Raw genomic sequence first — 56,612 nt, 5'->3', positions numbered from 1 at the left:
AGAACGCGGTGCACTATATGACGCCACCGAAGAACAGATGTTTGCGCTGATCGCGGTCGTCTCGCGTTCCAAACGAGCGGTTGCCTCCCAACTGGAGCACCTAATGACCCCGGCCGCGCTACCGGTGCTCGGGATCATCATGCGGACCAAACGCATCACCCAATCCGAAATCTGCGAGCGGCTGTTGATGGACAAGGCCGCGCTGTCCCGTATGGTCGCCAAGCTTGAAGAACTTGGTTTGGTCGTTCGTGAAACCGACGAACAGGACCGCCGGGTGTCGCATCTGCTGCCCACCGATTTGGCAGTTGAGCGATGGTGCCAGTGGCTGCAGGAATGGCGCACCGATCTTCGCAGCCGACTCGCAGGCTGGGACGATGCCGATCTGGAAACCCTGATCTCCCTGCTGGGAAGGCTCAACAGTGACATGCAGGTGCCCTAAGCCCTATACCTCCATCCAAATCCGCCGCGACGAACGGAACCTACCGTCCGCCGCGGCGGATTTGCACTCTCAACTTCTAGTTCCGGTGCAGGTATTCTGCACCTATGGCTACCAAAAGCAGCAATACCGAAGCAATCGCAAGGGCCACCGGCAAGGCATGGGACAACTGGTCCACCGATCTGCGTGAAGCCGGCGCCGAGAAACTCACCCACAAAGAAATCGCCCAGTTGGCTGAGGCGCAGATGCCTTCCGATCTGCACAATCCGGAGTGGTGGGCGCAATCCGTGGCGGTGGCATTTGAACAGGAAATTGGGCGCCGCCTGCCCGGCCAAGCGCAGGACGGCACGTTCCAAGGCTCCGCCACCATCACCCTCCATACGGATCTCGACGGGGCCTTGGCCCGCTGGATACATGTCACCCAGGACCTGCAATTCTTCAACGGGCAGCAGTTGACCGACGGACCGTCCATCAGCTCCTCCGAGCGCTGGCGCTACTGGCGCGCTTCATTCAGCGACGGCACTAAGGCTCAGGTGGACATGGGTCTCAAGGGGGATAAAACCTCAATTGCGGTAAACATCACTAAGGCTGAGAGTCACGAGTCGGTGTCGGAATGGAAGAGATTTTGGCGACAAATATTGACCCAAGCCAAGGGCTGAGAAGCTGTTAATGCAAGATTCACCCGGAGTCGCTAGGCAATATGACCAATCGTTAACGTCACAACTAGGACATGTTCGCGCTCAGCTGTCACAATATTGATCTAGTAGGTTTCTCGCGCGCCAATTTCTGCCGACGTTTCGGTGATCGCGCGGGTTGCAACTTTCAACTGGTGGAGGCAGTGCCCATGGGCCTAATTGTGCAAAAATTTGGCGGTTCGTCCGTATCAGATGCCGAGGGCATCAAACGCGTCGCGCGCCGAATTATTGACACCAAAAACCAGGGCCACGATGTGGTCGTGGTGGTTTCAGCCATGGGCGACACCACCGACGATCTGCTGGACCTCGCAGGACAGCTCACCGACGATGCGCCGGCCCGCGAAATGGACATGCTGCTCTCCGCCGGTGAGCGCATCTCCATGTCGCTTCTGGCAATGGCCATCAACAAGTTCGGTGAGCGCGCGGCTTCATTTACCGGTTCTCAGGCGGGTCTGATCACCGACTCCACCCACGGCAAGGCGCGCATCATGGAGGTCTCCCCGCAGCGCGTGCGCCGCGCCATCGACCGCGGCTTCATCGCCATCGTCGCCGGGTTCCAGGGCATGAGCAAGGATTCGCAGAACATCACCACCATGGGCCGCGGCGGTTCGGATACCACCGCAGTGGCACTGGCAGCCGCTCTCGGCGCCGATGTCTGCGAAATCTACACCGACGTGGACGGTGTCTACACCGCAGACCCACGCGTGGTGCCTTCGGCCACCAAGATCGATCAGATCTCCAGCGAGGAAATGCTTGAAATGGCAGCCAGCGGCTCCAAGATCCTGCACCTTCGCTGCGTGGAGTACGCCCGCCGATTCGGCGTGCCACTGCATGTGCGCTCATCCTTCAGCCAGCACGAGGGCACCTGGGTGCTCCCGGACCCCAATGACAAGATCAAAATTCAAGAGGGAGAACCCTTGGAACAGCCAATCATCTCAGGTGTTGCCCACGACCATTCCGAGGCAAAGGTCACCGTTATCGGCGTGCCTGACATCCCCGGCAAGGCGGCGCAGATCTTCGGCGTCATCGCCGCGGCGCAGGCGAATATCGACATGATCGTGCAGAACATCTCCACGCACGGTTCGGGCAAGACCGATATTTCCTTCACCCTGCCGATGACCGAAACCAAGCATGTGCTGGAGGCTCTGGAAACCGCCCGTGCAGAGATCGGCTTTGAAGAGATCGAGCACAATGACGAGGTGGGCAAGCTATCGCTGATCGGCGCGGGCATGCGTTCGAACCCGGGTGTTTCCTTCACCTTCTTCGAGGCGCTGCACCAGGCTGGCGTGAACGTGGATATGATCTCCACCTCCGAGATCCGTATTTCGGTGGTCACCGACGCCGACAAGCTCAATGACGCGGTGCGCGCCATTCACACCGCTTTCGAACTCGATACCGATGTTGAAGCCACCGTTTACGGCGGCACCGGGCGCTAGAGCCTAAACGACAACGACCGAGGCGGCCAGCAGTGCTGGCGGCCTCGGTCGTTTGCTGCGCCCTAACGTACAGGTTCAAGGATCCGCCGGTACACCGTCTCGCCAAGGCCGTTGCGCAGCGATACAGTGAACCGGTCCTGGTCATCGAGGCTTACATGGCCGAAAAACTGTCCCTTGCCATTGCGAGGAGACTGGTTGGTGGTGCCAGCCAGGGAGAAGTCCACCGTAGGCCCAAAGGTCTGGTCCATCTTATTGGGCCCGAAGGATCCTGCGTTGACCGGACCGGCGACGAACTCCCAGAACTCGTTGAAATCCTTGAACGCCGCATGCTCCGGCGAATACCTGTGCGCTGCGCAGTAATGCACATCGGCGGTTAAGAACACCACGTTCTTCACCCCGCGGTCCTTGATTGCCTTGAGCAGCCGCGCCAACTCAAGTTCACGGCCCAGTGGCGCGCCGTGGTCTGCGTTGGCGATTGATTCCTGAGCCTTGCCGTCGGGTACGATGACGCCCAGCGGCAGATCGTTGAGCACCACCTTCCACGTGGCCCTGGACTTGGACAGGGATTCCACGAGCCAATGAAGCTGTTCTTCGCCAAGGATCGGAGTTTCATGCTGTTCCAGCCCTGCGGTGTTTTCTGACTTAGCGCTGCGCATATCCAGCGCGAAGAGGTCCAGCGCTGGGCCCCGGGAGATCTTCCGGTAGATCCGCGCCTGTTCAAAACCGGTGCCTCCGCGAAGCGCCCGCGGATTGGCGATGGGCTGGTACTCCTGCCATGCCCGGCGTCCGCGGGCCGCCAGGACGTTGACGTCCCTGACCGTGTAGCGTTCATCGTCAATGATCTGCCCCGGGTACCAGTTGTTGTGGGTTTCGTGGTCATCCCACTGCGCGATGACAGGAACCTGAGCGTACATGGCGCGGACGTTCTCATCGAGCATGTTGTACCGGTGGCGGCCGCGGAATTCGGCAAGGGTCTCTGCGACCTTTGAGACTTCTTCGGTGACGAGGTTGCGCCAGATCTGCCCGTCTGGTTCGAGAACCTCGGCCGCGATGGGCCCGTCGGCATAGATTGTATCGCCGCTGTGAATGAAGAAATCAGGGTTGGTTTCGCGCATGGCAGCGTAGGCTCGCATGCCGCCGATCTCTTCGTTGATGCCCCATCCCTGTCCAGCGGTATCCCCGGACCAGACAAAGCTCTGCGCCCGCCGCGCCTCATGGTTGCGACGACCAATCATCGAAGGAGCGGTGCTGAAGGTTCCCGAGGTGGTTTGCCCCAGGGTTCCAAACTCGTCTTCAAAACCAATTTGCACCGAGAACCGCGTTCCCGCGGGCAGTCGGTCTGCGGCGATCTTGGCCGTATAGTCGGTATTTTCGCTGGCCCACGCACCGCGCAGGGTACGGCTAAACTGGCCCCGTCCGCGCACCACCCTGCCGAATTCGTCGATTGCCTGCAAGTGCGCACGCAGTCGTCCCCGGCCGTTGGAGCGCGCCCACAGGACGGCCTCCCGTGTCGAAACATCGCCCATGGAAAACCCGCTGGTTAGTTCCAGCCGCTGGCGGACCAACCGCGGTGCACCCGATGCACTGGCTGGCGTGGCGGTCAGAGCAAGTGCGGCCGTAGCAAGGGAACCGGTAATGAGATTTCGGCGTGAAAGATCAGTCATGCAGGCAGTATTCACGACGGCCTTGACCAGCCAGTGGCACCAAGGTTAATACGAATCGAAGGACTGATAGAAAATTGGACTCAGATTTTTGCAGGTGGAATGATTGGCTCCATGACTGAACCCCGATTTATCGCCTGTGCGCCGACGCCGAACACCCCGGTTCCCGTGGAGGTCTTGCGTGCTGCCGGTGAAGATCAGGTAGTTCCGGTCTGGCGCAATGGGCTGGGCGGTCTGACCTTCAAACTCATCGGGGCCTCGTCATTGCGATTCGCAAAATGGTCTCCCCGGCCGGAGCAAGCAGAGGACATTGCTCCCCTAGCCCCGCAGGAAATGGATCTCAATCATGAGGTTCAACGGCTTTCTTGGGCCTCCAATTACAGCGTCGTCCCGACCGTACTCAGTTTTGAAGAATTCGATGCCGGACAGCTCATGGTGACCGAGGGGCTTATGGGAATGAGCGTCATATCGGAAATTGGCCAGAAGGAACCGGCACTGGCTTCCCTTGCTTTGGGAGCTGGCCTGCGGGAATTGCATACCCGGCTTCCGGTAGCCGATTGCCCCTTTGAATGGAACGTTGCTTCAAGGACCGCACCACTGCCCCAGGATCTAGGCGCACGGTTCATTGAGCAGGCCCCTCCGGAGGACTTGGTGGTCTGCCATGGGGACGCCTGCGCCCCCAATACCCTGATCGACAGCCACTTTCGATTCGTTGGTCATGTCGACCTGGGCATGCTGGGAATCGGAGATCGCTGGGCCGATTTGTCGATTGCCGCCCTGAGCACGAGGTGGAATTTCGGTCCCGGTTTTGAACAATACGTTTACGACGGCTATGAAATCGAACCCGACGATCAGAAAATCGACTTCTACCGACGTTTATGGGACGCAACCTAAGACCGCGTCCCACAAACAAGTTAGGAGAAGATCCGAGCCAGGGCAGGACTCTTGGTTTCAAGCATCGCATTCCACTGCTGACCGAATCCCCACTTGTCACCAGCATGAGTTGCTGCGAGGACCACTAAAACGGCAGCGTAAACAATGTGCTCGTCAATGACCGGGTTATTGGATAGCGGCAGGGAACTAAGCCACATCAGCAGCATCAGGGCGGTGCCCGCAACAGACAGGGCGCGAAGTCCGATCCCCAACAGCAAGCCGACACCCAGTGCGCCGAGTCCCAGCATAAAGAGCAGGTCTACGAGTAGCGATCCCGCCATGGGTGCAAAGAGGCCTGCGGTCGCCCCTTCTAGGTGGCCTAGATAACCTGCGGTGGGGCTGCCACCGTGAATCCACGACTTCTGCTGTGGCGTGGAAAGTCCTAGGCCGAAGAGTTTGTCTGCAAAAGCCCAGAGGAAGACAAGTCCCATTACAATGCGGAGCACCGCAAGGGCGGCCGCTGGTTCGATGCGTTGACCAGCCTTGCTGGTCGATGCGAGTTCAGATGATGTATCAATAGTCACGGATCAACAATAAGGGCAACCTAATTCCACGCCGCGATCAATAGCTAATATCCGCATGGTTAAATTAGTTGAGAATATGTTGGATTAAATAACTACTATTCAACTGACAAAACCTAGTATTCTACCTTCGGTCATGAAGCTTAATATTCTGTCTTGAGAATATTACCGCGCCACATACCGATGCTCTGGACGGCCACGGGTGCCATATCCCAATTGCAGTTCCAGCGCTTCGTTGGCAACGAGCGCCGCGAGATAGCGTTGCGCCGTAGCGCGGGCAACGCCAACAGTTTCGGCGACTTCTGCGACACTCATGGGCTCCCTTGCCGCCTTAACGCAGGCAAGCACCGCCTGCTCGGTGGGCGCCGCCCCGGAACTTGGCACCGCAGATTCGTCGGATCCCTGCAAAGTTCGATACAGACGGTCAATTGCTAGCTGGTCCAATTGCGTTGCCGATTCAAGCTGTCGCCGATACCTCGCCCAGCCCTTGAGTTTTGACGCCAGTGTTTTTGCGCCGAATGGCTTGATGATGAACGAGAGGGCACCGCGGGCAATCGCCTGGGACACGTTCTCGGGTTCGGTGGCGGCGGAAATCATGATCGCGTCCACCCCCAAGGCGGGCAGGAGCTCCAGGCCGCTGACGTGCGGCAGATAAAGATCCAAGAGAACCAGATCAGGTTTGTGGCTGGAGATGGCCTTGGGCACCACCCGCGGATCCTGGATCGGCTCCAGGGCTTCAAAACCAGGGATGTCATTAACCATGTCTGCGTGGAGGGCGCCCACCCGGAAATCGTCGTCGACAATCAGCACGCGGTAGTTTCCAGTGGTCTTCTGGTTCATCAGTTAGTACCTTCCTGCATACGCCGATTGGTTGTGGTGTTCTTCGCTTCACTCAGGACGGCTGGAAGCCTAGCGCAGAGCACCGCTCCGGCTCCCGCCCCTCCCGGATCCGCTACCCAGACATCTCCGCTGCGGGCCTGCGCCAATCGCTTAATCAGCGGCAGCCCTACCCCATGGCCATGAGATGAACCGAGACTCGAACCCGTCGAAATATCCGGAGCAAAAATATCCAGCCCCTCAGGAATGCCTGGACCCGAGTCTGAAACGGCTAGGTGGAGCGTGCTCCCCTCCGAGAGCAGGTCAATCTCCACCCAGCGTGCGTCGTCAGTCCTCAACGCAGCGGTGAACGCATTATCCAGCAGATTACCCAGCACCGCCGTTGCATCTTGGGCATCGTGCGCAGAAGCGATGTGCCCGAAAAGCATCGACTGGGGAGAGATGCGTAGCTCGATGCCGAGCTCGTGTGCACGTACTGCTTTGGCAGAAATGAATGCCGACAAGTAAGCGTCACCCACAACCTCTAGGCCTTGAACCTGAGCAATTTTGGGACCGGTTTCCATGACTTCGCGCAGATACTCTTCGGCTTGTTCAATCTTGTTCAGATTGATCAGGCCAAGCACTGCATGCATCCGATTGGCAAACTCATGGCGCTGCGCACGCAATGCATCGGCCATATCCTGCACCGCGTCCAACTTGGTGCCAAGCGCTTCGATGGTGGTGACGTCACTGAACAACACCACCTGCCCAAGGTCAACGCCGTCACGGGTCACGTCGGTAACTCGTGCAATGAGTGAGTTTCCGTTGACCAGCAGCCGGACCGGCGCCTTGTCGTGTTCACGAATCGCGGCAACCAGGGCGGGGTCAAGTCCGGCAGATGCATAGTGGCGTCCCACCACGTCCTGAAGCTGAGTTCGATGCGGTAAACCCAACAGCTGCCGCGCCGCCTTGTTGCGCACCGTAATTCGATGATCCACGCCGATACCCATGACGCCTTCGGTCACACCGTAAAGCACAGCCTGCTGGTCCCTGACCAGCTGGGCAATCTCAGATGGTTCAAGTCCAAGAGTTTGCTGCTTGAGTCTGCGCACGGTGAACCTACCCGCCAAAACAGCCAACGCCGTAGCCAGCGCGGCAAAGAGTGCAATCCAGCTAAAGGATGTCAGCAGGGCGCTTGTCAACGAGTCGGTGGTTACACCGACCGAGACCTCACCTATAACTATGCCCGACGGGGAATATATTGGAACTTTGGCTCTCACCGATTCACCCAAGGTGCCATGATCGCGGGAGACGTCCTCGATGCCGCTCAACGCGACAGGGTCGGTAGATACCTTTTGCCCCAGTTCCTGCGGGTTCGGGTGGCTCAAACGCAAGCCGCGGTCTTCGGTGATCACCACAAAATACGCTTCACCGCGGGCGACGATTGCCGCCGCCAACTGCTGCAGCGGCCCGTTTTGCAATTCGTCGACGTCAAGCTCGTCCTGGGCGGAATAGTGTTCGACCTCGCTGATCACCGACGGTTGGACCGCCACGGAACGGGCGATGGTCAAAGATCGATCCTCAGCCCTTTGAAAAACACTGTTGTAACTGGCGAATAGGGTCCCGGCTGTCACCAGCACGATGAGGAACCCGATGACAAGGAATTGCAAGCGCATGATGCGCGAGGCAAAGTGCCGGGTTCCGGAGTGTGCAGCTGACATGCACCCAGCATAACCACAGATTCACCGTCGCGAGTTTTATGAGCAAAAAGATTCAAAAAACCAAAAGGGGCAAGAAAACAGCACAACAAGACCGACGTGAGCACCGCCACGTAATTTGAATAGGCATCCTCATTCCGCTGGGTGCCACGACGATGTGTCACCTATTCACCAAAGGAGGTCGGGGCAATGCTAGTTGCACTCGGATTCCTCATGGTCGCCACCTTCATGGTGCTGATCATGACCAAACGCATGACTCCGCTGCTGGCGCTGATCATTGTCCCCACCGTCTTCGGACTGTTCGCCGGGGCTGGGCTCGGCCTGGGCGACATGATTATGGACTCGATCAAGTCGATGTCCGGAACCGCAGCACTGTTGATGTTCGCCATCATGTACTTCGGCCTGATGATCGATGTAGGCCTCTTTGACCGGTTGGTCTCGGGGATCCAAAAGCTGGTTGGCAACGACCCCGCCAAGGTCATCATGGGCACCGCACTGCTGACAGCAGTGGTGTCCCTCGACGGAGACGGCTCCACCACCTTTATCGTTGTCACCGCCGCCCTGCTACCGATCTATCAGCGCCTGGGTTTGAGCCCAGTGGTGCTCACCTGTGTCGCGGGCTTGACCAACGGTACATTGAACATTGTCCCTTGGGGCGGTCCGACCGCCCGTGCAGCGGCGGCCCTGGGTGTTGAGGCTTCAGATATCTTCGTTCCGATGCTGCCGTCGCTGGGCATCGCTCTGGTGGTCATCGGCATCTTTGCGTGGCAGATGGGCATCGCCGAACGCCGCCGCATGCAGCGTGAACGCCCAGAGCTGTGGGGCACCACCTTCGGCGGGGGAAAAATCACCGGTGGAAACGACAAGGGCGGCAAGACCCCTGGCGGCACTTCCGGCTCCCCCATCGCTGTACTTGAGGCTGTCGCCACCAAGGGCGACGGCAGTGAAACCGTGACCTTGGATGGAACCGTACTGGATCCGAACCGCGAGACCCTGCGTCCCAAGCTGTTCCTTTTCAACCTGATCCTGACCGTCGCAATCATGGTGCTGCTTGTTGTCGACATCTTGCCGCTGCCGTACCTGTTCATGATTGGCACCGCTGTGGCAATGCTGGTCAACTTCCCGAAGGTCTCCGATCAGGTGAAGATGATCGCTGCCCACTCCAGCGAAATCATTGCAGTGGTTTCCATGGTGCTCGGCGCCGCAGTTCTTACCGGCGTCCTCTCCGGAACTGGAATGGTCGATGCAATGAGCGCCTGGCTGGTGGACATCATTCCAACCTCCATGGGCCCCTACATGGCAGTCATCACCGGCCTGATTTCAATCCCTGCAACCTTCTTGATGAGCAACGACGCCTTCTACTTCGGCATCCTTCCGGTGCTGACCGAGGCGGGTGCGCACTTCGGGGTGCCTGCGGTAGACATGGCCCGCGCATCGATCACCGGCCAGCCGGTGCACATGCAGTCGCCACTGGTTCCAGCAATTCTGCTGCTGGTCTCGCTGTCCCGTGTGGACCTGGGCGACCACCACAAGAAGGTGCTGTGGCGTGCCTTGGTTGTCAGCCTTGTCATGCTCGCCTCCGGCGTGCTGTTCGGCGTCATCCAAATGGGCTAAGGCCCACTGGATCGTTCCCAAAGATCCGTCGTCAGCTTGGGCCGGCGCTCTGTTCGCAGAGTGCCGGCCCTGGTGTTTAACCTTGAGGCCTACCCCTGAAACCATTCCGGGACGTAATCCCATGGAGGATCTTCACCGATGCGGCCGTCTATTGCCTCCCTCAGAAGATCCGCATGCCCAGTATGGCGCCCGTATTCCTCAATGAGATCGCAGATGATACGGCGAACGCTGGGACGTTGACCCTCGAATTCCAACAGGCTCGGCTGGTCTAAAGCCCCAGGATCCGAAAGACCGCGTTGAATCTCGCGGCTGTGTTCCACCGCCTGGTCATAGCAGGCATATATTTGGAGAGGATCAGCGGCTGTTACCTCGAACGGGTCTTTCCCTTCGTCGCTAAAGCTCAGTAACGTGCTCGGCTTCTGCCCGGCGATCAACCAGCTGAACTTCTCATCCTCGACGCATGCCAGATGCTGCAAGAGCCCGCCCAGGCTCAATTGGCTCGGGGCATGTTTGGCTGACAATGCGTCCAGCGCCAGGCCATCGCACTTATAGCGAAAGGTGGCCCGTAGCCGTTCAAGCATTCCCAGCAGGTGCTCCAATTCTCCGGCGGCAACCGGCGGTTCCCACTCTGGCTGATTCATAAGACGCTCCCCGAAGGATCGATGAACAAAGATGAATAGTCTGCAGTGTAATTGCAGAACGTTCGAAAGCTGGAGCCTGCCCAGACTGTTTCATGATTCACCTAGAATTTGAACATGGCCGCTTTAACTACCAGCGAGCAGATCCTTGTTCGGATGCTGACCGTCAAGTTCGATGAAATCCTCGGAGTCATGACGCAGCTACCTGAAAACCTGCTCAATGAAAAGCTTCCCGTGCCGCGGTCCAACTCCCCGGTCCAGATCCTCGTCCATTGCTGCGGCATGATGAGACGTTGGTCCTCCACGGTGAACCTTGGAATTCCCATCGCCCGTAACCGCGACGAAGAATTCACCATCGAACTCACCAGGGGTGAAGCCCTCGCTGCAGCCCACCTTGCTCGCGAGCACTTCGTTGAAGACCTCAAACAAACAAACATGCAGGCTCCGCCCCGAGCGATACCGGAAGGCAGGGAGTCGGAAATCTGGCTGTCCACCTGTCAGGGAGTACTGTTCCACGTCCATGAAGAGTTCTGCCAGCACCTAGGCCAACTGGAAATCACCCGCGATCTTTTGAGCAGCACCCACTCGGCCACGAACCAAGGACGGTAGCGCGCCCAACAGGCCGTCGGTGCAGGAAAATCTGGACTGCACTAATACCGCTGCACACTGTTGGACTGTGAGCTCAGAGACCAAAGTGGAGTTCCATCCGTCGGTGAACGGATAATTGAACCATGTCCCACACACCCACCGTATTTCCTGCCTCGATCTGGACGGCGCAGGCTGCCGAGCACGAACAACGCGCTCGGCAATTCGGTGAACCGTTCGTGGCCCGGCGCATGACTGCGAAAAAGCACCCGATCGAAGACTTCCTGTTCACCTATTACACGCAGAAACCTGGACAGCTTTACCGCTGGCACCCAGGCGTCAACGTAGTTCTCACCGGGGATCAGGCAGCCGAACGCGCCGACTGGAAGTTCTATCGCACGGTGGATACCGAGCAGGGTCCCGGTGTCATGTTTGACGCGCAGGCATTTGCACAAGCACGGGAAGGCAACATCCGCTACGCGCAATTGATCCTTTCTCAAACCATCACCCGGCCGGCGAACTTCGCCTGTTTCGGACTGCATGAATGGGCCATGGCCTATAAATCCGAGGTCAACGGAATTCGCCACGAGTATCTGCCGCTGCGGCTCGGAGCTCAGGGAACCGATGAAGTGGTTGAATCACATAAGATCCGCTGCACGCATTTTGACGCGTTCCGTTTCTACACCCCACAAGCGGTACCGCTGAACGAGCTGCAGCCTACGCGCGATGCGCAACGTGACCTCGAACAGCCCGGGTGCCTGCACGCGAATATGGATCTCTACAAGTGGGCCTATAAGCTGACCCCCGCGGTGAGCAGCGAATTGGTCATGGATTGCTTTGAGCTGGCATGGGATATCCGAACCATGGATATGCAGGCCTCGCCCTATGACTTGGGCGATTGGGGACATGAGCCGATCCGCATCGAAACGGCCGAGGGCAAGGCCGAATACGTCCGGCTACAAAAGCAGTTTGCGCAACGGGCTGACAACCTGCGCGAACGTCTGCTGGCTGTCGCCGCAACGCTGGATCTGCCGCAGTAACAGAGCGGCCCTGGCCATCAGGTTCCCGGCGATGCAAAATGAAGCACATGGGAACCGGTTCTCGAAATTCTGCTGTGGCGACAGCTGCCTTGGGTGTGCTGGGTTTTGTCCTCCTCGCCGGCTGCGCTGAACAGCCGCCCACCGCCGAGCCAACACACCTCGAAATTACAATTCGGGCCGATGGAAACACTATTTCAGACCAATTTATTCTTGACTGCAATGGGACGAAAGCACTGGATTCAAGCACCCTTTCCGAGGCGGCGGAAGCCTGCAAATTAATCGCTGAAAAACCTGAAATTATTGTGCAGCAACAAAGCCCCCAAGCGATCTGCACGGAAATCTTCGGCGGACCCGAGCGGGCAGAAATTACCGGAGAATTGGCTGGAAAATCGGTGCAAAGCACTTACAGCAAACACAACGGATGCGCCATCGACCGGTGGAGTCGTGCGGAGCTTTTGCTGGGCCAGTGAGACGTTAAACAGATTCTTATATCCCAGAAAAAGGCTTGTCGCGACCTAGAATTGGCATCATGGAGTTCTTCCTGCTGACTATTGCGTTGTTGTTCGCCACGGTCTTGATCGTGGGTGTTGGCGAGCGGATAAAACTCCCCTATCCGATCTTGATGCTCATCTTTGCACTGCTGGCAGGGTTCCTTCCCTTCATGCCGGAGATGCACATCGACCCGGAGCTGATCCTGCCGATCTTCCTGCCGCCGCTGCTTTTTGCCACCGCCCAGCGCAGCAGCTGGTCGGTGTTCCGCTTCCGATGGAAGGCATTGATCAGGCTCGCGGTAATCCTCATCGTGGTCACCGCGGGTGCCGTCGCGGCTACCGCTTGGGCCTTCGCCCCGATCACTTCCCTGCCGCTGGCTCTGGCGCTGGGCGCTGTCGTCGCCCCTCCGGATCCGGTGGCGGTGGATGCGATCGCCGCCAAGGTCAAGATGCCGCGGCGGTTGACCTCCCTGCTTGAAACCGAAGGCCTGTTCAACGACGCGATGGCCATCGTCATTTTCCAGCTCGCGGTACAGGCCACGGTCAACAAGTCGACGGTGGGGCTGGAGATCATCCCGCAGTTCCTAATCGGCGCGGCCGGAGCCGTCGTCCTGGGCCTGGGCATGGGCTGGCTGGTCGGTGCGCTGAACCGTTTTGTCCCGAATCTGGCGGCCCGCTGCGCGGCAACGCTGGTTGCTCCCTACGCCGTTTACATGATCGCCGAGGAGCTGCACATTTCGGGGGTCATCGCCGTGGTTGTCACCGCCTTGGAGATGGTGCGCCGCGACCGCCCCCAGGATTCTCAGGAGCGCTTGACCCGCCACGCATTCTGGGAGGTTCTGGAAATGCTCGCCACCGGCCTGGCGTTCGGCCTGATGGGCATCGAAATGAACCAGGTCATTCAGGAGGAAGGCAAGAACCTCATCGGCTTCATTCCGGGCGTAGCGGCGATCTGCATCGTGGTCGTGCTGGTCCGCGGACTGTGGATGTTCGGCTCCTACTATCTGCCGAACCGTTCAAACCCCAAGATCCCGGCAGCCAAGGATACGCTGGTGTTGACATGGTGCGGCATGCGCGGTCTGGCAACCCTGGCGCTGGCGCTGGCGCTGCCGAAGGTCACCGCCGACGGGGCGCTCATTGAGGCCCGCAACTTCGTCGTGGTCACCGCCTGCGCGGTACTGCTGACGACGCTCGTGGTTCCCGGGCTGACCCTCCCGGCGCTGATGCGCGTGCTGAAGCTGCGCAACAACGAGCAGGACACCAAACGCGCACGCCGCCAGCTGGCACGGCGCGCAGAATCGGTGGCGCTGCGGGCGCTGAAGGAAAATATCGAACTCTCCGAGCTGCCCGAGAACTACCAGCAGGCGGTGCGCCGGCGCATGAATTCACTGCACACCATCTTGGCCCAGGACCCGGATCCGCATGATGCGATTTCCGACGAGAAGTACACGCAGATCCGCGCGGTCATCGCCAAGGCAGATTCCATCCAGGCGATCGCGCTGGAAGCCGCCCGCGATGAACTGCTCAAGGCCCGCCGCGAACCGAATATCGACCCGCACCTGGTGGATGAAATCGTCGGCCGACTCGACCGCCGCACGGCGACCCTCGACCGCTAGAGCCTTCTGCTAGGCAGCGTTGCGCTCCAGTTTGACGATGACCTCGTAGTGGTTGGTCTGCGGGAACATGTCCATGACCCGTGCCAGCTTCGGGGTGTAGTTGGAAAGCCGTGCAAGGTCCCGTGCCAGCGATTGCGCGTTGCAGCTTGAGTAGATGATGTGCCCGACATCCGACTGGTTCAGCCAGGTGGACAGCTCTGCTGAAATGCCGCGGCGTGGAGGGTTCACGATCACCGCCTCGGGCGCCCAGCCCGCGTTCACCGCGAATTCGGTGGCGTCCTGCGCGGTGAAATGCAGGTCCTGCATTTCCATGGACCGTGCGCTGGTCTTGGCCGCCTGAACTGCCTCGGCACTGGTTTCAATGCCGTAGACCGCGCGGCCCTCCTGCGCGCAGTGCAGTGCAAAACCGCCGACGCCGCTGTAGAGGTCCCAGACGCTTTCGGGGTTCACGTCGTTGATCCACTGCGCCGCCTGCCGGTACAGCGCGGCGGCGATCTGGGTGTTGGTCTGGAAGAAGCCCTGCGGCCGCAGGTGCATGGGAATGCCGTTGAGGCCGAATTCCAAGGTGGTGCGCCGGGTCAGGATGATTTCCTCTTCCCCTTCAAGCACCGCCTTGTGCTCGGGCAGGAAGTTCACCGACACCACGGAGCCCGGGGGCAGCTGCCCGACGAACTCGGGCAGGGAATTGCGCAGCGCGACGAAGTGCTTTTTGGTGCGCAGCACCCAGCGGACCATGATTGCGCCGGTGTCCGAAAGGGTCAAGATCACATGCTTGAGTTCGCCCTTGCGCTTGGGGACGTCATAGGGAATCAGCTTCAACTCGCGGATGAAGCGTTCGATGACCGGAAACATTGCGCGCAGCGCGGGGTCGATGACACCGCAGTTGCGCAGGTCCACCCCGTGCCCGTCGGCGTCCAAAATACCGATGGTCGGATTCTCGGTGGTCCCCGAGATGACCATTTTGGCCTTGTTCCGGAAGCCGTCCTCATTGCTGGCCTGAGCTGGGAGGAACTTCAACTCCTCGAATCCCGCCAACAGGTGCTGGCAGTGCTCGACCTTGCCCTGCAGCTGGTCAAGATAGGGGACGTTCATCAGGGTGCAGGAGCGGCAGCGTGAAGCTGAGAAATAAAGGCATTCCATGGTGCCTATGATTTTAGCGAAGAACCATTGGCTACACACCAAGAGTTCTCGACGCGGATTGCCCGCAAATTTTCAGCTTTCGGGACTAAGCTCAATTTCGAATCAACTGGTTTTCGAGCAATAGCTTCCCACGCCGTGCGCGGCAACGGATACAGGTTTACGGACCGCGAAAGGAACGATGGCACTTCGTAGTTCACGCAGCACAACACATCGTGGTGTGGTGTTGCTTGCCCTTCCTCTCGCCGCGGTGCTCGGCGCGTGCACCGCGTGCGGCCAGGGCGCACCTCAGTCCGAACAGGTCGTTTCGACGCCTTCGGCCTCGGTCAAGGAATCTTCAGCACCGGCAACGACCGAGAAGAAAAGCGAAAAGCAGGTCGAACCCGCCAAGCCCTCCGAGTCCGAACGTTCCAGCAGCCCCAAATCCACAGCTGGCGACGCCACCTCGCAGGCTCCCGAGTCTTCGACCCCGGAAACCTCAGAGTCGTCCCCCACCGTGGCTCCGCTGTCTACCGGCGACTCCGCGGCAGGTAGCGTAACGGTGCTGCCCACCGCCGCCGCCCAGTTCTCGAAACCGACGCAGGCGCTGTACACAGCGGTTAAATCTGGCAGCGTCAAGGACGTCCGCAAGGCGTTGAAGGACGGGGCCGACGTCAACGCCCAAGACTCCGCCGGACGCACCCCCATGATGCGTGCGGTGATCGACGAAAACCCCTCCATCGCCAAGCAGCTGCTGGATGCCGGATCAGACCCGAACGCCAAGGACGACTACCAGGATTCGCCGTTCCTGCGCGCCAGCGCCTCCGGGATGACCCAAACCATCACCCATTTCCTGGCCAGCGGGGCCGATGTGGGCGCAACGAACCGCGTCGGCGGCAACGCGCTGGCGCTTGCCTGCGAAAACGGACAGGTGAGCGCCGTCCGCGCCCTGTTGAAGACCTCCATCGACGTGGACCACGTCAACGACCTGGGCTGGACCGCACTGCACGAAACCATCGTCCTGGGTCAGGGCACCAGCAACTACGTCACCATCGCCCGAATGCTCGTCACCAATGGCGCCAACCCGAATCTGAAGGACCAGACCGGATCGGATGCGTTCGAACTGGCCAGCGAACGCCAGCAGAATCAGATGGTCAACATGCTGCGCCAGGTCAGCCGCTTCTAAATACTAGAGCGCATCGACGTAGTACCAGGCGCCGTCCTGCCTGACGAAGGTGCTGACCTCCCGCTGGCTTCCGGCGTTTGCCCCGCGCCCGTAGTGCGCGATGAATTCAACCACGCCGCGGTTCGCCCCGGCCCCGCCCGCACGGGCTTTAACAACCTCCAGCCCCGTCCACACAAGATCTTCGTCGAGCTCCAGCTCTTCCGGGCGCGTGGATTCGTGCCATGTCTCCAGCAGGTACTGCGGCAGCAGCTGCACGAAGGCGCTGTAGCGCGAACGCATCAGCGCCTCGGCGGTCTGCGGCAGCACAGTTTTTTGGGTGCGGCCCAAATGGAAGGGCTGGCAGCACTGCGCGTAGCTTAGCTTCTGCTCATCGAGCACACGGCAGGGACAGGTGGCGGGCAAGGAGTTTTCCATCCGTTCAGCTTAGCCGTGAGCCTAAGATCACACGCATAAGACCTAGAAGAAGTAGTTGTTTGCCACACAGACAGGTTTGCCAGATCACTTTCACCGGTAGACTTGATTCTGCAAGCTCGCGGAGCGCCAAATCCCATGGTGTGAGACGGCACCTCCGCGTGGCATTTAACCTCACTTCGCGCACAGGAGATACGCCGGATGCCCCGCATCGTTGTAGATGTCATGCTCAAGCCAGAAATCCTTGACCCTCAGGGCAAGGCCATCGCGGGAGCGCTGCCCCGCCTGGGCTTCAACTCCTTCGAAGCCGTCCGCCAGGGCAAGCGCTTTGAACTCACCGTAGAGGGCGAGGTGACCGACGCAATCCTGGCCCAGGCCCGCGAAGCCGCCGAGACCCTGCTGTCCAACCCAGTCATCGAAGACGTCGTCAACGTCGAGGTCGTCGCAGACTAATGAGCACCGAACTTCCCCTGATTGGCGACTACTCAACGCCAAGCGCTGAACTCTCCGGTGCCCGCATCGGCGTGGTGACCTTCCCCGGTACCCTTGACGACCGCGATGCTGCACGTGCCGTGCGCGCCGCCGGCGCCGAGGCCGTCTCCCTGTGGCATGCAGACACCGACCTGCAGGACGTAGACGCCGTGGTCATCCCCGGCGGCTTCTCCTACGGCGACTACCTGCGCGCCGGTGCCATCTCCCGCTTTGCACCGATGATGGACAAGATCGTCGACGCCGCAAACTCGGAGGCCAAGCTTCCGGTGCTGGGCATCTGCAACGGCTTCCAGATCCTCACCGAGGCACACCTGCTGCCCGGTTCGATGATCAAGAACGACCACCTGAAGTTCATCTGCCGCGACCAGGTCTTGCGCGTAGAGAACAACCAGACCGCCTGGACCAACGGCTACGAGGCCGGCCAGGAGATCACCATCGTGCTGAAGAACCAGGACGGCCAGTACGTTGTCGACGACAACACCCTGACCGAGCTGGAGGCGGAGAACCGCATCGCCTTCTCCTACGTGGGCTGGAACCCGAACGGTTCGCGCCGCTCCATCGCCGGCGTCACCAACAAGGCAGGCAACGTGGTGGGCCTCATGCCGCACCCGGAGCACGCCATCGAGGTAGGCTACGGTCCGGACCACCGCGGCACCGACGGCCTGACGTTCTTCACCAGTGTTTTGACCCACCTCGTTGGAGGCAAGAAGTGAGCCAGGATTTCAACATCGACACCGTAGGCAACGCCGCTGCCACCCCTGATGTCGAACTGCCCTGGGCCGAGCTGGGCCTGAAGCAGAACGAATTCGACGAGATCGTCAAGATCCTGGGCCGCCGCCCTACCGCGGCGGAGCTGGCCATGTACTCGGTCATGTGGTCCGAGCACTGCTCCTACAAGTCCACCAAGAACCACCTGCGCCAGTTCGGCCAGAAGGTGACGGACGAGATGAAGAAGGACCTGATGGTCGGCATGGGCGAAAACGCCGGTGTCACCGACCTGGGCGACGGCTGGGCCGTGACCTTCAAGATCGAATCGCACAACTCCCCGTCCTTCGTGGAGCCCTACCAGGGTGCGGCCACCGGCATCGGCGGCATCGTGCGCGACATCATCTCCATGGGCGCCCGCCCGATCGCCGTGATGGATCCGCTGCGCTTCGGCGCGATCGACCACGAAGATTCGCAGCGCGTGGTGCACGGCGTGGTCTCCGGCATCGGCGGCTACGGCAACTCGCTGGGCCTGCCGAACATCGGCGGCGAAACCGTGTTCGACCCGATCTACCAGGGCAACCCGCTGGTCAACGCGCTGGCTGTCGGCGCGCTGCGCCACGAGGACCTGCGCCTGGCCAACGCCTCCGGCGTGGGCAACAAGGTGGTGCTCTTCGGCGCCCGCACCGGCGGCGACGGCATCGGCGGCGCTTCGGTGCTGGCTTCGGAGTCCTTCGACGACACCAAGCCTTCCAAGCGTCCGGCAGTCCAGGTGGGCGACCCATTCGCCGAGAAGGTGCTCATCGAGTGCTGCCTGGAGCTGTTCAAGGCTTCGCTGGTCGAGGGCATCCAGGACCTGGGCGCCGCGGGCATCTCCTGCGCCACTTCCGAGCTGGCATCCAACGGCGAAGGCGGTATGCAGGTCGAGTTGACCGACGTGCTGCTGCGCGACTCCACCCTGACCCCGGGCGAAATCCTGATGTCGGAGTCCCAGGAACGCATGATGGCAGTCGTCACCCCGGCAAACGTCGAGGCGTTCGAGGCCGTCATGGCCAAGTGGAATGTGGAGTACTCCTGGCTGGGCGAGGTGACCGACACCGACCGCTTGATCATCACCTGGAAGGGCGAGGTCATCGTCGATGTGGACCCGAAGACCGTGGCCCACGACGGCCCGGTCTACGACCGCCCGTACGCCCGCCCGCAATGGCAGGATGCACTGCAGGCTGACACCTTCCGCTCCTCGGATGCCGGCGCCAACCTGCCTGAATCCGGCGACGAGCTGAAGTCCGCGCTGCTGGAACTGATCGCTTCGCCGAACCTGTGCGACAAGTCCTGGATCACCCGCCAGTACGACCGCTACGTCGGCGGCAACACCGCGCTGGCTGCCCCGGACGACGCAGGCGTGGTCCGCATCGACGAGTCCACGGGCCTGGGCGTTGCCATCGCCACCGATGCCAACGGCCGCTACACCTACCTGGACCCGTACGCCGGCGCACAGCTGGCACTGGCAGAGTCCTACCGCAACGTCGCCACCTCCGGTGCGATCCCGGCTGCGGTATCCGACTGCCTGAACTACGGCTCCCCCGAGGATCCGGATGTCATGTGGCAGCTGGCCGAGGGCATCCGCGGCCTGTCGGATGCCTGCATGGAGCTGGGCGTCCCGGTCACCGGCGGCAACGTCTCGCTGTACAACCAGACCGGCGACCGCGCCATCCACCCAACCCCAGTGGTAGCAACCCTGGGCAAGCTGGACGATGTAGCCCGCCGCACCCCATCGGGCTGGCGTGAAGAGGCCGACGGCCAGGCCATCTACCTGATCGGCACCACCGCCGATGAGCTGGACGGCTCGGAGTTCGCCAACCTGCGCGGACACCTGGGCGGTCTGCCGCCAAAGGTCGACCTGGCTGCCGAAAAGGCACTGGGCGCGATCCTGATCAACGCCAGCCGCGACGGCATGATCGACTCGGCGCACGACATCTCCGAGGGCGGCCTTGCAGTTGCGCTGACCGAGATGGTGCTGCGCTACGGCGTCGGCGCCCGCGTGGCCCTGGATGAGATCAAGCAGCGCGACGGCATCGATTCGTTCACCGCACTGTTCTCCGAGACCCAGGCGCGTGCGCTGGTCGCTGTTCCGCGCAGCGAAGAGGTTCGCTTCAACGACATGACCAGCGCCCGCGGTGTCACCGTGGCACGCCTGGGCATCGTCGACGCACAGTCAGGCGCCCTAGAGGTGCAGGGCGAGTTCACCGCTACCGTGGATGAGCTGCGCGAAGCCAACGAAGGCACCATGGAAAAGTACTTCGGCTAAATCCCAACTACTTTTCTAGACCAGCGGCCCGCTTCCCTTGGGGGAGGCGGGCCGCTGGTATTAAACGCGAGTGAACGCTAGATCTTCTTCACGATCGAGGACTTCAATTCCATCTGGCCGAATCCGTCGACCTTGGCAGCGATATCGTGGTCGCCGTTATCCGGCACTAGGCGGATATTGCGAACCTTGGTTCCCGCCTTCAGCGCGCTCTGCGCGCCCTTGACCTTCATGGTCTTGGTGATGCTGACGGTGTCGCCGTCCTGCAGAACATTGCCCACCGCGTCCTTGATAACGGCTTCTGCCGTCTGTGCATCATCAGCTTCGGCGTTCCATTCATGCCCGCACTCGGGGCAAACCAGCAGCGCATCCATCTCATAGGTGTATTCGCTGGAGCATTTAGGGCACGGTGGCAAGGTATCAGACATGCGAGTAGTTTAGCCCGTGCCGGCCGCGAATCTATCATGCAATCGGTAGTCGAAAAGGGGTCTCAACCTCTTCGTAAGACGAATGTCATGGGCGCTCATTTTCCTTGTGTGCGCGGGGTCAATAACGCATACTCAGGCTAGGAGCACAGCGTGCGTTATTTACCAGGGGGAATCATGTCAAAGCATCACAAGTACCGCCGGTACGAATCCTCCTATGTGGCCGCACCGCGGGACGGAATTGCTTTGGAAGTGCTGGCCCATGCAGAAAAGGCCGGAGCCAAGGCAGGCTACGCAACCGCCAAGGAGCACCTCTATCGCAACATCGGCGCGGGGGCTGCACTGGGACAGGGCGAAATCGACGAGCTGCTCGCTGCCGCAGAGCGCGCGGGCGCCGCGGCGGCCCTTGCCTCGGCGCGCAAGGTGCTCGCCAAGACACTTCGCACTTCATTCAGTCCGGCTCCAATGCAGGCGCCCATCGAGACCCAACAGACCCCGATGCCCATTGATCAACCGGTACAACCGGCTTCCTATGCGCAAACCTATGAGGAGCCGCTGGCCAGATACAACCCGCCCATCGGCTATGTCCCCATGCCCAAGGTCAAAACGGATCAGCACGTCCTGACGGTGACCCGGGTGCAGCGGCTGAGCGAGCAGATGGTACGCATCATCGCTTCGGCGCCGAATCTCGGCGGCTACCGCTCCAATGGGGCACTGGATGAGTATGTGAAGGTTTTTGTCGCCGATCCAGCGCTGGGTCTGGCACCTCCCTACGACCTGCGTGCGCTGCGCCAGCGCCTGCCGAGAGAGCTCATGCCCCGCTCCAAGTCCTACACGATTCGTTGGGTTGATACGTTGACCGACGAACTGGCCATCGACTTTGTCGTCCACGGGGAACCTGGAACGGTAGGCCATTGGGCTGGGACCGTTGAACCCGGGGCTGCGCTGGTGATCTCTCCGGCACGCAGCAAGTCCTCATTCAAGCTCATTGCTGACGACTACATTTTGGCGGCAGACGAGGCGGGAATTCCCGCCATCAGCAAGATCCTGGAGGCCCTGCCCGAACATGCGCGCGGCATTGCCCTGCTAGAGATCGCCGATCAGCAGGCAATGTTTGACGTGAAACATCCGGAAAACGTTGATTTACGCTGGGTCGCCAGGGACGGGGTCCCCGCTGGCCGCAGCAACGTCCTGCTTTCAGCATTCCAGACACTGCAAGCGCCGGCGACGAACACCACCGTGGTTGCCCATGCCGAGCGTTCGACCATCAAGGCCATTGGGCACGTCTGCGATGAGTGGAGGATCCATAAGGGCCAGCGACACATCTCTTCCTACTGGACCCTGCGCGAGGACCGGTTGCTACGCTAGATAGGCACCTGACCTCTAAATTGCGCCGAAAGCACTCCATGCCGACATCGGAAAAAACCATTCAGATTCTCCGTCCTCTCGTCGGACTTTCACTGATTGTTCTGGGCGGGCTGTTGATCTTCAACTCATCCGTTGTCAGTACATTGATCATTTGGCTCCTGAGCGCGGGGCTCATATTAGCCGGGCTACTGCGCATGTTGGAGGCTCAAGATTCAACCGGTCACAGGGCGTCAGCACTAGTCGCCGGCGGGTTGCTGTTTTGTGTGGGAATTATCGCCCCGTTCTGGCGCGGTATCACACTGCCGGTCCTGGCGCTCGCGGTTTCTATTGCGCTCCTTGTGGGCGGAATTTTGAGATTCATCGATGTGCTCACCGGCGAGCAACGCCCGGCAATTCGCGGGCTGCTGAGTGCCACGACTGGGATTTTCGGTGCAGTACTTGTACTTTTCTGGCCCAAGCTTTCACTATGGGTGCTCGGCGTCGCCTTCGGGGCATGGCTTGTCATCAAGGGACTGCATGTCCTAGGTCAGTCGATCGGTTCGTCTCCTCGATTTGCCCAGCGGATGCAACGTCCGGCGAGCGCGGCGCTCACGACGTTGACGCTCATCGGCCTGGTGGCCGTTTTGGGGTTGGGAGCAGCAACAGCTTGGATGCATGGTCAAAGTCAACGTGTGGTCAGCGATGACTTTTACCTGCCTCCGGCATCCGTTCCATCGCAACCCGGACAGTTAATCCGTGTTGAACCGCTTGAGGGAGGGAATCTACCAGACTCCCATGCTTGGCGTATTTTATATACGACAACGGATGAGTCGGGAGACCCGTCCGTCGCCTCAGGCATTGTCACGATTCCTAGCGATGTGAACGGCAAGCTTCCCGTCATATCTTGGGCGAACGGCACTAAGGGAGTAGCGTCCCGATGTGCGCTTTCGGAGAGCCAGACTCCATACGACGATGGTCCAAGTGTGGCACGCACACAAATGCTGGATTCCGGATGGGCAGTTGTCGCCACCGACTATATCGGTTTGGGAACAGCAGGCCCTCATCCGTATCTGGTCCCCAAGAGCGAGGCTCATGCAGTTCTCGACGCCACGCGCGCAGCTGGACAGATTGAGGAACTAAAAGCCAACGGCGTTTCATTTGATTCGCGAACTGTCCTGTGGGGTCATTCCCAAGGCGGCCATGCTGCCCTTGCCAGCGCCAAGGAAGCACCCACCTACGCACCTGAGCTGCAAGTGCTCGGCGTTGCCGCGATGGCCCCAGCCACTGACCTCAAGCAGCTCGCAGCATCGGTAGCAAATTCTCCGGCTGGCAAGGTCATCAGCAGCTATATCGCCACAAGTTGGAACCAGCTCTACCCAGAGCTTCAGATTGAACAAGGTATCAGCGGAGCATCGGCTTCTGCGTCTGAGCTGATTTCCAAGAGTTGCTTCTTTGGAACGGACACGTTGACAGTCATGGCACAGGCCAGCCAGCTTTTTGAACCGATCTTCAACTCTCAGATGCTCAATGGCTCCGTCGGTACAAAACTTGAAGAAAACTCGGCGGTGATACCGACCAAGGTGCCAGTATTTATTGCTCAAGGTGCTGCCGACTCTCTTGTTCTGCCGTCCATGCAGCGCCAGTTCTTTGAGAAAAGCTGTAGCGCCAATGAGCAGATAGCTTATGCCGAATATGAGAATCTTGATCACATGCCATTGGTCGGCCCCAACTCAGCGGTAAATCAAGATGTCGCAGATTTCACCAAGGATCTGCTGGATTCTAAGGTGAGCTACCCTTCCGCCGCCCTGCGCTGCGCGGGACAGTGATCAGTTGTCCGCCGAACTTCCAGGTTCAGGACTTGTCAGGGTCGACTGGAAATGCAACCTCACCTACAACATCGTTGTTTACGCCAGCGTCGGTGAAATCAATATTCACTTCGAAGACGAGGTAGTTCACTTGCCAGCGGGGCGGGCACTGTGGATCCCCACACGCTTGGCACACATGGTTGAACATGATGAAAAGTCTTTGGGCATTTCAATCTTGATTCCACAACGTGCGGAGCACACACTCGGCGTTGAACGACGGATTATCGCAGTACCAAGTTCGCATCGACAGTGGATGTTCCACCTCATGTTGCTGTCGCTCTCCCCTCTGCATGCCGGACAGGTCGCGACCGATCAAGTGTTTCAATTGCTGGCTCGGTTCGCAGCGCTGTCGGCAAGAAACGCCAGAGCTGGTCAAATGAAAATTCCACGCCATCCTGCCGGGCGGGGCACGGCGATTAGCCTGATGTCAGACCCGCAGTCAACGCTGCGTCTAGCAGACTTTGCAGCACGGTACGGTGTTTCTGAACGCACAATTGGACGAGCATTTATTGCTGAATCAGGAATGAGTTTTAGCAAGTTCAGGGAAGCCTGCGGTTCATTGTCGTCTGCTAGTCCAGCCCTTGTCCGGCCTGTGCCAGCGTTGAGCACTCGGTGGATGAATCTTCTCAGAAACGACGTAGTCCTTTGGGCCATGCGCGGGAGGGCAGTCGTTCATGTCGCGGCTCATGTTGCTCCAAGCATTGCTGAAAGAACTCAGCGCCTGCAGGCGGGACAACTGATGCTTATCCCCAACGGCCATTCCGTGCGACTGGAAATAGAGCAGGGATCCTTGCTGTTCCCTCTGCCATTGCCCGGCGGCGTACTCCCTTCCGACGCGTTAGACCTCTTGCCTTGTCAGCTTCCTGCAACTCATACCTCTGCCCTTCTGCGCCGTTCCATCGCGCATATCACTGCACTAAGACCGCTGTATTTTGATCCACTCGATACTCTCTCCCTGCTAGAAAAAATTCCCAATTACCCTGGCTTGCGTTTCCCCACATCTCCGCTTCTACGGCGCATCGCTTCAGCACTCATGTCAGATTTACCCGGGAACCTGAGCGCGGATGAGGTCAGTAAATCCCACGGAATCAGTCTGAGACAGCTTCAACGACGCTGGCCAGAAGAAACAGGACTAAGACTTCAGCAATGGCGCCAAAGACACAGATTCCAACACGCCCAATCTCTGCTGGCTGCAGGTTTCAGCGTGAATTTCACCGCGACTCAACTCGGATTCTCGGAGAGCAGCAATTTTTCCCGAGCATTCATGAAAATCTACGGATACCAACCTCGGAAGATCCATTTAGATACCGAATCGGACATTTATGGATCACTTAACGACATCATTTAATTCAATGACGGACCTTGGAAGTCTTCAAGATCCCCGATTATCTAGGACAATTCGCCCCTTGATGCAATTTTCAGAAGGTAGGTGAGCCTAAACTAACCACACTAGGCTCAGTCCCTGTCATCTTTAATTCACGGCTGCCATGAGATCAGCAGCCCGACGGGGAGAATTACCAAGTGCGAACTACGCTGTTTAAACTCGCTTCTGCATCCGCCACCGCGGCACTTGCCCTAACACTCGGGGCATGCTCCAGCACCGCGCCCGAGTCTTCTGCCGACGAGAACAAGCCTGCGGCTGATGCGGGGCAATGGCCGCGCACGGTGACCGATGATCAGGGGCAGCAGGTGGAAATCCCAGCGCAACCGAAGAAGATCGTCTCGACCACGGTCTCCACTACCGGCACGCTCCTGGCCATCGATGCGCCCGTAGTTGCAAGCTCAACCGGTGCAGTTGGTCCAGAAACCGACGAGAACGGGTTCTTCAGTCAATGGTCTGACGTAGCCACCGAGCGCAAGGTCGAACCTATCTACCAAGTTGGCAACTTCAATTTGGAATCGGTCTTGGCTCAAGACCCTGATCTCATCATCGTCTCAACATCCGGTGCCGACTCGGAACTCGACCATGTCGATCGACTCAATGACATCGCTCCGACGCTCGTGGTGAATTACGGCGGAAAAGACTGGAAAGAATTGGCGACGCAGCTAGGCGAAGCAACCGGTCTGGAGGCCAACGCCGAGAATATCGCCGAGGAGTTCGATCAGAGATCAAAGACGGTCAAGGACAAGCTGAACATCCCTGAAGGAACCACCGCATCGATCGTCTCCTACAACAAGGGGAAGGACTCTCCCGTAGGTAAAACCAGTGGACCGCATTCACGGCTGATTTCGGCTCTCGGATTCACGGTTGTTGACCCACCAGCGGAATTCGACACCTCCACGCAGAAGCGCGAAGATTTTGCGTTCACGTCCTATGAGGGTCTCTCCGAATCGGCCACAGGTGATGCGACATTCCTGATTTCGGCCACCGACCAGACGGCAGACGCGTTCACCGCTGATACAACGCTGGCCAACATTCCATCGGTGAAAAATAAGAATGTCTTCCCTCTGGCTAATTCCTTCCGCTTGGATTACTACTCCTCTAATGACATTCTCGACTACTTCGAGTCTGTTTTCCCGGGCCTGAATTCAACGAAGTAAACGTGCTGCAAAAAACAACAACGGCACGCCCCCAGCCACGCGTCCAGCTCTGGCTGGCGGCGGCCGCTGCAACTACGCTCCTAGTCCTTATTTCCTGCGCCGTCGGCAGCAAGGGCATTGCCCTTGCTGAATCGTGGCAGGCAATTACCGTGTTCGATGAATCGAACAACAACCATCTATTGGTCCACGAGTTGCGCATACCGCGCACCCTCTTGGCCTTGGTAGTTGGAGCGGGGCTTGGTTTGGCCGGAGCCTTGATGCAGTCCCAGACGCGCAATCCATTGGCTGAGCCGGGGTTGCTGGGCGTCAATGCCGGAGCCGCCTTCGCCGTCTCCATTGCCATCACCTTTGGTGTTGTTCAACCGTCGGGCTATATGCTCTATGCCTTTTGCGGCGCTGCGGCAGCCAGCATCATCGTCTATCTCATGGGCGCGCGACAGAGTGCTGGGAACGACGTTATACGGCTTGTGCTGGCGGGTGCTGGTCTTTCAGTCATGCTCATGGCCGCCACCCAGATTCTCATCATTGGCGGAAGCTCAGATGTTCACGCGAGATTCGCCGCATGGACTACCGGTTCCCTACAGGGCCGAGGCTATGATGTGCTGCCGGTGACCACTGCAGTAGTCGCCGTCGGAGCACTGATCGCCCTGTCCCTGACCCGTTCCCTGGACGCGCTTGCCCTTGGCGATGACAGTGCTCGTGCCCTGGGCATCAATTCAGGAAAAATCTGGTTTGTTTCATCTATCGCCATCATGCTGCTGACAGGCGCGGCCACCGCTGCCGCAGGACCGATCAGCTTCATCGGGCTTGCAGCGCCGCATGCCTCACGACTGATGGTGGGGCCGAGCCATGCCCGCTTTCTTCCGCTGTCGATGATGCTCGGCGCGGCAGTCCTATTGGTGGCAGACATTCTTGGACGAGTAGTTTCAGCACCAGCAGAAATCGGAGCTGGGGCCATGAGCGCGCTCATTGGTGCCCCGCTGTTCATCATGCTCGCCCGGAAAAAGCTCAAGGCAGGCCGATGACTACCCCCGCTATCAACAGCTCCCTGCGCCGGAGCGTCATTCTTTCGACCATCGCGGCTTTGCTTGTCATGACCTGTGTCGTGGCGCTGGGCACCGGAACAATCTCGATGAGCCCCCGCGAAGTGCTGGCTGCACTCTTTGGGCAGGCAGAAGCCAAGGACCTATTGGTCATCCAGAAAATTCGCGCCCCACGAGTACTCACCGCCCTGGGCGTTGGCGCGGCCCTCGGAGCTGCAGGCGCGTGTTTTCAATCTATTTCGCGCAACCCTCTGGGCAGCCCCGACATCATCGGATTTACCACTGGTGCAGCCACGGGTGCCGTGGCCCAGATTGTCCTGTTCAACGCAGGGGCCTGGGCTACAGGGGTGGCGGCGATGATCAGCAGCTTGCTCACTGCAGCCGTTGTTTACCTCCTATCTTTTTCGCGTCGGACGACCGGAGGCCAGCGCTTGGTCATCATCGGCATCGGTGTTGGAGCAATGCTGGGGGCGGTGAACACGCTGTTGCTCTCCAAGGGCGACGCAGATCTGGCGGCCCAAGCAAACCTGTGGCTTTCCGGATCGCTCGGCGGGCGCAGCTGGGCAGACGCACTGCTGGTGGGAATCTCCTTGCTGGTGCTCATACCGATGTTGGTCATCCATTCGAGAAGTCTGACGCTGCTGGAAATGGGCGATGACACGGCCAGCGCCCTCGGAGTCGGCGCCGAAACAGTTCGGCGAATCGTCATATTCGCGTCAGTCTGCCTCACGGCGGCAGCCACCGCGGCCGCTGGGCCCATTGCCTTCGTAGCCCTGGCCTCCGGCCAGATTATCCGTCAACTGATTGGCAATCGATCAGTTCCGATCATTCCCGCGGCGATGACCGGTGCATTGTTGCTGGTGACCTGCGATGTTCTCACCCAGCATCTGCCGCTTCAGGCACAGGTGCCCATCGGATTGGCCACATCGCTGGCAGGTGGACTTTACCTGTTGTGGCTGCTCACCCGTCACCGCGTAAGAACCTAATGACCCCGCACCATCAGTAGGAGAGGAACATTCAGCATGCCCGCCAAGGAACTTCGGGTCGCACAGATCCAGGACTATACGACGAGAATGCGAAGGGTAGTTTTCGACGGCCCCGGCGTGGCGCAGTACGCCGCGCATCCACCCTGCGTCCCTAATATCAAATTGTATTTCCCGAAGCCGGGACAACCCTTGGACCACCCGGGAGTTGATGAACGAGGCAGGTGGGCATTTACCGGCGACCAGCGTTCGCGGGTGCGCACCTATACGGTCCGCTGGCTCAATGAATCAGCCGGAGCGATGGCCATCGACTTTGTACGCCATGGTGACGAGGGTCTGGCCAGTGCCTGGGTAGAACGTGCCCAACCAGGGTCGATTCTGGGCGCACTGGGCGGAGGCGGACGCGTGCTGAAACCCGGTGGATATGCCCTGCTCTTCGGCGATGAGACTGCCTTGCCCGCCATCAGCGACACCCTTGAACAGATGCCCGAAGTTCAAGAGGGCCAGGTCTTCATCGAGGTTGCAGACCATGAGGAAATCCACGATCTAGAAAAGCCCGACGGAGTGCAGATCACCTGGCTGCTGCGCGCGGGAAAACCTGCGGGGACCACCCAGCTGCTGAAAACCGCGATGCAAAATCTGGAACTGCCCACCGACGTCGAACAGATACAGCTCTGGGTATCGGCCGAATCCGAGGTAGTGCGCTTTGCCCGCTCCTGGGCCGCCGGGATAGGCATTCCCAAGGGCAACCGACTGATTATCGGCTATTGGCATCGCGATCTCGACGAACTGGCCTACGCCAAGGACAGCGACCACGACCGGGTCAGCGGAGAAATGCTCTTTGAACGACAGGGACACGAACGCGAGATGCATCATGAACACTCCCACCACTAGAAGCTTCAGACCCCAACCGCGCGGCAGCGGCGCCGCCACACCGCGCGTCTACGACCACCTCACGTTAACTTCCAGCCGCGAACAGCTTCTTGGCCTTGCCGCCCAGCTTCGGGAGCGAGAGCTGGACTATCCGCTCTTCACCGATGCCGGCGACGGGCAAGTATTCGCCACCTTCCTCTGGATGGAAACCCCGGGAGCAGAACCCGCCAGCAACGTTGTCTTGTCTGCCAATGCGCTGGTCGATCACGAAGATCTAGAGGCATGTGAATTCGAGCAGCCGGCGCCCGGAATCTGGTCAATCACGCTGCGGGTGCCTGTCGACTGGATCGCCTCCTACCGCATCACCGTACACCGCGGCGCTACACCGGCCCCCTGGCGACGAGAATCCGAGCGGCGGGCCATTCGGCTTGCGGCTGATGCGGGTGGTGTGGATCCGTTGAACCCGCTGGTAGGTGCATCGATGAGCGGGGCTCCGGTGTCGCTGGTTCGCGGGCCGAAGGCCCCGGCCAGCGACTTTCTTGCCGAAGCCACCGTTGATCGTGCCACACCGGGGCCGTCCATTGGCGGCACCGGCGGCGGTTCCATAGTAGATTCCGCGCAGCACCCGCGCATGACCCGGCATGAACTATGGGATGAAAACTGCCAGCGGCTGCGCAACCTCTGGGTCTATCAACCGCCGACCCCTGCCGAGGATACGCCGTTGGTCTTCGTTCACGACGGTGCCACCTGGGCGAACTACCTCAATATCCGCGGCACCTTGGATGCTGCAATTTCTCGTGGCGCATTAGCGCCGCTGCACGCGGTGTTTATCGACAGTACAACAACGCAGATCAGGGGCGAGGAACTGCCCCTGGCATCGGGCACCACCCGCTCTCTTGCTCAGCAGTTCCTGCCGTGGGCGCAGCGCTTCCTCCCCGTCAGCACCGATCCTGCGCGGACCCTCATCACGGGTGCGTCCTATGGCGGTCTTGCGTCGGTATTGACGGTATTGGAGCATCCAAAGCTCTTCGGTCTGGCTTTGGCCCAGTCTCCATCCTTGTGGCACACCGACCTGCGCAAACAGCTAGTAGGCCTTGATCCGGCGGTGCGCATGCTCGTGCAGGCCGGATGCTATGAAACAGAGATCTTCAACTCCTGCCAGAGCGTGCTCAAAGACATCGCAGGTTCCCCAGTCCGCGGCCAGGTCGAATTTCAAGAGATTTCAGGGGGCCACGACTGGGCATGGTGGAACGTCAAACTGCTCGAAGGTCTCATTGAGTTCTTTCCCCGGGCTTGAGAGTTCCTGCGCATCAGACTGGCTCCCCGAAAACTACGATGGCCAAGCTTTCGGGGAGCTTGGTTCAGCGCCCGGCTAGGACCGGTGTCCGGCGAGCGAGACCTGCTCCCGCTGAGCTTGCAACTCCGGCAGCCCAAGGTTTTCCCTTAGGGTGCGGTGCTCGTATTCGGTGCGGTAGCGCCCGCGTCGCTGCAATTCGGGAATTACCAGCTCGATGAAGTCTTCCAGCGCCCCGGGCAGCGACGGCGGCATCAGGTTGAAGCCGTCGGCGGCCCCCGAATCCAACCAGCTCTCGATCTCATCGGCAATCGATTCTGGGGTCCCGATCATGGTGCAGTGCCCTCCGCCGGCAGCCAGCAGCCCGAGTAGCTCGCGCACCGTCGGCCGGTGGATTTCGATCAGCCGCAGGATCGTCGCATAACGTCCGGCAGGTCCGGTGAACTCTTCGGCCGGAGGCAGCGGCGGCACCGGTGCGTCCAGATCCCAGGCCTTGGTGTCCTGCTGGACGAACAGAGCCAGCTGATCAAGCGACTGCTCGATGGGCAGTAGATCGTTCAGCGCACGCTGCTTGGCCTTAGCCTCTTCCAGGGTTCTGCCCACGTAGGTTACCAGTCCTGGCATGATCGCCAGGCCCTGAGGATCCCGCCCGGCCGCTGCCACGCGGCGGCGCACATCCTGCGAGTAGTCCTTGGCCATCTGCTCGTCCGCCGCCACGGCGTAGATGGCTTCCGCATGTTCGGCCGCCAGATTGCGGCCCTGCTCCGAGGCCCCCGCCTGGAACAGCACCGGTGACCCCTGCGGACCCGAGGGCAGGTTCAGCGGGCCTCGGACCTTGAAGTGCTCCCCCACATGGTCGATGGTGCGCAGCTGGCCGGGATCGGTGAACTGGCCAGACCTGTCCGCCTTGACCGCCGAGGCGGGGAAGGTGTCCCACAGCGCCTTGAGCACGGTGATGAATTCTTCGGCCCTGCCGTAGCGGGTCGCGTGGTCGCCCAGCTTGTCCATGCCATGGTTCTGCGCCTCGGTGTCCCACATGCTGGTGACGACGTTGACCCCAACGCGACCGCCGGAGATCCTGTCCAGGCTGGCCAAGAGCCGCGCCGCGTGGAACGGGGTGTAGAAACTCGAAGACACGGTACAGACCAGGCCGAGGTGTTTGGTGTGCTGGCTCAAGGCCGTGAGCAGAGTCAGCGGCTCGAAGAACCAGGTGGGGCCGGCGGCCGCCGCCTGCGGGTTGACCGCCTGCCCGTCGGCGAAGAACACCGCGTCGAGCAGTCCGCGCTCGCACAGCCGAGCCAGTTCGATGTAGTAGTCCAGCTCCTGCAGGCGTTCGGCGCCGGAGTCCGGTGCACGCCAGGCCGCCTGGTGGTGGCCGGCGCCGTAGAGGAAGAGGTTGAAATGAGCCTGCCTCTTGCGCTGGCTCATCCCTTGACCAATCCGCCGTCGACGATCAGGTTCTGCCCGGTCACGCCGCGCGAGAGCGGCGAGGCGAAGAAGAGCACGGCGTCTGCCAGTTCGGCAGGGGTGGTGACGCGGCGCAGCGGGGTGCCGGCGGCGATCAGGTCGAAGACCTCTTCCGGGGTGGCCGCTGAAGCATCGGTGGTGCGCAGCAGTCCGCCGGAGACCATGTTGACGTTGATGCCGTCCTGGCCAAGGTCGTCGGCGAAGGTGCGGGTCAGGGACAACAGTGCCGCCTTGGTGGCGGTGTAGTCGTGGTAGGGCACCACAGGATTCTGGAAGAGGTTGGTCCCGATGTTCACGATGCGTCCGAATCCTGCCTCGCGCATGCCGGGAAGCACCGCCTGGATGGCCGCCACAGGTGCCAGCACCGACCCGGCGAACTGGGCGGAGAGCTCTTCGGCGGAAATCGAATCGGCCTTGGACCGTGCGTCGCCGTTGAAGGAAAAGTCCACCAGCGCGTTGTTCACCAAGGTGGTGATCGGGCGTTTGAAGTGGGCTCCGGCGGCTACTACAAGGTGAGCCAAGGCTCCGGAGTCGCGGACGTCGGCCTGCACTGCCAGGGCACGTTGGGGGTATTTGGCGACGAGCTCGGCCGCCGCCTGCCCCGATGACTTGTAGTTGACGACGACGTTCGCCCCTGCTTCAAGGAAGGCTGTGCTGATCGCCGCCCCGAGCCCGCGGGCCCCACCGGTGACAAGCACCGTCTGGTCTTTCAGCGGGAGGGCGGTGGTTGCTGGTGCGGTTGCTGCTGGTGCAGTCATGGTGGTCGAACTCCTTGAGGATGTGTCAAGGCGAACGGGACCCCGGGAAGGATGCGGCGCATCGAGGTATCCAGGACATTCCCTTCGCCAGTACGAACTGGATCAGGTTCGACGGGTTTTATCTCAGCCGCATGGCGGCACCCCGTGTCACTTAACCCCATTAGTACCACACCCGTGGCACACCTTCCCAGCTGGTGTCGTCATCTACTCTGTCTGAGGCTGCTTGCTGATGACCTGGGTTTCGTAGGTTGCCTGCGTTCCATCTTGGGGCTGCTGCACGATGGTCATTTCTTCGATGCTCTTCTCCGGTAGCTCAAACTCTGTAGCTTTGGGGCGCTGGTGGCACTGCACCATCGAGCTCATGAGCTCGCGCTCGTGCTCGTGCTCGTGCTCGTGCTCGTGCTCGTGCTCGTGCTCCTTGATGGTGAGCTTGACCTTGCCAGTTCCCTGGCACATGTACCTCACGATGAATGGACCGGTGTTTTGGGTGAATTCGAGCGTTGTCTGCTCCTGACCTAACTCTCCGCCGCGTTCGTAGGGGAAGCCACCTGCGTCCCAGGCCGCCAAACCGTGATAGCCGCGCTGCTCCCATTCTCCCTGCCAGTAGCCCATCCCATTGTTCTGTCCAGGGTGCCAGATGATCGTCCGGATAAATCCCAGCGGCTGCCCGTCGAAGCTGTGGAGGACTCCGAGCGACAACGCACGCTCTTCAGGTGTTTCAGCTTGAACATTATTCGGTCCGGTCAATGGCTGCTCAGCTGTCTGAGTCGGGGGTTCGGTACCGCTGGAATTCAGTTCGGAAGCGGGCGCTGAACATGCGCTTAGGGCCAGAATTGAGCTCAGAACGACAGGCAGAATCTTCCTCATTTTTTACCTCCTGACAGGGTATACATCTGATATTCGTAGGACCCCACGGTGTCGACGCCTGCCGCGATCAAAATGGTAGTGCTCTTGGAGTTGTCGGGAATTGTCAATGTGCCGTTGGCCGTCACTGCGGGATCCGCGCAGTTAATGGGAAGTCGCAGCTGAGGTTTCGTGCCTTCTGTCGGGAAATCCTCATCGAGATACACCTCAAGTGCCGCCTCGCCAACGCCCCGGCAGGAAAAGTCGATGAAATAGTTTCCCGGAATGCTCGACTCCTCGCCGAACGACGCTACGTAGTTCATTGCGTGCTGCTCCCCGCTCTCGCCACCATCGTAGGTCCGATAGAAAATCCCATTCGCACTAAGTCTTAGCTGCTCGTCAGCGCCTCCCTGCTCTCCCGTTCGCTCGTAGCTGCTGCTGGTCTTGACGACTGAGTGGACTAAGGTCGAAAGCGGCCCCGCACTGTCCGGCGAGTTGTAGGAACCTGCTTCCTGTTCCTGCTGTTCCGTATCCCACGCCGATTTAGACCCTCGCAATTCGTTCAGCTCTTGGTCGGTTTTGAGCTCAGACACCGGTGTGGTGCAGGAGGTAAGTGCGATCAGACCTACTGCCAAAAGAGAATGTTGCTTCTTCACGGTAACTTGTCCGTTTCATTTGCGCGGGCACGATAACTTGACCTTATTTCGATAAATGAAAATAAACAATCCTTGTCACAAGCACCTACGGTGACAAAATAGTAACGATTGCAGAAGAGCCGCATCATCGCAGCGGGAAGATCACAGGATGCGACCCGGCCCGGCAGTAAGCTTTCGTCGGTGGATCCACCTAGAGTCAAGAGGGCAGGTTGAACGTTCACCTGCCGCTCATGCGCGACCCAAGGAGAACTACGACCGCATGCGTCTTTTGCGCCGAACACTTTCAATTGCACTGATTGCCTCAACGATGGGACTGACCGCCTGTTCAGTTTCTTCGCCAACAGACCTCTCCGGGGCGGGCAAGGCTCAGGCAGCGTCCCCATCGGCTGATCAGAAGGCTACGTACACGAAAGCTTTGGACCAACTGGATGACATTCAGGTCAAGGGACGTGCACCAAAGACTGGATACAGCCGCGAGCAATTCAGCAATGGCTGGAAGGACACAGACCACAATGGCTGCGATGCGCGCAATGACATCCTTGCCAGGGACCTGGAAAACGTAGAGTTCAAACCCGCCAAGGTTGAGTGCGTCGTACTCTCCGGCACTTTCCACGACCCATACACCGGCAAGACCATTGAGTTCCAGCGGGGCCAGGGCACCAGCACAGCGGTTCAGATCGACCACATTGTTCCGCTGTCCGATGCCTGGCAAAAGGGTGCGCAAAAGTGGAGCACTCAAAAGCGTCTGGAATTCGCCAACGATCCACTGAACCTTATGGCCTCGGATGGTCCCACGAATGCCTCTAAGTCGGATAAGGACGCCGCTACCTGGCTGCCGCCGAACAAGAACTTCCGCTGCGACTACGTTGCGCGCCAGACTCAAGTGAAGGCGAAATACGATGCCTGGATGACCCAAGCGGAGCATGATGCCATCTCAAAAACCTTGAAATCCTGCGTTTAGACGCAATAGTTTCATAACGGTATCAACCGTTGGGTTGAGTCGCTTTCAGCAAATTACCACCAAAGGACCATGTCTAATTTCCTCAATCTATGACACCATGGATATTATTCCAGCTGATAGCGAATATGTTTCGCGATGATTTGGCGTAATTCGATGGCGTAGGGATTCACGATGAAGATGCGGTTGTTGGGTGTGGTGATGCTGCTGGTCAGTGTCGGCATCTTTGTGTTCGCATTGGACAATACCCAGCGATCTCTCGCAACCACCTGCTGGGTCACCTCAACACTCTTATTCATCGTGGCGGCCATGCTGCTGCTCAGTGGAATCGTCGGCTCTTCCTCAGCCACTGCGGCAGATGCACATCGCAAGCGCCAGCGTTGACTGATATCCCAGACAAGCATCAAGAGCTACCCGTTCAGTCGAACGGGTAGCTCTTTTTTGGGGCCTCCAAACCATATCGGCCCGCCACCGGAAAAGATCTGTTTTATACGCGGAATTCATACGTAAGCATCGACAGGTTCACCTCAATGCGATAGACATGAGGGACGTCACACGCTTAACTCCGAGGAGGATCTATGCCTGCGTTCAGGCAGATCAAGAACTTTACGCTGACATCCATGGTTTCCGCAGCGCTGATCGCTTCGGGCTGCGCCGCGGCCCAAGCCGCACCGGTCAAAGAACCTGCAGCGGGTGAAACCTTCACCCTCGACCTGCTGGATATCAACGATTTCCATGGCCGCATCGCCCCAAACAGTGATTCTGCGGGAGCAGCCGTACTCGCCGGTGCGGTGGATCAAATCCGTGAAGCCAATCCGAACACGCTCTTCGTCTCGGCCGGAGACAACATCGGAGCGTCAACTTTTGCCTCGGCATCGCAACAGGACGAGCCAACCATCGACGCATTGGGCGCCGGCGGTCTAGATGTCTCCGCCGTAGGCAACCATGAGTTCGACCGCGGTTTCAAAGATCTTTCCGGACGCGTCATTGACAGCTACTCCCAGGCCACGGGACAGGACGGTGCGGACTTCGCACTGGGCGCCAACGTCTACAAAAGGGGCACCAAGACTCCGGCACTGCGTGAATATGCAATTCGCGAAGTAAACGGCATCAACGTAGGATTCATCGGCACCGTCACCGAAGACGTTCCCTCGCTGGTCTCCCCCGCCGGCATCACGGAGCTCGATTTCGGCAGCGAACTGGAAGCAGTCAATCGTGTTGCTGCTCAGCTCTCGGATGGCAAAGACGCCAATGGAGAGGCAGATGTCATCGTGCTGTTGACCCACAACGGTTCGGAGAACACCCAGTGCTCCACCATCGCCAAGGAAAACACCAGCTACGGCAACCTGCTGCGCAAGGCCAGCGGTCAGGTGGACGCCATCATTTCCGGCCACACCCATCAGTCCTATGACTGCTCAGTGGCCGGCCCGTCCGGCGAGCGCCCTGTCATCCAGGCACATCAGTACGGCACCACCCTGGGCAAAGTCTCCCTGGAAGTAAATTCCACAACTGGCGAGGTTGTTGATTCCACATCCGGGCGTCTGGCCTTGAGTGCTGAAAATGAGGCGGGAGACTGGGTAGCCAAGTATCCTGCCGACGCGAAGGTACAGAACATTGTTGATTCTGCAGTCAAGGAATCTGAGAAGGTCGGCAACGTCAAGGTCGGTGAGATCTCTCAGGACATCCTGCGCGGGGGCGAGATCCCGGGCTCTGACCGCGGAGTGGAGTCGACCCTTGGCAACACGGTTGCCGACATCCACCTGTGGGCGACCTCAAATGACGACTTTGCCGGGACGCCGGCACAAATCGCATTCATGAACCCCGGCGGCCTGCGTGCAGACCTGCTCTACGGAAAGGATGGAACGGTGACCTACAAGGCGGCGGCAGACGTCCAGCCCTTCGCCAACACCTTGGTCACTTTCGACATGACCGGCGCGCAGATCCGAGAGGTTCTGGAACAGCAGTGGCAGCCTGACGGTTCCGAGCGTTCAAAACTGCATCTGGGCATCTCCGACGGGCTGACCTACACCTATGTCGAGGATGCTCCCCGCGGCGGGCATATCAAGGACATCAGCTTCAACGGCAAACCGTTGGATGAATCGGCAACCTTCCATGTTGCCGCCAATGCCTTCCTCGCGGCAGGCGGAGACAATTTCACTGCCTTCGCGGAGGCCAAGAACCATGCAGATTCGGGCCAGGTAGACCTTGACGCGACGGTGAACTACTTCAAGTCCCACGACGTGGTGGAACCTGCTCCTTTGGGCCGCGCGGTCGTTGCCGGCACCGACTGGGCCAAGGTGGAGCTGTCGGCCACCGAGCTGGCCGCAGGTGAAGAAGCCACCGTCACCGTGACGGGGCTTCAGGAGGGAGCGCAGATCGGCGCCACGGCCTTCGACGGTCAGCTTGTCATCTCCGACATTCCTGCGGCCGATGCGGAAGGCACCACCAGTTTTGAGCTGCCTATTGATGAAGACACCAAGGCCGGCGACTACGACCTGGTGATCTCGCAGACTCAGCGAGAAGACATCGTCACCGTCTTCAGCGTTGTGGGTGCACAGACTCCGTCCCCTACGCCGACCGAGCCAACCGAAACTCCAAGCGCATCACCTACGGATCCGACTCCGAGCCAGAGTGCATCGTCTGAGCCAACGGATTCAACCGAGCCAACGGCATCAGCCTCCGCTACTGATTCGCAGGTAGCAACCGACGATGCGAAGGAAACCGAGTCGAATCAGGAGCAGGATCATCTGGCACAGACCGGGTTCGGCGCCGCCTGGTTGGGCATCGCAGCCGGCGTCATCGTGCTGCTGGGCATCGTTCTACTGCTGGTACGCCGCCTCGGCAACAAGCACGGCCACTAGAAGAGCAACGGGTTAGCCCGTCGACGGCGCAGGGCGCGGATTCCATGATGGAATCCGCGCCCTGCATTATTTAGACGGTTCTCCGTTCGGTGTTAGTCGATGACCAGCTCGCCCATGGCATCCCAGTCCTCGCCGTCCACCTTGCGTGAGATGATCTTCGGAGTAGAGACCAGCAATGGGCGCATGCTTTCCAGCCCGGCGGCAAAATGCTCGGAGTTGACGTGGTTCGCGGCGGCCTCGTCGTCGCGGAATGCCTCAACGAGGACGAACTCGTTCGGGTCTTCCACGCTAAGGGACCAGTCAAACCACAGGTTGCCTTCCTCGGCGCGGGTGGCCTGGGTAAAAGGCGTCACCTGCTCGATGAAGCTGTCGGTGAATTCTGGCTTTACCTGATACTTAACAACGATGAAGTACATGTTCCAAGTCTACGAAACCTAGGCCTTCACCAAGGTGAAGATCAACGTGAATCTGCACCCACTTCAAATGGCGCGCAGATTAGACGGCGCTGACGAAGTTGAAGGTCTTGTCGGTATCCGCATAGCCTGTCGCCACGATCTGCGGGCCGCAACTAGTCACCGCTACTTGGCCATAGGCATAGCCCGAAGCATCTGGGTTATCGATGCCTGCACGCGGGAAGTCCCAAGCGGGTCCATGCGCACGAAGAACGTACTGCACGGTCAACGACTGCCCCGACGCCAGCGGCTCAGATCCAGCAACCCTTGCGTAGCCGAGCCACCCGGGGTTCGATGCGGAACTGCGTCGGCCATTATTGTCGAAGCCGCCCAACGAAATGCCTCCCTGTGTAGAGGTGATCACCGGTGTGCCGATGATTTCCCAATCGAGGCTCAGCGTGCCGTTCAGATCCAACTCTAATCCGCCTAGCTCAAGCGGAGCACTGCCGTTGTAGAGGAAGGTTGTTGTCACGGTGATATCGAAGACCTCGCCAAAAACTGAACTGTACTGTTCTTCACCGTCCTGTCCTGCTCCGGTGTTCGTCGGCGTGCTGCCCCCGACAATCTCGGTGGTAAATTCGCTCAGTACAAAGGCGCCTACTGCTGCGCATTGCAGAGGATCGAGGGTGGATGCTGCAGCCAGTGGCGTCATGACGGCGGTAGCGATCACCGGGACAGACCAGGCTGCGCCCTTCAATACGATACGGCGTTCAGGCAATGCTGCTGGGTTCTTTTCAGAGTTGTTCACCGTCTTAACCTAGGCCAGCGCGCAGGGTGAAACTGTCGAAATGCACCCATCTGGCCTGGCGGTTTCACGACTGGCAGATTGATGCCAATTTTCCGCACTGACTAGCGTTTTCTTTATTGCGATCTTGCCCACACGCAACCGAATTCAACCCCGACGGACACAGGCGTCCGAGTGCTGGCTAACCTTTCTGGACCAGAGACTGGAGGCGGATATAGTCCTTGTCCCGTTTGGGCATGCCGTCCACGACGAGGTCGTAGGAATCCTCGATGAGCTCGCGCATCGTCTGGTCGTCCAAGCCTACCCTGACAGAATTCCAATGCTTTTTATTCATGTGATAGCCCGGGGTGATTTGCGGGTGTTCGCTGCGCTGCTGGTCTGCAAGTGCAGGTTCGCATTTCAAATTCAGCACCAATTCACCGTGAAGCACCATCAGCAGGGCGAACATTTTGGCGTCCTCCTGCTTCTTACCTGCAACCTTGTAGACGATGCTGTCCTCGCCAAAGGGGTGGTCTTCGAATGCCAGCGGCATGTCCAGACACAGGGAACGCCACCTGCGTTCCACGTCGTCGTTCAGCGCTTTCATTGAGCGTCTCCTATCCCTTGGTTCAGAGGTACGGATACTCGATTTTCGGGCAGGTGTCCATGACGACGTCCAGCCCGGCGGCCTTGGCCCGTGCGGCGGCCGCCTCATCAATTACCCCGAGCTGCAGCCAGATGGCCCCAGCGCCCACCGCGATGGCCTGATCGACGATGTCGCCGACCTTCTGGGAGTTGACGAAGCAGTCGACCACGTCGATGGTACCCGGGATCTGGGCCAGATTTTGATAGCCGGTCAAGCCCATGACGGGTTCTCCGGTCAGGGACACCGGAACAATCTCCATACCCAGGCTCTGCTGAAGGAATGCCGCGATGGAAGGGGCAACACGGTATGGATTATTCGTCAGCCCAACCACCGCCCATCGACCGGGGGTCGTGAGCAGACGGCGGATCACCGCAGGGTCGTTCACATGTTTCGCGTCCATAGCGCAAGGCTACCGGCCGGGGAGGAGAAATGGGTTCAGCGCATCAAACGTTGAGGCCAAGGTCAGCTTGAAGTCGATCCTGGCCTCAACGACTTCGGCACCGCGCGGCGGTTCCTTGGGCGCCCGCACTGCGGTACTCCAGATCTCGCGGGCTCAGGTTGCCGCCGGCGGTGGAGATCCTGGCTGCCGCCAATTTCTGCGTGCAGTATTTTTACGCTGTGGGAATTGCATGGCCCCGGTGTTCGTTGGAATCAGTGGATACCTACGAAGGGAAAACATGAAGATCGCAATCGCCGGTGCCACCGGAAAACTGGGAATGCTCGTAGTTGACGCTCTGCTCGAACGCGGTGCATCCCCAGAGCAGATCATTGCCATCGGACGCTCCGAAGAAAAATTGGCACCGTTGGCCGCCCGTTCCGTTCAGGTTCGCATTGCCGACTACAACGCCCCGGCAACCCTGATTCCCGCGTTGGAAGGTGTCGACAAGCTGCTGCTGATTTCAAGCAGTGAAGTCGGACAGCGTATTTCCCAGCACGAGAATGTCATCCATGCGGCCAAGGCGGTTGATGTTTCCCTGGTTGCCTATACTTCCATCGCGAATGCCCTCACCGGTCAGATGAAGTTGGCGGCCGAACACGTTGCCACCGAGCAGCTTCTGGCGGCATCCGGCCTGGACTACGTTCTGCTGCGCAACGGCTGGTACACCGAAAATTACACGGATCAAATCATGGGCTATCTGAACAGCGGCGTCATTCTCGGCTGCGCCGGAGATGGCAAGATCAGCGCCGCCGCCCGGGCAGACTTTGCCGAAGCCGCCGCGGTTGTCCTGCTGTCACAGGAGACTCAGGCAGGAAAAATCTATGAATTAGGCGCAGACAAGGCATTCACGCTGACTCAGCTCGCGGGAGCCGTTTCCGCTGCCGGCGGCCACGAGGTCAGCTACAAGGAAATGGATCCTGAAACACTGGCAGACATCTATGAGCAGTCGGGGGTTCCAGCGCTCTTTGCCGACATCTTGGTTGACACCGATGTGCGCATCCGCGAGGGCGCATTGGAAGTCACCAGCGGCCAGCTGGCGCAGCTCATCGGCCACGCCCCGACATCTTTGGGCAAGGTCATCAAGAACGCCCTAGATCAGTAGGCTCCGTTTTGCAGGACCATACTCCGCTGGACCGGCGTACCAAAGGAATCGACAGCGGTACGCCGGCTTAGCGCAGGTCGCCTCGGAGGGAACCGACTTAACTGATCGTTGTTCACAGAAACTTCGGCACAGGAGAATCCACGAGTATCCGACTGCTCGAAGGGATCGTGCAACGTACGTTCCGCGATATGGGCACATTAGGCCGCAAGCCGCCCTTAATATTGTGTCCGACCCTGCAGCAGACAGCGCCTAGTCAGCCATTAGATTCATGTATAAACCGGATGCGACTAGTAAAGAATTATTTTCCAACCCGCTGACGGTGGCGCGTGTCACAGCAAGCTTGTTTTTAGAGCCTCCCGTAGATTGACGCATACTCATCCCCCACTTTTGAGGAGAACATAAGTATGTCTCGACCTGCTTTCCGGGTGCTGGCCTGCGCCGCCACCCTTGCCCTGGGATTGGGCAGCGTTGCCACCCTGCCGGCTAGCGCCGACCCCCGGCACTCCGAAAAGACCCCCACGGCCCAAGGCACCGGAGGCGCAGTTTCTTCGGTAGATCCCGAGGCCACCGCCGCCGGCATCGACGTCCTGCGCAAGGGCGGCAATGCCGTCGATGCGGCGGTAGCGACCGCAGCCGCATTGGGCGTCACTGAACCGTACAGCGCAGGCATCGGCGGCGGCGGGTACTTTATGTTCTACAACGCCAAGACCGGCAAGGCCAGCACGATCGACGGACGCGAAACCGCACCGGCAGCCATGCCGCACGACGCGTTCATCGACCCGGCCACCGGAAAACCGTACAACTTCACCCCGGAACTGGTCACCAGCGGTGTGTCCGTGGGAGTTCCCGGAACTCTCGCCACCTGGCAGCGCGCGCTGGATAACTGGGGATCCAAGGACCTGAAACAGGTATTGAAACCTGCGACGCAAATCGCCTCCCGCGGCTTCGTCGTAGATAAGACCTTCCGTGAACAGACACTGGATAACAAGAAGCGATTTGAAGCTTTCGATGCAACCAGCGAACTCTATCTGCCCAATGGGGATGCCCCGGAGGTTGGCAGCATCTTCCGAAACCCCGATCTTGCCGACACCTACCGCCTGCTGGCTCAACAGGGACCCAAGGCCTTCTACTCGGGAGCGCTGGCCGATGAAGTCGCTCAGACGGTTCAGGCTCCGCCGAAGAACAATGACACCGACCTGCCGGTCCCTGCCGGCTACGTCACCGCCGAAGACCTCGCTTCCTACGAGGTGGCCGAGCAGGCTCCCACCAAGGTGAACTACCGCGGGCTCGATGTCTTTGGCATGGCACCGACGTCCTCCGGCGGCACCACCATGGGAGAAGCCTTGAATATTCTTGGCGAGTTCGACCTTTCAGACATGCAGCAGCCTGCGGCGCTGCACCACTACCTGGAAGCGTCCGCGCTGGCGTACGCCGACCGCGGCAAGTTCGTCGGAGATCCCGCCTTCGTCAATGTCCCGGTCAAGGCCCTGACCGACAAGCTCTTCGGCGCTGAACGCGCCTGCCTCATCAACCCCGATCAAGCGGCTGTAAAACCTGTCGCTCCCGGGGACGTCGAAAACTATGACGGCCAATGCCCCGCAGGAACCAGCGAGGACGTGAAGGAGAACGACACCGAGAACATCTCCACCACTCACCTGTCGGTGGTAGATCGCTGGGGCAACGTCGTGTCCTACACCCTGACCATAGAACAGACCGGCGGTTCCGGCATGGTTGTTCCCGGCCGCGGCTTCCTACTGAACAACGAACTGACCGATTTCTCCACGGTGTATGATCCCGCGGACCCGAATCGCATCGATCCGGGCAAGCGTCCGCGCTCGTCGATGTCGCCGACCATCGTGCTGCGTGAGGGCGAACCGATGCTTGCCATCGGCTCCCCGGGCGGTTCAACGATCATCACCACCGTGCTGCAGTCCCTGATTAACCGCGTGGATCTTGGCATGGACATCAGCCAGGCCATCGCCGCTCCTCGTGCCTCACAGCGCAACACCGCGGCGGTGACTGCCGAACCCAAATTCATCGACGCCTACGGTCCGGCCCTTGAAGCCTTGGGTCACAAACTCACCCCGGCTGGCGATTCCTTCACCCCGCAGGCAGAAATCGGCGCGGTGGAAGCCGTGGAAATTGCCCCCGACGGCACGTTGACAGCCGCGGCCGAACCCACCCGGCGCGGCGGCGGATCGGCCATGGTGGTAAAACCTACAAAGTAATTGAACCTTTTGCTCCGCTGCCTCGTGTCTCTTTCATGGGAAAGCTGACACGAGGCACGGAACAGGACCGGAGGCATGATGTGGATCTAGTCCAACGACAGCAGGCATTCACGCGCCTGCAGGAACTGCATGCTCCTTCATTGCACCGCTATGCCTGTTCTCTGACCCGCGATGATGCGCGCGCCCAGGATGTTGTGCAGGAAACGCTGCTCCGCGTTTGGCAGCACCCCCACCTGCTGGAGGAACCGCCTGAGCAATTGCGCGGTTGGCTTTTCACCGTCGCCCGGAACCTCGTGATCGACCAGTCCCGCAGCGGCTACTCGCAGCATGAATTTGCCGCCGAACAGATGCCGGAACAGTCGGTGACCGATCAGGCTGACAGGATCTTCAATGAACTTTTGATCCGTGAAGCCTTGGCAAGCCTCAGCGAAGACCACCGGCAGGTAGTCGTCCGCGCCTACTACTACGCGCACAGTGTTGAACAGATTGCGGCCGACCTTGCCATCCCCTCGGGGACCGTGAAGTCGAGGCTGCACTATGGCATGAGATCTTTGAAGTTGGCATTGGAAGAGAAGGGTGTAGGGCGATGAACGAGCACGAATCGCTGTGCGAATGGGACGCCGCGTATATGCTCGGTGCGCTGAACTCCGCCGATAAGCTGCGTTTTGAAGCGCATCTAAAGACCTGCCAAGACTGCCAGTCGTCGCTGGCTGGCTTGAGCACCGTGCCGCCGATGCTGGCCCGCATCGCCCCGCCGGATGACCTGCTGGCAACACCCGCAGCATCCACCTCGGCACCACCCACAGGCAACGCTGCCGCGCCCGAAGCCGTCAAAAAGCCCGCAAAACGCCGACTGTACTTCGCGTTGGCAGCGGTAATGTTGCTCGCCGCGGGAGTGGGCCTGGGAAGCCTGATGAATACCGCTCCTGCCGCGCCCCCGGTGGTGCAAACCCTCGCCTTAACGCCCGCCACGAGCCAAGACATGGCCGTCAAGGTTGGATTTGAACCGAAAAAGTGGGGTACCGCGCTGACGATCAACTGCGATTATCCACCGGCAACCGACTACAGCGGCTCCAACACCCAACAGAGCTATGTTCTGGTGGTTCAAGACCGCGAGGGTGTTCAAAGCAAGAGCGCCAGTTGGAAATATGTTGCCGGCCAAAAGGTTACCGTCCCTGCGGCAACATCAATGCGAATGGATGACATTGCGGTGGTCAGCGTGCAATTGGCAGATGGCACGACAGTATTTAGCGCTCCCCTCGAACAAATTCCCAAAAATTCTTAAGCGAAGATTGAACCAGAGTGAGCTGCGTCTCGTGTTAACTGCTGAACGGCAACCGCATTTATCCGGAATGCACCGTTGGACCAAGGAGTAGCTCATGAGCAAGAAAATAGCTTCCGTCGCAGCGCTCGCAGCGGCCCTCATGTTGGCATTGGCAGGATGTTCGGGTCAGTCCGATGCGCCAACCGCCAGCCAATCTAGTTCTAGCGGCAACGGCTACGGCGCCCCGGCACCATCCCAAAGTCAGAGCGTCAACGACACCGGCGCCATGTTGAGCACCGCAGACAGCGATCTCGGCAAGATCGTGGTGGATCAGCGTGGAATGACCGTGTACCAATTCGACAAGGACACGCAGAATTCAGGAAAATCTTCCTGCACCGGCTCCTGCTTGGATGCCTGGCCGCCGGTTCCTGCCACAGAGGATTCACTGAAGAATGCTCAGGGCATCACCGGTGAACTGGGAACCATCACCGGCACCAACGGCAAGGAACAGCTGACCCTCAACGGCTGGCCGCTGTATTACTACGCCCCGGATACTGCAGCCGGTGACACCAAGGGTCAAGCGGCCCAAGATGTGTGGTGGGTCATCGACGCCAAGGGCGATCCAATCCACTAACCCAAAGAGCGGCGGTCCGAGCACCTTCAACGAAGAAGGGTCTCGGACCGCCGCTGTGCGTTGCACCTTCCACCCCTTGGATCAGGCAGAATAGCCCCATGATCCACGCCGTAGTATTTGATCTCGACGGAGTTCTCAGGAATATCGACTCCGCACAGCTCAGCGACCTAGAACTGCGCTGCACTCTGCCCGCGGGCGCGATTTCCGCCGCCGCGTTTCAGCCATCACTACTCATTCCCGTCACGACAGGTCAGATCACTCGCGCCCAGTGGATTGAACAGGTAGGCATGGCACTGGGCAACCATGATGCGGCGGCGCAGTGGGGTCGCATCGCAGCAGTTCCCAATCGGGAGCTGCTTGCAATGGTCGACGAGATCCGGTCTGCCGGAATTCTCACGGCAATACTCACCAATGGAACGGATAGGATCGCCGAGGAACTGGCGGAACAAGGCATCGGCAGTCATTTCGACCAGGTTTTCAATTCCGCGGAATTAGGGGTCATCAAACCCGACCCGGCCATATTTGCTGTCGTGCTCAAGACGCTGTCGCTCAAGGCGCACGAGGTGTTTTTCACCGATGATTCGGCAAACAAGCTCACCGGCGCCGCGGAACTGGGGATGCGAACGCATCATTATCAAGGCGTCGAAGCCCTACGCAGGGCGCTGGTAGAACACGGAGTTCTTCAGGCACAAGAGAACAGCTAAGCGCGAATCCTCGAGTCCAAAAGGCCGAGGAATCCGCGCTTAGCTGGTAACCGTATTCAGTTCACGCCTGATGGGCAGGCCTCCGCTAGGCCTGCGCCGCCAAACGGTTGGAGATCTTGTACTGGGCCGCGCGATGCGTTTCCTTCACGTGATCGCCGGCGCCGAACAGCTTGTTGCGCAGCGAGCCTTCAACGTAGTCGGTCTTGTACGCGCCGCGAGCCTGCAGCTCGGGAACCACGAATTCAACGACGTCCTCGAAGGTGCCCGGGGTGATGGCGTAGGCCAGGTTGAAGCCGTCCACATCGGTGTAGTCCACCCAGTCGATCAGCTTCTGCGCGACCTCGGCTCCGGAGCCGACGGTGATCGGGCCGAAGCCGCCCACGCCGACCCATTCGGCCAGCTGGCGCACGGTCCATGGGTTGCCCTCGTCGCCGCTGGCCTTCTGGAAGGTGGCCACCGAGGACTGGATGGCGTTGGACTTCACGTCGCTGCCGATCGGCTGATCCGGGTCGAAGGTTGACAGGTCGATGCCCATCCAGCCGGAGATCAGCACCATGGCGCCCTCGATATCCGCGTAGGACTTGTAGTCCTCGTACTTCGCCTGGGCGGCCGCCGAATCCTCGGCGGTGATGATGGTCTGCATCGCAAAGATCTTGATGTCGTAGCGGTCGCGGCCGGCGGCTTCGGCGTGGTCGCGGATCTTGGCGACGGTGGACTTGAGGATCTCCTTGGTCGGGCTGGTTACGAAGACCGCCTCCGCATTCTGCGCGGCGAACTTCAGACCGCGCGGCGAGGTGCCCGCCTGGTAGATCACCGGCGTACGCTGGGTGCTCGGTTCGGTGATGGCGATGCCCGGCACCTTGAAGTACTTGCCCTCGTGGTTGATGGAGTGCACCTTGGCCGGGTCGGTGTAGATGCCGGTTTCCTTGTCGGCCTGCACCGCGTCGTCTTCCCACGAGCCTTCGAGCAGCTTGTAGACGACCTCGAGGTATTCGTCGGCATGGTTGTAGCGCTCGTCGTGCTCCATCTGGTCTTCCTGGCCCATGTTGCGAGCGGCGGACGGCAGGTAGCCGGTGACCACGTTCCAGCCCACGCGGCCGTTGGTCAGGTGGTCCAGGGTGGCCAGGCGGCGGGCGAACGGGTAGGGGTGCTCATAGGCGGTGCCGGCGGTGACGCCGAAGCCGAGGTGTTCGGTCACCGCAGCCATCGCGGAGACCAGCAGGAACGGGTCGTTGACCGGGGCCTGGGCGCCGGTGCGCAGCGGAGACTCGTTGGTGCCGTTGTACACGTCGTAGGTGCCCAGCACGTCGGCGATGAACAGGCCGTCGAACTTGCCCTTTTCCAGCACCTTGGCCAGATGGGTCCAGTAGCCGATGGTCTTGTAGTCCGACGCCTTGTCCTGCGGATGGCGCCACAGGCCGGGAGACTGGTGGGCAACGCAGTTCATGTCAAAAGCGTTGAAGAGGATCTCACGCTGCTTTTCAGCTGGCTGGTTCTGGCTCATTGGTGTGCCCCAATCGTTGTGTGAAGAAAAATCTGTGGGTGGCTACAGCCCGAAGCCCTGAGGGGCCGAGGACAGTTCGCCGGTGACCGACAGGCGCTGCGGCTGCACCCCGTTGATCTCGTAGTCCCCGACGATGCGCGCCTTGTAGATGGCGGGGTTGTGGGTGGCGATGGTGCGGGCGTTGCGCCAGTGCCGGTCCATATTGCAGCTGCCGCGGGTGGCGGAGGCGCCGAGCCCGTCGAAGAGCTTGCTAGTGGCGCTGATGACCAGCGGCTGCACGATGGTCTGCGCGCGGTTCGCCGCCAGCTCGCAGACCGCGAAGCGTTCCTCAGCGTTCAGGTAGGGATCCGCCAGCGCGGATTCAACCTCAAGCACCGCACCCATGACCACCGAGTCGGCGGCGAAGATTTCAGCGGAGACCTCGCCGACCAGCTGCAGCACCTGCGGCTCGCGGTGCACCGGGACGCCGGTGCCGGTGGAGAAGCTGCGGGTGCGCGCCTGCACCGAGGAGCGCATGTCATTCAGTGCAGCGCGGCCGATGCCCGCCTGCACCGCCATCAGCACCAGCTGGAAGATGGCGGCCTCCGGGTCGTTGACGTCCTCCGGCATGAAGCATTCCACCGGAACCTGGTGGAATTCGGTGCTGCCGGTGCCGGTCAGCCCCTGGCCGAACCCGTCCCAGTCGTCGAGGATCTTGACCCCGCTGTGTTGGGTGGAGACCAGTGCAATCTGTCGTCCCGGACGTTCCGGATGCGAGACCGCCACGGCGGTCCAGTCGGCGAAGATGGTGCCGGTGCAGTAGTACTTTTCACCGTTGACCACCCAACGTCCGTCGACCTGGCTGACCTTGGTGTTCAGGCTGCCCAGGGCGTTGCCGCCCTTTTCCGTGTAGGCGTTGCCGACGATCTGTCCGGCGGCGATGCGGGCGACCCATTTGGCCCGCAGCTCGGCGTCCTCCAGGCGCAGCACGTCCTCGACGAAGGCAATATGGGCCCGCCACAGCTGGCCGATATGGGAGTCCGCCTCGGAAAGTTCAATGAGCAGGCGGAAGACGTCGCTCAGTCGTGCCCCGTGGCCGCCTTCTGCCACCGGCAGGCGCAGTGCACCGAAGCGTTCGCGGTTCAGCAGGCCCACCTGTTCGAAGGGCAGGATGCGGTTGCGGTCGCGGTCTTTGGCCCCCGCGGCAATCTGGGCGAAGACGGGACGGAAGATGGCGGCGAGACGTTCGTAGTCTTCGTCGGCCCCCGGGCCGGGGGTGACCTTGAGCAGTTGGCGGGTTGGACGTTCCTCGGAGAACTGATCCAATTCCATCGCGGATCCGTTGTGTGGATTGCTCAGGGCGTTGAAATCCAGGTCAAGGTTGTTCCCGGTTTCACCAAAAGACATGCAGAAGTCCTCTTTCTTTCCATCGATCCTGGCGGTAGCACCGGCCCGGACGGGTGGTTGCTGCGGCGTCGTGGAGCCAGATCTCTCGGCCGCTCTGGATGGGTCGTTACTATTTGTAGCCGTAACAATCCGCGGGATCCAAGTCCCAAAGTCACATTTCGTTGCCCCATGGGATCAAGTTGAATCCACAAGTGAACAATGCTGCGCCAGAAGCTCCGAAGATGCCCCGACGCAGAACTCAAAGTATCGAGTAAACAGGCAATGAATAAAATAAAACACGAAATTTTCCACATGTTACGCGTTCACATCGAATATTTTTCATGTTACGCATAATTTGCAATAAAAACGTTCGACCCCCTGTAATGGACCTGTAACCATCCCGAGCGGCCGAGAGATCTGGCTCTTTGACGCCGCAGCAACCACCTATGAGCGTTATGCTCTCGGCCGGTGCTACCGCCAGGACCGATGGAGATGATCATGGCCACCGCCTTTGCTTTGCCGCATACCGACCCAGCTGTCCGCACCGCGACCGCGCTGGACGTAGACTTCAGCAACGTTTCACGCACCTTCACCGCCAAGAAGGAATCACGCACGGTGCTGCGCGATGTCAACCTGCACATCAACGCCGGTGAAGTAGTGGCAATCCTGGGGGCCAGCGGCTGCGGAAAGTCGACGCTGCTGCGCTCGGTGTCCGGTCTGGATGCCCCGTCAACCGGAATTGTTTCCACCGGGCCCCGCGAGGTCAACGGCATCAACGAGCTGTGTGCCGTGGCCTTCCAAGAACCCCGGCTGCTGCCTTGGCGTTCGGTGCGCGAAAACATCGCGCTGGGGCTCGCCCCGAAAACCGACCCGACGGCAGGAACTGCACTGATCAACGAGCTCTTGGAGCTCACCGATCTGACGCATGCAGCCGATCTGCGTCACCGGGAAATCTCCGGTGGAATGGCCCAGCGCGTCTCGCTGGCCCGAGCCCTGGCCCGACGTCCCGGTGTGCTGCTGCTAGATGAGCCATTCGGTGCACTTGACGCGTTGACCAGATTGAAAATGCAGGACCTGTTGCTGTCTATCCACGCTTCATTCCCCACCACCGTGCTCATGGTGACCCACGACGTGGACGAAGCGTTGAACCTGGCGGACCGCATCGTGGTGCTCGGCCGCAACGCAGACGCGGCAGGAGCTACCGTCATTGAAGACCTCACCATCACTGCATCTCACCCACGCAGCCACAACGCCGAACTGTTCGCTGTCCACCGCGCACACCTGCTGAGCCTGCTGGGCGTAGACCCGGCCAAACACTAACCTGCACCACTTTTCACTTCGGCTGGTACATACCAGCCGCCGCATTCGCACGCTCAAATCTAGGAATTTCTATGCTCTCGAACCCTTTCACCCGCCGTACAGCACTATCCCTGGCAGCCCTGGCAGTAGGTGCCGTCGCCCTGTCGGGATGTGCCGGAGAGAACGCCGCCGCTTCATCCGATCAGACCCTGTCCATCGACTTCGCCACCTACAACCCGCTGAGCCTGGTGCTGAAGGAAAAGGGTTGGCTGGATGACGCGGCAGAAGCCAAGGGCGTGGACGTCGAGTGGATCCAGTCTGCAGGATCGAATAAGGCCAATGAGGCGCTGCGCGCCGACGCCGTGCAGGTGGGCTCCACCGCGGGATCCGCGGCGCTGCTTGCGCGCTCCAACGGTTCTCCGATCAAGACCATCGCGCTGTATTCCCAGCCCGAATGGTCCGCACTGGTGGTGAAGAAGGATTCCGGAATCTCCTCACCCAAGGATTTGAAGGGCAAGTCGGTTGCCGCAACCAAGGGCACAGACCCCTACTTCTTCCTGTTGCAGACGCTGAAGCAGGCGGGCCTGAGCGAGGACGACATCACCTTGCAGAATGTGCAGCATGCAGATGGCCGCACCGCGCTGTCCAACGGAGCGGTTGACGCCTGGGCTGGCCTGGATCCGATCATGGCAGCCGCGGAGAACGACAACGCCAAGCTGGTGTACCGCAACTTGGACTTCAACACCTACGGTGCCCTGAACGCCCGCGAAGACTTCATTGAGAAGAACCCGGAGCTGGCCCAGCTGGTGGTCGACTCCTATCAGAAGGCCCGCGAATACGCTGAAGCGCACCCTGAAGAAACGGCAGACATCTTGGCCAAGGCAGCGGGGCTGGACAAGGACGTCGCCACGACAGTCATCACCGAACGCTCAAACCTGGACATCGACGGCACCCCCGGTGACGCATTCACCTCGGTGCTGAAAAACATCGGCCCGACCCTTGTTCAGAACAAGGACGTAGCCTCGCAGGACCAGGTGGACCAGGCGCTGGCCACCTTGGTTGACGGTCAATTTGCGGCCAAGGCCGACGCCAAAAACGTCGCCGGAGAGTAAGTTCCATGTCCGCGCCCGAACTTTCAGTTGACACCTCCCCCACAAAACCGCGCAAGCCCAGAGTTGGTTTCAGCCGCACCATCTTGCGTGCACCCAGATGGCTGCTCTCGCTCATCCTGCCGGTGGTGTTGCTGGGCATATGGCAGTTCGCTACAGCCACAGGACTTGTTGCACCCTGGTCGCTGCCCACTCCCGGGGCCGTGATTGCCGCCGCCGGCGAATTGTTCGAGGGCGGAGATCTGGGTAAGCACATCGGCATTTCCACACAGCGCGTGCTGCTGGGCTTCGCCATCGGCTCACTGCTCGGGCTGGTTTTCGGCGCGCTGGTGGGGCTGTCGAAGCTGGCAGATGCGCTGCTGAGCCTGAGCATTTCAGCCCTGCGTGCAGTTCCTTCGCTTGCCTGGGTGCCGCTGCTGGTGCTGTGGATGAAGATCGGCGAGGATTCCAAGGTCACGCTGATCATCATCGGCGCGTTCTTCCCGGTCTTCACCACCGTCTCGCTGGCCCTGCGCCATGTTGACGCCCATCTGGTGGAGGCAGCCCGCTCCTTCGGGCTGGGCGGGGTGAAACTGCTGCGCACCGTGCAGCTGCCGGCGGTGGTTCCGTCGATTTTCTCCGGACTGCGCCTGGCTCTGGCCCAGGCCTGGCTCTTCCTGGTGGCCGCCGAACTGCTCGGCGCCTCCATGGGCCTGGGCTTCCTGCTCACCGACTCGCAGAACAACGGACGCATCGACCGGCTGATCCTGACCATCATCCTGCTGGCGCTCTTCGGCAAGCTCACCGATGCGCTGCTCTCGTTGGCCGAACGCTGGGCCATCCGCCGCTGGACCTAAATCCTGCGCTCCCCCACCTCCAATCAACCACGCAACTCCAAGGACCCGGGCTATGACCACCGAATTAGCATCCAGCACCGCAGCGCTCGACGAGGCGCACCGTCAAGAATTCTGGGACGAGGCGGCCAATCTGCTTGACTGGGACACCCGCTGGCACACCACCAGCCGCATTGTTCCGGCGGACCCGCAGGCTCAGCGAGGCCCGCAGATCTCCTGGTATCTGGGTGGAAAGCTCAACGCCGCGGTGAACTGCGTCGACCGCCATGTGGCGGCGGGCAACGGCGAGAAGGTGGCCCTGTATTTCGAGGGCGAACCGGGCGACCGAGAGGCGGTCACCTACGCCGACCTGCAGCAGCGGGTCAACCAGGCTGCCAACGCGCTGGCGGAACTGGGCATCACGAAGGGCGACCGCGTGGTGATCTACCTTCCGGTGCTGGTGGAAACCGTGGTGATCACCCTTGCCTGCGCCCGCATCGGCGCGATCCACTCGCTGGTCTTCGGCGGCTTCTCCGCCGAGGCGCTGAAGTTCCGTGTGGAAGACACCGGCGCCAAGCTTTTGGTCACCACCGACGGGCAGTTCCGCCGCGGCGCCAGCGTCCCGGTCAAGCAGAATGCCGACGCGGCGGTCAGCGGGGACAACAGCATCCAGAACGTGCTGGTGATCCGCCGCACCGGGGATCAGATCCCGTGGACCGAAGGGCGCGATGTGTGGTGGCATGAGCTGGTCGACGCCCAGTCCACCGAGCACTCCCCGGAGTTCTTCGATGCCGAAACCCCGCTGTTCATCATGTACACCTCCGGCACCACCGGGCAGCCCAAGGGCCTGGTGCACACCACCGGCGGCTACCTGACGCAGGCGGCGTTCAGCTACAACCTGCTCTTCGCCAACCCGGATCCGTCCCAGCGCGCGCAGGATGTGCACTGGTGCACCGCGGACCTGGCCTGGGTCACCGCACACACCTATGAGATCTACGGCCCGCTGTCCAACGGCGTCACCCAGGTCATCTACGAGGGCGTCCCCAACGCCCCGCATCCGGGCCGCCACTTCAAGGTCATCGAGCGCTACAGGGTCACCAGCTACTACACCGCGCCGACGCTGGTGCGCTCGCTCATGGGCTGGTTCCCCGAAGGCATTCCCGCGCACTACGACCTGTCCTCGGTACGGGTCGGCGGCACCGTGGGCGAGGCGGTGAATCCCGAGGCCTGGCGCTGGCTGCGCGAACAGGTGGGCCGCGACACCCCGGCGGGCATCCCGATGGTCGATACCTGGTGGCAGTCGGAGTCCGGGGCCACGGTGCTCTCCCCGCTGCCCACGGACGAACACTTCAAGCCGGGCTGCGCCTCCCGTGCGCTGCCCGGCGTCGGCGTGGACATCGTCGACGCGGCGGGTGCGCGCGTCGCCCCGCAGACCCAGGGAAATATCGTCATCACCCAGACCGGGCCGGCCATGGCCCGCACCGTCTGGGGCAACCCGCAGCGCTACTACACCAGCTACTGGCAGCAGTATGTGGAGAAGGGCTGGTTCCTCGCCGGCGATGGGGCCCGTTTCGACGAGGACGGGGACATCTACATCCTGGGCCGCACCGACGATGTCATCAACATCTCGGGCCACCGCCTGTCCACCATCGAGATCGAGTCCGCGCTGGTCACCCACCCGGGCGTGGTGGAGGCAGGAGTCTGCCCCACCCCTGATGCCAAGACCGGCCACGCCGCCACGGCGTTCGTGGTGCCGCTGGACCAGTCGCTGATTTCGCTTGAGCCTGACGATGACGCACAGGCCCAGCGCCGGGCGGAGTTCATCGACCAGCTGCGCGCCGTCGTCGCCCAGCAGATCGGTCCTATCGCCAAGCCGCGGGACATCGTGCTGGTCCCCGATGTCCCCAAGACGCGTTCGGGAAAGATCATGCGCAGGCTGCTGACCCAACTCTTTGAAGGCAGCACGCTGGGTGATACCACCAGCCTGCAAAATGAGCCGTGCATCGCGCAGATCGATGAGATCTGCCGGGCCCGCGGCTAGCCGGAGACGAAGCGGCGCCCACAGCAATCACCATTGCTGTGGGCGCCGCCAGGTCCTGATAGCCGCGGAAGAGACTAGCCCTCGGAAGGGTCCGATGGCTTCTTCGGCTCCTTCTCATCCAGCTTCTCGGTTTCCAAGATGATCGACGGATCCTCGGAGAAGATCGTCGGCGCGCTCGGCTCGTTATCTGCCTTCACGATGGGGATTTCGGTGGTCATCAGGCTGAAGGCGCTGCCCTCATGCTCTTCGACGCCGCGGGACACCGACTTTTCAAGCACCTCGCGGGCCACGTTGCTGCGCAGCACCAGCGGATCCTTGCTCAGGTCCTTCCAAATCGCCACGCACAGCAGCAGCATCACGACCACAAACGGCAGTGCGGAGACGATCGTAATGTTCTTCAGTCCGTTCAGTGCTTCGGCCGGGTGATCGCCGCCCGCCAGCAGCATCACCGCCGCGACGGCGCCGGTGGCGACGCCCCAGAAGATGATCGACTTCTTGGTCGGCTCTTCTGCGCCCTTCTCGCTCAGTGCTCCCATCACGATGGATGCCGAGTCTGCACCGGTGACGAAGAAGATGGCGATCAGCAGCACGGTGACCACCATGAGCACCACCGAAACCCAGCCTGGGACCGGCATGTGGTCCAGCAGGTCGAACAGGATGAGGTCGAAGTTGATATCCGGGACCCCATCGACCATGTGCGCCAGCTGGCCAGCGGTGTCGCCGGCCTTTTCGGCGCGCTCCTGCAGGCCGATGGCGCCGCCGCCAAAGATCGCGAACCACAGCAGGGTTACGGTCGATGGAACCAGCAGCACACCGGTGACGAACTGGCGGATGGTGCGGCCTCGGGAGATGCGCGCAATAAACAGGCCAACGAATGGGGTCCATGACACCCACCAGGCCCAGTAGAAGATGGTCCAGGACGAGAGCCACTCGGACATTTCTTCATCGCCGGCCACTGCGGTGCGCGATGCCATCTGAGGCAGGTCGCCGATAAATGAACCGATGGCATTGGGGATGACGTTCAAGATGAACAGCGTCGGGCCGCCGATGAACACGATCAGCGCAAGGATCAGTGCCAGCACCATGTTGGTGTTGGACAGCCACTGAATGCCGCGCTCGATTCCGGAGACGGCAGAGGCCACGAACAGTGCGGTGAGGATCGCAATGATGATCACGAGGATGCCCGAGCCGACGGTTTGCATCATGCCGGTGGCTTGGATACCGCCACCGATCTGCAGGGCACCCAGTCCCAGGGAACATGCGGAGCCGAACAGTGTTGCCAAGATGGCTAGGATGTTAATAACGCGTCCACCCCAGCCATGAATGGCTCGTTCGCCAAAGATAGGGGTAAACATCGAGGAGAACAACTGTGGACGGCCCAGTCGGAAGCTGCCGTAGGCCATGCCCAGCCCGACAATTGCATACATCGCCCATGGGTAGATCGTCCAGTGGAACAGCGTGGTCCCCATGGCGGTGCCTACTGCGGCACTGGTCTGGCCGTCAACGGTTCCCGGTGGCGGCGACATGTAGAAGAACAGCGGTTCGCCCACGCCATAAAAGACCAGACCGATGCCCATGCCGGTGGCAAACATCATCGAGATCCATGAAATGGTGCTGAATTGCGGTTTCTCGCCGTCTTTACCCAGTGGAATGCGGCCGAAGTTCTTGGCGGCCACCACGATGGCAAAAATCGCAAAGACTGAGGCTGCGATCACGAAGAGCCAGCCTGTGTCGGTGATGACCCAGTTCAATGCCGCGTCGGCTGCTGCTCCTAGGCCTTCAGGGGTGACGAATCCCCAGATAATGAAACCAACGACCAGTGTTCCGGCAATACCGAACACCCACGGGTCGACTCCGGACAGGCTGTATTTCTTTGGCTTACGCTGGCGGGCTGAGTGTAGCTCGCCAACTAGGTCTTCAATTGATTGGTCACTCTGCTTCATTGCGTTCTTCCCTCACT

At 60.3% G+C, this 56,612-nt stretch carries 53 protein-coding genes and 3 riboswitches (1 of these 56 running past the window's edge); of the genes, 33 read left to right on the top strand and 20 right to left on the bottom strand.

Features of this window, described 5'->3' with window-relative positions; all coding sequences use genetic code 11:
- From RUH64_RS14040 to RUH64_RS14030, 3 genes are all read left to right on the top strand, one after another.
- On the top strand, positions 1–439 hold the 3' portion of the coding sequence (locus RUH64_RS14040; protein WP_313814199.1) for a helix-turn-helix domain-containing protein. Its footprint begins 32 nt before the window's first position; the window shows 439 of its 471 coding nt (coding positions 33–471); its start codon lies beyond the left edge, outside the window; the stop codon is at positions 437–439.
- Between the two features lie 104 nt (positions 440–543).
- Entirely contained in the window at positions 544–1,095 is a 552-nt protein-coding gene (locus RUH64_RS14035; RefSeq protein ID WP_313814198.1) for a hypothetical protein, read from the top strand.
- 185 nt (positions 1,096–1,280) lie between these two features.
- A complete protein-coding gene (locus tag RUH64_RS14030; protein WP_313814197.1) occupies positions 1,281–2,567 on the top strand; it encodes an aspartate kinase in 1,287 nt (428 codons plus the stop codon).
- Between the two features lie 62 nt (positions 2,568–2,629).
- On the opposite strand, the gene RUH64_RS14025 is transcribed toward RUH64_RS14030, so the two are convergent.
- A complete protein-coding gene (locus RUH64_RS14025; RefSeq protein ID WP_313814196.1) occupies positions 2,630–4,231 on the bottom strand; it encodes an alkaline phosphatase D family protein in 1,602 nt (533 codons plus the stop codon).
- 111 nt (positions 4,232–4,342) lie between these two features.
- Here RUH64_RS14025 and RUH64_RS14020 point away from each other — a divergent pair, with 111 nt between their 5' ends.
- A complete protein-coding gene (locus RUH64_RS14020; protein WP_313814195.1) occupies positions 4,343–5,122 on the top strand; it encodes a phosphotransferase in 780 nt (259 codons plus the stop codon).
- A 20-nt stretch (positions 5,123–5,142) separates the two neighbouring features.
- Here the strand turns inward: RUH64_RS14020 and RUH64_RS14015 are convergent, their stop codons facing one another.
- The 3 genes from RUH64_RS14015 to RUH64_RS14005 all read right to left on the bottom strand — a co-directional run bounded on the left by RUH64_RS14015 (position 5,143) and on the right by RUH64_RS14005 (position 8,219).
- The gene (locus RUH64_RS14015; RefSeq protein WP_313814194.1) at positions 5,143–5,685 is read right to left on the bottom strand and encodes a hypothetical protein; all 543 of its coding nucleotides are present in this window, start codon (positions 5,683–5,685) and stop codon (positions 5,143–5,145) included.
- Between the two features lie 162 nt (positions 5,686–5,847).
- The gene (locus tag RUH64_RS14010) at positions 5,848–6,522 is read right to left on the bottom strand and encodes a response regulator (protein ID WP_313814193.1); all 675 of its coding nucleotides are present in this window, start codon (positions 6,520–6,522) and stop codon (positions 5,848–5,850) included.
- Positions 6,522–8,219 carry a sensor histidine kinase gene (locus RUH64_RS14005; protein ID WP_313814192.1) on the bottom strand — a complete coding sequence of 566 codons (1,698 nt, stop codon included), beginning with the start codon at positions 8,217–8,219 and terminating at the stop codon, positions 6,522–6,524. Before RUH64_RS14005 ends, RUH64_RS14010 begins: the two co-directional genes overlap by 1 nt.
- Positions 8,220–8,405: 186 nt before the next feature.
- Between RUH64_RS14005 and RUH64_RS14000 the strand changes: the two genes are divergently transcribed.
- Entirely contained in the window at positions 8,406–9,830 is a 1,425-nt protein-coding gene (locus RUH64_RS14000; RefSeq protein WP_313814191.1) for an SLC13 family permease, read from the top strand.
- Between the two features lie 89 nt (positions 9,831–9,919).
- Here the strand turns inward: RUH64_RS14000 and RUH64_RS13995 are convergent, their stop codons facing one another.
- Positions 9,920–10,471 (bottom strand): DUF664 domain-containing protein, encoded by a 552-nt coding sequence (locus RUH64_RS13995; RefSeq protein ID WP_313814189.1) that lies wholly within the window; start codon positions 10,469–10,471, stop codon positions 9,920–9,922.
- Between the two features lie 114 nt (positions 10,472–10,585).
- Between RUH64_RS13995 and RUH64_RS13990 the strand changes: the two genes are divergently transcribed.
- The 4 genes from RUH64_RS13990 to RUH64_RS13975 all read left to right on the top strand — a co-directional run bounded on the left by RUH64_RS13990 (position 10,586) and on the right by RUH64_RS13975 (position 14,200).
- Complete coding sequence (locus RUH64_RS13990) at positions 10,586–11,077, top strand: DUF664 domain-containing protein (protein WP_313814188.1); 492 nt, start codon at positions 10,586–10,588, stop codon at positions 11,075–11,077.
- 122 nt (positions 11,078–11,199) lie between these two features.
- Positions 11,200–12,093: a 3-methyladenine DNA glycosylase gene (locus RUH64_RS13985; protein WP_313814187.1), complete on the top strand. Its 894-nt coding sequence runs from the start codon at positions 11,200–11,202 to the stop codon at positions 12,091–12,093.
- 47 nt (positions 12,094–12,140) lie between these two features.
- Positions 12,141–12,563 carry a hypothetical protein gene (locus RUH64_RS13980; protein WP_313814186.1) on the top strand — a complete coding sequence of 141 codons (423 nt, stop codon included), beginning with the start codon at positions 12,141–12,143 and terminating at the stop codon, positions 12,561–12,563.
- Positions 12,564–12,622: 59 nt separating this feature from the next.
- On the top strand, positions 12,623–14,200 hold the full coding sequence (locus RUH64_RS13975; protein ID WP_313814185.1) for a sodium:proton antiporter: 1,578 nt from the start codon (positions 12,623–12,625) through the stop codon (positions 14,198–14,200).
- A gap of 9 nt (positions 14,201–14,209) precedes the next feature.
- Here RUH64_RS13975 and RUH64_RS13970 read toward each other — a convergent pair whose 3' ends face one another.
- On the bottom strand, positions 14,210–15,340 hold the full coding sequence (locus tag RUH64_RS13970; RefSeq protein WP_313814184.1) for a methyltransferase domain-containing protein: 1,131 nt from the start codon (positions 15,338–15,340) through the stop codon (positions 14,210–14,212).
- 178 nt (positions 15,341–15,518) lie between these two features.
- Between RUH64_RS13970 and RUH64_RS13965 the strand changes: the two genes are divergently transcribed.
- A complete protein-coding gene (locus RUH64_RS13965) occupies positions 15,519–16,502 on the top strand; it encodes an ankyrin repeat domain-containing protein (protein ID WP_313814183.1) in 984 nt (327 codons plus the stop codon).
- 3 nt (positions 16,503–16,505) lie between these two features.
- On the opposite strand, the gene RUH64_RS13960 is transcribed toward RUH64_RS13965, so the two are convergent.
- Entirely contained in the window at positions 16,506–16,904 is a 399-nt protein-coding gene (locus RUH64_RS13960) for a YchJ family metal-binding protein (RefSeq protein WP_313814182.1), read from the bottom strand.
- A gap of 210 nt (positions 16,905–17,114) precedes the next feature.
- Between RUH64_RS13960 and purS the strand changes: the two genes are divergently transcribed.
- From purS to purL, 3 genes are read left to right on the top strand one after another with little or no spacing between them, the layout of a single operon-like run.
- Entirely contained in the window at positions 17,115–17,366 is a 252-nt protein-coding gene (gene purS, locus RUH64_RS13955) for a phosphoribosylformylglycinamidine synthase subunit PurS (protein ID WP_313814180.1), read from the top strand.
- Positions 17,366–18,118, top strand: coding sequence for a phosphoribosylformylglycinamidine synthase subunit PurQ (gene purQ / locus RUH64_RS13950; RefSeq protein ID WP_313814178.1), 753 nt, complete (start codon positions 17,366–17,368; stop codon positions 18,116–18,118). Before purS ends, purQ begins: the two co-directional genes overlap by 1 nt.
- Positions 18,115–20,418: a phosphoribosylformylglycinamidine synthase subunit PurL gene (gene purL / locus RUH64_RS13945; protein WP_313814177.1), complete on the top strand. Its 2,304-nt coding sequence runs from the start codon at positions 18,115–18,117 to the stop codon at positions 20,416–20,418. Before purQ ends, purL begins: the two co-directional genes overlap by 4 nt.
- Positions 20,419–20,495: 77 nt before the next feature.
- On the opposite strand, the gene RUH64_RS13940 is transcribed toward purL, so the two are convergent.
- The gene (locus RUH64_RS13940; RefSeq protein WP_313814175.1) at positions 20,496–20,843 is read right to left on the bottom strand and encodes a zinc ribbon domain-containing protein YjdM; all 348 of its coding nucleotides are present in this window, start codon (positions 20,841–20,843) and stop codon (positions 20,496–20,498) included.
- A gap of 174 nt (positions 20,844–21,017) precedes the next feature.
- Between RUH64_RS13940 and RUH64_RS13935 the strand changes: the two genes are divergently transcribed.
- The 8 genes from RUH64_RS13935 (at position 21,018) to RUH64_RS13900 (ending at position 30,789) form a co-directional block, all read left to right on the top strand.
- A complete protein-coding gene (locus RUH64_RS13935; protein ID WP_313814173.1) occupies positions 21,018–22,208 on the top strand; it encodes a siderophore-interacting protein in 1,191 nt (396 codons plus the stop codon).
- A gap of 38 nt (positions 22,209–22,246) precedes the next feature.
- Positions 22,247–24,013 carry an alpha/beta fold hydrolase gene (locus RUH64_RS13930; RefSeq protein ID WP_313814172.1) on the top strand — a complete coding sequence of 589 codons (1,767 nt, stop codon included), beginning with the start codon at positions 22,247–22,249 and terminating at the stop codon, positions 24,011–24,013.
- A gap of 4 nt (positions 24,014–24,017) precedes the next feature.
- Entirely contained in the window at positions 24,018–25,400 is a 1,383-nt protein-coding gene (locus tag RUH64_RS13925) for an AraC family transcriptional regulator (RefSeq protein ID WP_313814170.1), read from the top strand.
- 173 nt (positions 25,401–25,573) lie between these two features.
- Positions 25,574–26,593, top strand: coding sequence for a Fe2+-enterobactin ABC transporter substrate-binding protein (gene fepB, locus RUH64_RS13920; protein WP_313814168.1), 1,020 nt, complete (start codon positions 25,574–25,576; stop codon positions 26,591–26,593).
- Positions 26,594–26,595: 2 nt separating this feature from the next.
- Positions 26,596–27,618 (top strand): iron ABC transporter permease, encoded by a 1,023-nt coding sequence (locus tag RUH64_RS13915; RefSeq protein ID WP_313814166.1) that lies wholly within the window; start codon positions 26,596–26,598, stop codon positions 27,616–27,618.
- A complete protein-coding gene (locus RUH64_RS13910) occupies positions 27,615–28,622 on the top strand; it encodes an iron chelate uptake ABC transporter family permease subunit (protein ID WP_313814164.1) in 1,008 nt (335 codons plus the stop codon). The genes RUH64_RS13915 and RUH64_RS13910 overlap by 4 nt, the downstream gene beginning before the upstream one ends.
- A 36-nt stretch (positions 28,623–28,658) precedes the next feature.
- Positions 28,659–29,513: a siderophore-interacting protein gene (locus RUH64_RS13905; protein ID WP_313814163.1), complete on the top strand. Its 855-nt coding sequence runs from the start codon at positions 28,659–28,661 to the stop codon at positions 29,511–29,513.
- Positions 29,494–30,789: an enterochelin esterase domain-containing protein gene (locus RUH64_RS13900; RefSeq protein ID WP_313814162.1), complete on the top strand. Its 1,296-nt coding sequence runs from the start codon at positions 29,494–29,496 to the stop codon at positions 30,787–30,789. Before RUH64_RS13905 ends, RUH64_RS13900 begins: the two co-directional genes overlap by 20 nt.
- A 75-nt stretch (positions 30,790–30,864) precedes the next feature.
- On the opposite strand, the gene RUH64_RS13895 is transcribed toward RUH64_RS13900, so the two are convergent.
- The 4 genes from RUH64_RS13895 to RUH64_RS13880 form a co-directional block, all read right to left on the bottom strand.
- Positions 30,865–32,214 carry an LLM class flavin-dependent oxidoreductase gene (locus tag RUH64_RS13895; RefSeq protein WP_313814161.1) on the bottom strand — a complete coding sequence of 450 codons (1,350 nt, stop codon included), beginning with the start codon at positions 32,212–32,214 and terminating at the stop codon, positions 30,865–30,867.
- The gene (locus tag RUH64_RS13890) at positions 32,211–33,011 is read right to left on the bottom strand and encodes a 3-oxoacyl-ACP reductase (RefSeq protein ID WP_313814160.1); all 801 of its coding nucleotides are present in this window, start codon (positions 33,009–33,011) and stop codon (positions 32,211–32,213) included. Before RUH64_RS13890 ends, RUH64_RS13895 begins: the two co-directional genes overlap by 4 nt.
- A gap of 61 nt (positions 33,012–33,072) precedes the next feature.
- Positions 33,073–33,166, bottom strand: a riboswitch (TPP riboswitch).
- A gap of 49 nt (positions 33,167–33,215) precedes the next feature.
- Entirely contained in the window at positions 33,216–33,878 is a 663-nt protein-coding gene (locus tag RUH64_RS13885; RefSeq protein ID WP_313814159.1) for a hypothetical protein, read from the bottom strand.
- The gene (locus tag RUH64_RS13880) at positions 33,875–34,510 is read right to left on the bottom strand and encodes a hypothetical protein (RefSeq protein WP_313814158.1); all 636 of its coding nucleotides are present in this window, start codon (positions 34,508–34,510) and stop codon (positions 33,875–33,877) included. Before RUH64_RS13880 ends, RUH64_RS13885 begins: the two co-directional genes overlap by 4 nt.
- 259 nt (positions 34,511–34,769) lie before the next feature.
- Between RUH64_RS13880 and RUH64_RS13875 the strand changes: the two genes are divergently transcribed.
- Complete coding sequence (locus tag RUH64_RS13875; RefSeq protein WP_313814156.1) at positions 34,770–35,471, top strand: HNH endonuclease family protein; 702 nt, start codon at positions 34,770–34,772, stop codon at positions 35,469–35,471.
- 104 nt (positions 35,472–35,575) lie between these two features.
- Here RUH64_RS13875 and RUH64_RS13870 read toward each other — a convergent pair whose 3' ends face one another.
- Positions 35,576–35,818, bottom strand: a complete 243-nt coding sequence (locus RUH64_RS13870; RefSeq protein ID WP_313814155.1) for a hypothetical protein — start codon at positions 35,816–35,818, stop codon at positions 35,576–35,578.
- 228 nt (positions 35,819–36,046) lie between these two features.
- Between RUH64_RS13870 and RUH64_RS13865 the strand changes: the two genes are divergently transcribed.
- Complete coding sequence (locus tag RUH64_RS13865) at positions 36,047–38,329, top strand: bifunctional UDP-sugar hydrolase/5'-nucleotidase (RefSeq protein WP_313814154.1); 2,283 nt, start codon at positions 36,047–36,049, stop codon at positions 38,327–38,329.
- A 92-nt stretch (positions 38,330–38,421) separates the two neighbouring features.
- Here the strand turns inward: RUH64_RS13865 and RUH64_RS13860 are convergent, their stop codons facing one another.
- From RUH64_RS13860 to RUH64_RS13845, 4 genes are all read right to left on the bottom strand, one after another.
- On the bottom strand, positions 38,422–38,745 hold the full coding sequence (locus tag RUH64_RS13860) for a putative quinol monooxygenase (RefSeq protein ID WP_313814153.1): 324 nt from the start codon (positions 38,743–38,745) through the stop codon (positions 38,422–38,424).
- 79 nt (positions 38,746–38,824) lie between these two features.
- A complete protein-coding gene (locus RUH64_RS13855) occupies positions 38,825–39,529 on the bottom strand; it encodes a hypothetical protein (RefSeq protein WP_313814152.1) in 705 nt (234 codons plus the stop codon).
- A 178-nt stretch (positions 39,530–39,707) separates the two neighbouring features.
- Positions 39,708–40,112 carry an MmcQ/YjbR family DNA-binding protein gene (locus tag RUH64_RS13850; protein WP_313814150.1) on the bottom strand — a complete coding sequence of 135 codons (405 nt, stop codon included), beginning with the start codon at positions 40,110–40,112 and terminating at the stop codon, positions 39,708–39,710.
- A 22-nt stretch (positions 40,113–40,134) separates the two neighbouring features.
- On the bottom strand, positions 40,135–40,551 hold the full coding sequence (locus RUH64_RS13845; protein ID WP_313814149.1) for a CoA-binding protein: 417 nt from the start codon (positions 40,549–40,551) through the stop codon (positions 40,135–40,137).
- Between the two features lie 277 nt (positions 40,552–40,828).
- On the opposite strand from RUH64_RS13845, the gene RUH64_RS13840 reads away from it, so the two are divergent.
- From RUH64_RS13840 to RUH64_RS13815, 6 genes are all read left to right on the top strand, one after another.
- Positions 40,829–41,692 (top strand): SDR family oxidoreductase, encoded by an 864-nt coding sequence (locus tag RUH64_RS13840; RefSeq protein ID WP_313814148.1) that lies wholly within the window; start codon positions 40,829–40,831, stop codon positions 41,690–41,692.
- A gap of 404 nt (positions 41,693–42,096) precedes the next feature.
- Positions 42,097–43,920: a gamma-glutamyltransferase gene (gene ggt, locus RUH64_RS13835; protein WP_313814147.1), complete on the top strand. Its 1,824-nt coding sequence runs from the start codon at positions 42,097–42,099 to the stop codon at positions 43,918–43,920.
- Positions 43,921–43,955: 35 nt separating this feature from the next.
- Positions 43,956–44,510, top strand: coding sequence for a sigma-70 family RNA polymerase sigma factor (locus RUH64_RS13830; protein ID WP_313814146.1), 555 nt, complete (start codon positions 43,956–43,958; stop codon positions 44,508–44,510).
- Entirely contained in the window at positions 44,507–45,205 is a 699-nt protein-coding gene (locus RUH64_RS13825; protein ID WP_313814144.1) for a zf-HC2 domain-containing protein, read from the top strand. Before RUH64_RS13830 ends, RUH64_RS13825 begins: the two co-directional genes overlap by 4 nt.
- Before the next feature lie 94 nt (positions 45,206–45,299).
- Entirely contained in the window at positions 45,300–45,818 is a 519-nt protein-coding gene (locus tag RUH64_RS13820; RefSeq protein WP_313814142.1) for a hypothetical protein, read from the top strand.
- A 98-nt stretch (positions 45,819–45,916) separates the two neighbouring features.
- The gene (locus RUH64_RS13815) at positions 45,917–46,522 is read left to right on the top strand and encodes an HAD family phosphatase (protein WP_313814140.1); all 606 of its coding nucleotides are present in this window, start codon (positions 45,917–45,919) and stop codon (positions 46,520–46,522) included.
- 85 nt (positions 46,523–46,607) lie between these two features.
- On the opposite strand, the gene RUH64_RS13810 is transcribed toward RUH64_RS13815, so the two are convergent.
- Together RUH64_RS13810 and RUH64_RS13805 are read right to left on the bottom strand one after the other, a co-directional pair.
- Positions 46,608–48,026 (bottom strand): LLM class flavin-dependent oxidoreductase, encoded by a 1,419-nt coding sequence (locus RUH64_RS13810; RefSeq protein WP_313814139.1) that lies wholly within the window; start codon positions 48,024–48,026, stop codon positions 46,608–46,610.
- A gap of 42 nt (positions 48,027–48,068) precedes the next feature.
- The gene (locus RUH64_RS13805) at positions 48,069–49,412 is read right to left on the bottom strand and encodes an acyl-CoA dehydrogenase family protein (protein ID WP_313814138.1); all 1,344 of its coding nucleotides are present in this window, start codon (positions 49,410–49,412) and stop codon (positions 48,069–48,071) included.
- 16 nt (positions 49,413–49,428) lie between these two features.
- A riboswitch (SAM riboswitch) is annotated at positions 49,429–49,517 on the bottom strand.
- A gap of 266 nt (positions 49,518–49,783) precedes the next feature.
- Positions 49,784–49,884: riboswitch (SAM riboswitch) on the top strand.
- 5 nt (positions 49,885–49,889) lie between these two features.
- On the opposite strand from RUH64_RS13805, the gene RUH64_RS13800 reads away from it, so the two are divergent.
- The 4 genes from RUH64_RS13800 to acs all read left to right on the top strand — a co-directional run bounded on the left by RUH64_RS13800 (position 49,890) and on the right by acs (position 54,652).
- A complete protein-coding gene (locus RUH64_RS13800) occupies positions 49,890–50,711 on the top strand; it encodes an ABC transporter ATP-binding protein (RefSeq protein ID WP_313814137.1) in 822 nt (273 codons plus the stop codon).
- A 71-nt stretch (positions 50,712–50,782) separates the two neighbouring features.
- Positions 50,783–51,802, top strand: coding sequence for an aliphatic sulfonate ABC transporter substrate-binding protein (locus tag RUH64_RS13795; RefSeq protein ID WP_313814136.1), 1,020 nt, complete (start codon positions 50,783–50,785; stop codon positions 51,800–51,802).
- 5 nt (positions 51,803–51,807) lie between these two features.
- Positions 51,808–52,635 (top strand): ABC transporter permease, encoded by an 828-nt coding sequence (locus tag RUH64_RS13790; RefSeq protein WP_313814135.1) that lies wholly within the window; start codon positions 51,808–51,810, stop codon positions 52,633–52,635.
- A gap of 52 nt (positions 52,636–52,687) precedes the next feature.
- On the top strand, positions 52,688–54,652 hold the full coding sequence (gene acs, locus RUH64_RS13785; protein ID WP_313814134.1) for an acetate--CoA ligase: 1,965 nt from the start codon (positions 52,688–52,690) through the stop codon (positions 54,650–54,652).
- Between the two features lie 74 nt (positions 54,653–54,726).
- Here acs and RUH64_RS13780 read toward each other — a convergent pair whose 3' ends face one another.
- Positions 54,727–56,595 carry a BCCT family transporter gene (locus tag RUH64_RS13780; RefSeq protein ID WP_313814132.1) on the bottom strand — a complete coding sequence of 623 codons (1,869 nt, stop codon included), beginning with the start codon at positions 56,593–56,595 and terminating at the stop codon, positions 54,727–54,729.
- Between the last annotated feature and the right edge of the window lie 17 nt (positions 56,596–56,612).

It is taken from the genome of Glutamicibacter sp., from assembly GCF_032154645.1.
GTDB lineage: Bacteria > Actinomycetota > Actinomycetes > Actinomycetales > Micrococcaceae > Glutamicibacter.
Note: the sequence above shows the minus strand (reverse complement) of the source record. Positions and strands in the feature narration are given on the sequence as shown.

Excerpts from the sequence above, each read along its gene's own strand:
- RUH64_RS14035 (WP_313814198.1), top strand. The coding sequence starts at position 544 with ATGGCTACCAAAAGCAGCAATACCGAAGCAATCGCAAGGGCCACCGGC.
- RUH64_RS14030 (WP_313814197.1), top strand. The coding sequence starts at position 1,281 with ATGGGCCTAATTGTGCAAAAATTTGGCGGTTCGTCCGTATCAGATGCC.
- RUH64_RS14025 (WP_313814196.1), bottom strand. The coding sequence starts at position 4,231 with ATGACTGATCTTTCACGCCGAAATCTCATTACCGGTTCCCTTGCTACG.
- RUH64_RS14020 (WP_313814195.1), top strand. The coding sequence starts at position 4,343 with ATGACTGAACCCCGATTTATCGCCTGTGCGCCGACGCCGAACACCCCG.
- RUH64_RS14010 (WP_313814193.1), bottom strand. The coding sequence starts at position 6,522 with ATGAACCAGAAGACCACTGGAAACTACCGCGTGCTGATTGTCGACGAC.
- RUH64_RS14005 (WP_313814192.1), bottom strand. The coding sequence starts at position 8,219 with ATGTCAGCTGCACACTCCGGAACCCGGCACTTTGCCTCGCGCATCATG.
- RUH64_RS14000 (WP_313814191.1), top strand. The coding sequence starts at position 8,406 with ATGCTAGTTGCACTCGGATTCCTCATGGTCGCCACCTTCATGGTGCTG.
- RUH64_RS13995 (WP_313814189.1), bottom strand. The coding sequence starts at position 10,471 with ATGAATCAGCCAGAGTGGGAACCGCCGGTTGCCGCCGGAGAATTGGAG.
- RUH64_RS13990 (WP_313814188.1), top strand. The coding sequence starts at position 10,586 with ATGGCCGCTTTAACTACCAGCGAGCAGATCCTTGTTCGGATGCTGACC.
- RUH64_RS13985 (WP_313814187.1), top strand. The coding sequence starts at position 11,200 with ATGTCCCACACACCCACCGTATTTCCTGCCTCGATCTGGACGGCGCAG.
- RUH64_RS13980 (WP_313814186.1), top strand. The coding sequence starts at position 12,141 with ATGGGAACCGGTTCTCGAAATTCTGCTGTGGCGACAGCTGCCTTGGGT.
- RUH64_RS13975 (WP_313814185.1), top strand. The coding sequence starts at position 12,623 with ATGGAGTTCTTCCTGCTGACTATTGCGTTGTTGTTCGCCACGGTCTTG.
- RUH64_RS13970 (WP_313814184.1), bottom strand. The coding sequence starts at position 15,340 with ATGGAATGCCTTTATTTCTCAGCTTCACGCTGCCGCTCCTGCACCCTG.
- RUH64_RS13965 (WP_313814183.1), top strand. The coding sequence starts at position 15,519 with ATGGCACTTCGTAGTTCACGCAGCACAACACATCGTGGTGTGGTGTTG.
- purS (WP_313814180.1), top strand. The coding sequence starts at position 17,115 with ATGCCCCGCATCGTTGTAGATGTCATGCTCAAGCCAGAAATCCTTGAC.
- purQ (WP_313814178.1), top strand. The coding sequence starts at position 17,366 with ATGAGCACCGAACTTCCCCTGATTGGCGACTACTCAACGCCAAGCGCT.
- RUH64_RS13940 (WP_313814175.1), bottom strand. The coding sequence starts at position 20,843 with ATGTCTGATACCTTGCCACCGTGCCCTAAATGCTCCAGCGAATACACC.
- RUH64_RS13935 (WP_313814173.1), top strand. The coding sequence starts at position 21,018 with ATGTCAAAGCATCACAAGTACCGCCGGTACGAATCCTCCTATGTGGCC.
- RUH64_RS13930 (WP_313814172.1), top strand. The coding sequence starts at position 22,247 with ATGCCGACATCGGAAAAAACCATTCAGATTCTCCGTCCTCTCGTCGGA.
- RUH64_RS13910 (WP_313814164.1), top strand. The coding sequence starts at position 27,615 with ATGACTACCCCCGCTATCAACAGCTCCCTGCGCCGGAGCGTCATTCTT.
- RUH64_RS13905 (WP_313814163.1), top strand. The coding sequence starts at position 28,659 with ATGCCCGCCAAGGAACTTCGGGTCGCACAGATCCAGGACTATACGACG.
- RUH64_RS13900 (WP_313814162.1), top strand. The coding sequence starts at position 29,494 with ATGAACACTCCCACCACTAGAAGCTTCAGACCCCAACCGCGCGGCAGC.
- RUH64_RS13895 (WP_313814161.1), bottom strand. The coding sequence starts at position 32,214 with ATGAGCCAGCGCAAGAGGCAGGCTCATTTCAACCTCTTCCTCTACGGC.
- RUH64_RS13890 (WP_313814160.1), bottom strand. The coding sequence starts at position 33,011 with ATGACTGCACCAGCAGCAACCGCACCAGCAACCACCGCCCTCCCGCTG.
- RUH64_RS13885 (WP_313814159.1), bottom strand. The coding sequence starts at position 33,878 with ATGAGGAAGATTCTGCCTGTCGTTCTGAGCTCAATTCTGGCCCTAAGC.
- RUH64_RS13875 (WP_313814156.1), top strand. The coding sequence starts at position 34,770 with ATGCGTCTTTTGCGCCGAACACTTTCAATTGCACTGATTGCCTCAACG.
- RUH64_RS13865 (WP_313814154.1), top strand. The coding sequence starts at position 36,047 with ATGCCTGCGTTCAGGCAGATCAAGAACTTTACGCTGACATCCATGGTT.
- RUH64_RS13860 (WP_313814153.1), bottom strand. The coding sequence starts at position 38,745 with ATGTACTTCATCGTTGTTAAGTATCAGGTAAAGCCAGAATTCACCGAC.
- RUH64_RS13850 (WP_313814150.1), bottom strand. The coding sequence starts at position 40,112 with ATGAAAGCGCTGAACGACGACGTGGAACGCAGGTGGCGTTCCCTGTGT.
- RUH64_RS13845 (WP_313814149.1), bottom strand. The coding sequence starts at position 40,551 with ATGGACGCGAAACATGTGAACGACCCTGCGGTGATCCGCCGTCTGCTC.
- RUH64_RS13840 (WP_313814148.1), top strand. The coding sequence starts at position 40,829 with ATGAAGATCGCAATCGCCGGTGCCACCGGAAAACTGGGAATGCTCGTA.
- ggt (WP_313814147.1), top strand. The coding sequence starts at position 42,097 with ATGTCTCGACCTGCTTTCCGGGTGCTGGCCTGCGCCGCCACCCTTGCC.
- RUH64_RS13830 (WP_313814146.1), top strand. The coding sequence starts at position 43,956 with ATGGGAAAGCTGACACGAGGCACGGAACAGGACCGGAGGCATGATGTG.
- RUH64_RS13825 (WP_313814144.1), top strand. The coding sequence starts at position 44,507 with ATGAACGAGCACGAATCGCTGTGCGAATGGGACGCCGCGTATATGCTC.
- RUH64_RS13820 (WP_313814142.1), top strand. The coding sequence starts at position 45,300 with ATGAGCAAGAAAATAGCTTCCGTCGCAGCGCTCGCAGCGGCCCTCATG.
- RUH64_RS13815 (WP_313814140.1), top strand. The coding sequence starts at position 45,917 with ATGATCCACGCCGTAGTATTTGATCTCGACGGAGTTCTCAGGAATATC.
- RUH64_RS13810 (WP_313814139.1), bottom strand. The coding sequence starts at position 48,026 with ATGAGCCAGAACCAGCCAGCTGAAAAGCAGCGTGAGATCCTCTTCAAC.
- RUH64_RS13805 (WP_313814138.1), bottom strand. The coding sequence starts at position 49,412 with ATGTCTTTTGGTGAAACCGGGAACAACCTTGACCTGGATTTCAACGCC.
- RUH64_RS13800 (WP_313814137.1), top strand. The coding sequence starts at position 49,890 with ATGGCCACCGCCTTTGCTTTGCCGCATACCGACCCAGCTGTCCGCACC.
- RUH64_RS13795 (WP_313814136.1), top strand. The coding sequence starts at position 50,783 with ATGCTCTCGAACCCTTTCACCCGCCGTACAGCACTATCCCTGGCAGCC.
- RUH64_RS13790 (WP_313814135.1), top strand. The coding sequence starts at position 51,808 with ATGTCCGCGCCCGAACTTTCAGTTGACACCTCCCCCACAAAACCGCGC.
- acs (WP_313814134.1), top strand. The coding sequence starts at position 52,688 with ATGACCACCGAATTAGCATCCAGCACCGCAGCGCTCGACGAGGCGCAC.
- RUH64_RS13780 (WP_313814132.1), bottom strand. The coding sequence starts at position 56,595 with ATGAAGCAGAGTGACCAATCAATTGAAGACCTAGTTGGCGAGCTACAC.